The 56,199-nt window shown below is 71.6% G+C and carries 47 protein-coding genes, 9 pseudogenes and 4 CRISPR repeat arrays; of the genes and pseudogenes, 25 read left to right on the forward strand and 31 right to left on the reverse strand.

The features are described from left to right. Positions 1–724 (forward strand): LLM class flavin-dependent oxidoreductase (locus AB0F18_RS14445; protein WP_362059395.1); only part of this gene is annotated, 724 nt, incomplete at its 5' end. 166 nt (positions 725–890) lie between these two features. On the opposite strand, the gene AB0F18_RS14450 is transcribed toward AB0F18_RS14445, so the two are convergent. The 4 genes from AB0F18_RS14450 to AB0F18_RS14465 form a co-directional block, all read right to left on the reverse strand. Continuing rightward, on the reverse strand, positions 891–1,418 hold the full coding sequence (locus tag AB0F18_RS14450; RefSeq protein ID WP_362059398.1) for a hypothetical protein: 528 nt from the start codon (positions 1,416–1,418) through the stop codon (positions 891–893). A gap of 203 nt (positions 1,419–1,621) precedes the next feature. Further along, the gene (locus AB0F18_RS14455) at positions 1,622–1,747 is read right to left on the reverse strand and encodes a hypothetical protein (protein ID WP_362059401.1); all 126 of its coding nucleotides are present in this window, start codon (positions 1,745–1,747) and stop codon (positions 1,622–1,624) included. A 316-nt stretch (positions 1,748–2,063) separates the two neighbouring features. Next, the gene (locus tag AB0F18_RS14460; protein WP_362059404.1) at positions 2,064–2,318 is read right to left on the reverse strand and encodes a hypothetical protein; all 255 of its coding nucleotides are present in this window, start codon (positions 2,316–2,318) and stop codon (positions 2,064–2,066) included. After that, positions 2,315–2,902 carry an amino acid transporter gene (locus tag AB0F18_RS14465; protein WP_362059545.1) on the reverse strand — a complete coding sequence of 196 codons (588 nt, stop codon included), beginning with the start codon at positions 2,900–2,902 and terminating at the stop codon, positions 2,315–2,317. Before AB0F18_RS14465 ends, AB0F18_RS14460 begins: the two co-directional genes overlap by 4 nt. Before the next feature lie 249 nt (positions 2,903–3,151). Here AB0F18_RS14465 and AB0F18_RS14470 point away from each other — a divergent pair, with 249 nt between their 5' ends. Continuing rightward, positions 3,152–3,274 (forward strand): hypothetical protein, encoded by a 123-nt coding sequence (locus AB0F18_RS14470; RefSeq protein ID WP_362059407.1) that lies wholly within the window; start codon positions 3,152–3,154, stop codon positions 3,272–3,274. 502 nt (positions 3,275–3,776) lie between these two features. After that, positions 3,777–4,272, forward strand: a pseudogene (locus tag AB0F18_RS14475) (hypothetical protein); the annotation flags it as partial. Between the two features lie 117 nt (positions 4,273–4,389). On the opposite strand, the gene AB0F18_RS14480 reads toward AB0F18_RS14475, so the two are convergent. The 5 genes from AB0F18_RS14480 to AB0F18_RS14500 all read right to left on the reverse strand — a co-directional run bounded on the left by AB0F18_RS14480 (position 4,390) and on the right by AB0F18_RS14500 (position 8,792). Beyond that, complete coding sequence (locus tag AB0F18_RS14480) at positions 4,390–6,393, reverse strand: radical SAM protein (protein WP_362059410.1); 2,004 nt, start codon at positions 6,391–6,393, stop codon at positions 4,390–4,392. Between the two features lie 134 nt (positions 6,394–6,527). Continuing rightward, positions 6,528–6,701, reverse strand: coding sequence for a hypothetical protein (locus AB0F18_RS14485; RefSeq protein ID WP_362059413.1), 174 nt, complete (start codon positions 6,699–6,701; stop codon positions 6,528–6,530). 465 nt (positions 6,702–7,166) lie between these two features. After that, the gene (locus tag AB0F18_RS14490) at positions 7,167–7,589 is read right to left on the reverse strand and encodes a hypothetical protein (RefSeq protein ID WP_362059416.1); all 423 of its coding nucleotides are present in this window, start codon (positions 7,587–7,589) and stop codon (positions 7,167–7,169) included. Positions 7,590–7,814: 225 nt separating this feature from the next. Then, complete coding sequence (locus AB0F18_RS14495; protein WP_362059419.1) at positions 7,815–8,429, reverse strand: Imm21 family immunity protein; 615 nt, start codon at positions 8,427–8,429, stop codon at positions 7,815–7,817. A gap of 60 nt (positions 8,430–8,489) precedes the next feature. Next, positions 8,490–8,792, reverse strand: a complete 303-nt coding sequence (locus tag AB0F18_RS14500) for a hypothetical protein (protein WP_362059422.1) — start codon at positions 8,790–8,792, stop codon at positions 8,490–8,492. Positions 8,793–9,211: 419 nt separating this feature from the next. On the opposite strand from AB0F18_RS14500, the gene AB0F18_RS14505 reads away from it, so the two are divergent. Both AB0F18_RS14505 and AB0F18_RS14510 read left to right on the forward strand, forming a co-directional pair. After that, positions 9,212–9,364 (forward strand): hypothetical protein, encoded by a 153-nt coding sequence (locus tag AB0F18_RS14505; RefSeq protein WP_362059425.1) that lies wholly within the window; start codon positions 9,212–9,214, stop codon positions 9,362–9,364. 45 nt (positions 9,365–9,409) lie between these two features. Further along, a complete protein-coding gene (locus tag AB0F18_RS14510) occupies positions 9,410–10,612 on the forward strand; it encodes an enoyl-[acyl-carrier-protein] reductase FabV (RefSeq protein ID WP_362059428.1) in 1,203 nt (400 codons plus the stop codon). Positions 10,613–11,148: 536 nt separating this feature from the next. Next, a CRISPR array of direct repeats spans positions 11,149–11,599; the repeat unit is 28 nt; unit sequence GGGTCATCCCCGCGGGCGCGGGGAGCAG. A gap of 231 nt (positions 11,600–11,830) precedes the next feature. Here the strand turns inward: AB0F18_RS14510 and AB0F18_RS14515 are convergent. The 3 genes from AB0F18_RS14515 to AB0F18_RS14525 form a co-directional block, all read right to left on the reverse strand. Next, a complete protein-coding gene (locus AB0F18_RS14515) occupies positions 11,831–12,040 on the reverse strand; it encodes a hypothetical protein (RefSeq protein WP_362059430.1) in 210 nt (69 codons plus the stop codon). Then, positions 12,040–12,390 (reverse strand): Uma2 family endonuclease, encoded by a 351-nt coding sequence (locus AB0F18_RS14520; protein WP_362059433.1) that lies wholly within the window; start codon positions 12,388–12,390, stop codon positions 12,040–12,042. Before AB0F18_RS14520 ends, AB0F18_RS14515 begins: the two co-directional genes overlap by 1 nt. A gap of 238 nt (positions 12,391–12,628) precedes the next feature. Continuing rightward, entirely contained in the window at positions 12,629–13,183 is a 555-nt protein-coding gene (locus tag AB0F18_RS14525) for a GNAT family protein (RefSeq protein WP_362059436.1), read from the reverse strand. A gap of 48 nt (positions 13,184–13,231) precedes the next feature. On the opposite strand from AB0F18_RS14525, the gene AB0F18_RS14530 reads away from it, so the two are divergent. Next, positions 13,232–13,849, forward strand: a complete 618-nt coding sequence (locus tag AB0F18_RS14530; protein WP_362059439.1) for a TetR/AcrR family transcriptional regulator — start codon at positions 13,232–13,234, stop codon at positions 13,847–13,849. Positions 13,850–15,538: 1,689 nt separating this feature from the next. Here AB0F18_RS14530 and AB0F18_RS14535 read toward each other — a convergent pair. Beyond that, positions 15,539–15,841: a hypothetical protein gene (locus tag AB0F18_RS14535; RefSeq protein WP_362059441.1), complete on the reverse strand. Its 303-nt coding sequence runs from the start codon at positions 15,839–15,841 to the stop codon at positions 15,539–15,541. A gap of 127 nt (positions 15,842–15,968) precedes the next feature. Between AB0F18_RS14535 and AB0F18_RS14540 the strand changes: the two genes are divergently transcribed. Beyond that, entirely contained in the window at positions 15,969–19,442 is a 3,474-nt protein-coding gene (locus AB0F18_RS14540) for an NACHT domain-containing protein (RefSeq protein WP_362059444.1), read from the forward strand. Positions 19,443–19,498: 56 nt separating this feature from the next. Next, positions 19,499–19,951: a CRISPR direct-repeat array (repeat unit 29 nt; unit sequence GGGTCCATCCCCGCGGGTGCGGGGAGCAG). Between the two features lie 239 nt (positions 19,952–20,190). Here AB0F18_RS14540 and AB0F18_RS14545 read toward each other — a convergent pair. After that, entirely contained in the window at positions 20,191–20,424 is a 234-nt protein-coding gene (locus AB0F18_RS14545) for a hypothetical protein (protein ID WP_362059447.1), read from the reverse strand. An 800-nt stretch (positions 20,425–21,224) separates the two neighbouring features. Between AB0F18_RS14545 and AB0F18_RS14550 the strand changes: the two genes are divergently transcribed. Together AB0F18_RS14550 and AB0F18_RS14555 are read left to right on the forward strand one after the other, a co-directional pair. Continuing rightward, the gene (locus AB0F18_RS14550) at positions 21,225–21,398 is read left to right on the forward strand and encodes a DUF6225 family protein (RefSeq protein WP_362059547.1); all 174 of its coding nucleotides are present in this window, start codon (positions 21,225–21,227) and stop codon (positions 21,396–21,398) included. Positions 21,399–21,570: 172 nt separating this feature from the next. Further along, on the forward strand, positions 21,571–22,458 hold the full coding sequence (locus AB0F18_RS14555; RefSeq protein ID WP_362059450.1) for a DUF4232 domain-containing protein: 888 nt from the start codon (positions 21,571–21,573) through the stop codon (positions 22,456–22,458). A gap of 64 nt (positions 22,459–22,522) precedes the next feature. On the opposite strand, the gene AB0F18_RS14560 is transcribed toward AB0F18_RS14555, so the two are convergent. The 3 genes and pseudogenes from AB0F18_RS14560 to AB0F18_RS14570 form a co-directional block, all read right to left on the reverse strand. Further along, positions 22,523–23,020, reverse strand: a complete 498-nt coding sequence (locus AB0F18_RS14560; protein ID WP_362059453.1) for a hypothetical protein — start codon at positions 23,018–23,020, stop codon at positions 22,523–22,525. A 467-nt stretch (positions 23,021–23,487) separates the two neighbouring features. Further along, positions 23,488–24,038: pseudogene (locus tag AB0F18_RS14565) on the reverse strand (DUF4240 domain-containing protein). Between the two features lie 536 nt (positions 24,039–24,574). Then, the gene (locus tag AB0F18_RS14570) at positions 24,575–24,811 is read right to left on the reverse strand and encodes a hypothetical protein (protein ID WP_362059456.1); all 237 of its coding nucleotides are present in this window, start codon (positions 24,809–24,811) and stop codon (positions 24,575–24,577) included. Between the two features lie 299 nt (positions 24,812–25,110). Here AB0F18_RS14570 and AB0F18_RS14575 point away from each other — a divergent pair, with 299 nt between their 5' ends. The 4 genes from AB0F18_RS14575 (at position 25,111) to AB0F18_RS14590 (ending at position 28,392) form a co-directional block, all read left to right on the forward strand. After that, complete coding sequence (locus AB0F18_RS14575) at positions 25,111–25,500, forward strand: hypothetical protein (RefSeq protein WP_362059459.1); 390 nt, start codon at positions 25,111–25,113, stop codon at positions 25,498–25,500. An 18-nt stretch (positions 25,501–25,518) separates the two neighbouring features. After that, positions 25,519–25,806, forward strand: a complete 288-nt coding sequence (locus AB0F18_RS14580) for a hypothetical protein (RefSeq protein ID WP_362059462.1) — start codon at positions 25,519–25,521, stop codon at positions 25,804–25,806. Then, positions 25,803–26,075: a hypothetical protein gene (locus AB0F18_RS14585; RefSeq protein WP_362059465.1), complete on the forward strand. Its 273-nt coding sequence runs from the start codon at positions 25,803–25,805 to the stop codon at positions 26,073–26,075. Before AB0F18_RS14580 ends, AB0F18_RS14585 begins: the two co-directional genes overlap by 4 nt. Positions 26,076–27,507: 1,432 nt before the next feature. Further along, on the forward strand, positions 27,508–28,392 hold the full coding sequence (locus AB0F18_RS14590) for a hypothetical protein (RefSeq protein ID WP_362059468.1): 885 nt from the start codon (positions 27,508–27,510) through the stop codon (positions 28,390–28,392). A gap of 68 nt (positions 28,393–28,460) precedes the next feature. Here the strand turns inward: AB0F18_RS14590 and AB0F18_RS14595 are convergent, their stop codons facing one another. Then, a complete protein-coding gene (locus AB0F18_RS14595) occupies positions 28,461–30,710 on the reverse strand; it encodes a helix-turn-helix domain-containing protein (protein ID WP_362059471.1) in 2,250 nt (749 codons plus the stop codon). Between the two features lie 342 nt (positions 30,711–31,052). Here AB0F18_RS14595 and AB0F18_RS14600 point away from each other — a divergent pair, with 342 nt between their 5' ends. Then, positions 31,053–32,063 (forward strand): ribosome-inactivating family protein, encoded by a 1,011-nt coding sequence (locus tag AB0F18_RS14600; RefSeq protein WP_362059474.1) that lies wholly within the window; start codon positions 31,053–31,055, stop codon positions 32,061–32,063. A 95-nt stretch (positions 32,064–32,158) separates the two neighbouring features. On the opposite strand, the gene AB0F18_RS14605 is transcribed toward AB0F18_RS14600, so the two are convergent. Both AB0F18_RS14605 and AB0F18_RS14610 read right to left on the reverse strand, forming a co-directional pair. Beyond that, the gene (locus AB0F18_RS14605) at positions 32,159–32,782 is read right to left on the reverse strand and encodes a transposase (protein ID WP_362059477.1); all 624 of its coding nucleotides are present in this window, start codon (positions 32,780–32,782) and stop codon (positions 32,159–32,161) included. Then, positions 32,665–33,173, reverse strand: a pseudogene (locus AB0F18_RS14610) (winged helix-turn-helix domain-containing protein); the annotation flags it as partial. The pseudogene AB0F18_RS14610 and the gene AB0F18_RS14605, both read right to left, overlap by 118 nt. 1,113 nt (positions 33,174–34,286) lie before the next feature. On the opposite strand from AB0F18_RS14610, the pseudogene AB0F18_RS14615 reads away from it, so the two are divergent. Further along, positions 34,287–34,991: pseudogene (locus AB0F18_RS14615) on the forward strand (AAA domain-containing protein); the annotation flags it as partial. A 321-nt stretch (positions 34,992–35,312) separates the two neighbouring features. Here the strand turns inward: AB0F18_RS14615 and AB0F18_RS14620 are convergent. Then, positions 35,313–35,684 (reverse strand): hypothetical protein, encoded by a 372-nt coding sequence (locus AB0F18_RS14620; protein ID WP_362059480.1) that lies wholly within the window; start codon positions 35,682–35,684, stop codon positions 35,313–35,315. A 553-nt stretch (positions 35,685–36,237) separates the two neighbouring features. Here AB0F18_RS14620 and AB0F18_RS14625 point away from each other — a divergent pair. Continuing rightward, positions 36,238–36,711, forward strand: coding sequence for a Uma2 family endonuclease (locus AB0F18_RS14625; protein WP_362059550.1), 474 nt, complete (start codon positions 36,238–36,240; stop codon positions 36,709–36,711). Positions 36,712–37,175: 464 nt separating this feature from the next. Here AB0F18_RS14625 and AB0F18_RS14630 read toward each other — a convergent pair. Continuing rightward, positions 37,176–37,545, reverse strand: a pseudogene (locus tag AB0F18_RS14630) (SAM-dependent methyltransferase); the annotation flags it as partial. 572 nt (positions 37,546–38,117) lie between these two features. Between AB0F18_RS14630 and AB0F18_RS14635 the strand changes: the two are divergent. After that, the gene (locus tag AB0F18_RS14635; RefSeq protein ID WP_362059483.1) at positions 38,118–38,738 is read left to right on the forward strand and encodes a hypothetical protein; all 621 of its coding nucleotides are present in this window, start codon (positions 38,118–38,120) and stop codon (positions 38,736–38,738) included. A gap of 288 nt (positions 38,739–39,026) precedes the next feature. Here the strand turns inward: AB0F18_RS14635 and AB0F18_RS14640 are convergent. From AB0F18_RS14640 to AB0F18_RS14660, 5 genes and pseudogenes are all read right to left on the reverse strand, one after another. Continuing rightward, positions 39,027–39,143, reverse strand: a pseudogene (locus tag AB0F18_RS14640) (hypothetical protein); the annotation flags it as partial. Next, positions 39,133–39,189 (reverse strand): annotated as a pseudogene (locus tag AB0F18_RS14645) (hypothetical protein); the annotation flags it as partial. The pseudogenes AB0F18_RS14645 and AB0F18_RS14640, both read right to left, overlap by 11 nt. Continuing rightward, positions 39,166–39,347, reverse strand: a pseudogene (locus AB0F18_RS14650) (IS5/IS1182 family transposase); the annotation flags it as partial. The pseudogenes AB0F18_RS14650 and AB0F18_RS14645, both read right to left, overlap by 24 nt. A 63-nt stretch (positions 39,348–39,410) precedes the next feature. Next, positions 39,411–39,596, reverse strand: coding sequence for a hypothetical protein (locus AB0F18_RS14655; protein ID WP_362059486.1), 186 nt, complete (start codon positions 39,594–39,596; stop codon positions 39,411–39,413). A gap of 17 nt (positions 39,597–39,613) precedes the next feature. Beyond that, positions 39,614–40,159, reverse strand: a complete 546-nt coding sequence (locus tag AB0F18_RS14660; RefSeq protein ID WP_362059489.1) for a hypothetical protein — start codon at positions 40,157–40,159, stop codon at positions 39,614–39,616. Between the two features lie 183 nt (positions 40,160–40,342). Then, positions 40,343–41,660: a CRISPR direct-repeat array (repeat unit 29 nt; unit sequence GGGGTCATCCCCGCGGGTGCGGGGAGCAG). Between the two features lie 745 nt (positions 41,661–42,405). Here AB0F18_RS14660 and AB0F18_RS14665 point away from each other — a divergent pair. From AB0F18_RS14665 to AB0F18_RS14680, 4 genes are read left to right on the forward strand one after another with little or no spacing between them, the layout of a single operon-like run. Then, on the forward strand, positions 42,406–43,746 hold the full coding sequence (locus AB0F18_RS14665; protein ID WP_362059492.1) for an MFS transporter: 1,341 nt from the start codon (positions 42,406–42,408) through the stop codon (positions 43,744–43,746). Then, entirely contained in the window at positions 43,743–45,053 is a 1,311-nt protein-coding gene (locus tag AB0F18_RS14670; protein WP_362059495.1) for a protein-L-isoaspartate O-methyltransferase, read from the forward strand. Before AB0F18_RS14665 ends, AB0F18_RS14670 begins: the two co-directional genes overlap by 4 nt. Beyond that, positions 45,050–45,883 carry a class I SAM-dependent methyltransferase gene (locus AB0F18_RS14675; protein WP_362059498.1) on the forward strand — a complete coding sequence of 278 codons (834 nt, stop codon included), beginning with the start codon at positions 45,050–45,052 and terminating at the stop codon, positions 45,881–45,883. The genes AB0F18_RS14670 and AB0F18_RS14675 overlap by 4 nt, the downstream gene beginning before the upstream one ends. After that, on the forward strand, positions 45,880–46,521 hold the full coding sequence (locus AB0F18_RS14680; RefSeq protein WP_362059501.1) for an NUDIX domain-containing protein: 642 nt from the start codon (positions 45,880–45,882) through the stop codon (positions 46,519–46,521). The genes AB0F18_RS14675 and AB0F18_RS14680 overlap by 4 nt, the downstream gene beginning before the upstream one ends. A 13-nt stretch (positions 46,522–46,534) precedes the next feature. Here AB0F18_RS14680 and AB0F18_RS14685 read toward each other — a convergent pair whose 3' ends face one another. Continuing rightward, entirely contained in the window at positions 46,535–47,056 is a 522-nt protein-coding gene (locus AB0F18_RS14685; protein ID WP_362059504.1) for an NUDIX hydrolase, read from the reverse strand. 702 nt (positions 47,057–47,758) lie between these two features. On the opposite strand from AB0F18_RS14685, the gene fxlM reads away from it, so the two are divergent. After that, on the forward strand, positions 47,759–50,116 hold the full coding sequence (gene fxlM, locus AB0F18_RS14690) for a methyltransferase, FxLD system (RefSeq protein ID WP_362059507.1): 2,358 nt from the start codon (positions 47,759–47,761) through the stop codon (positions 50,114–50,116). A gap of 266 nt (positions 50,117–50,382) precedes the next feature. Continuing rightward, positions 50,383–50,475: pseudogene (locus AB0F18_RS14695) on the forward strand (hydroxymethylbilane synthase); the annotation flags it as partial. A gap of 342 nt (positions 50,476–50,817) precedes the next feature. Next, positions 50,818–51,396: direct repeats of the CRISPR family, unit length 29 nt; unit sequence GGGTTCATCCCCGCAGGCGCGGGGAGCAG. Between the two features lie 190 nt (positions 51,397–51,586). Here the strand turns inward: AB0F18_RS14695 and AB0F18_RS14700 are convergent. Next, positions 51,587–52,072: an NUDIX hydrolase gene (locus AB0F18_RS14700; protein WP_362059510.1), complete on the reverse strand. Its 486-nt coding sequence runs from the start codon at positions 52,070–52,072 to the stop codon at positions 51,587–51,589. Further along, positions 52,069–52,611 carry a DUF6624 domain-containing protein gene (locus AB0F18_RS14705; protein WP_362059513.1) on the reverse strand — a complete coding sequence of 181 codons (543 nt, stop codon included), beginning with the start codon at positions 52,609–52,611 and terminating at the stop codon, positions 52,069–52,071. Before AB0F18_RS14705 ends, AB0F18_RS14700 begins: the two co-directional genes overlap by 4 nt. A gap of 1,415 nt (positions 52,612–54,026) precedes the next feature. Here AB0F18_RS14705 and AB0F18_RS14710 point away from each other — a divergent pair. Further along, the gene (locus AB0F18_RS14710) at positions 54,027–54,392 is read left to right on the forward strand and encodes a hypothetical protein (RefSeq protein ID WP_362059515.1); all 366 of its coding nucleotides are present in this window, start codon (positions 54,027–54,029) and stop codon (positions 54,390–54,392) included. Between the two features lie 198 nt (positions 54,393–54,590). Continuing rightward, positions 54,591–55,145 carry an AAA family ATPase gene (locus AB0F18_RS14715; RefSeq protein ID WP_362059518.1) on the forward strand — a complete coding sequence of 185 codons (555 nt, stop codon included), beginning with the start codon at positions 54,591–54,593 and terminating at the stop codon, positions 55,143–55,145. Positions 55,146–55,393: 248 nt separating this feature from the next. On the opposite strand, the gene AB0F18_RS14720 is transcribed toward AB0F18_RS14715, so the two are convergent. Further along, positions 55,394–56,056, reverse strand: coding sequence for an HAD-IA family hydrolase (locus AB0F18_RS14720; protein ID WP_362059521.1), 663 nt, complete (start codon positions 56,054–56,056; stop codon positions 55,394–55,396). Positions 56,057–56,199: the final 143 nt, after the last annotated feature.

Consider the following 56,199-nt stretch of genomic DNA (forward strand, 5'->3'; position numbering starts at 1 on the left):
GCAGGCCGCGATCCTCCTGGCGGCCACCCGGCACATCACCGTGGCCTCCGGCATGACCGACATCTACGCCCGCGACCCGGTCACGGCCGCCGCCGCGCAGCGCACCCTGGAGGAGGCGTTCCCCGGCCGGTTCCTGCTCGGCCTGTGGGAGAGCCACCCCAGCCTGGCTCAGGACATCCGAGGCCACCGCTCCGGCCCGGCTCTGGCCACCATGCGCGCCTACCTCGACGCGCTGGACAACGCCCCGTTCGGGCCACCCCACACGGTTGCCTCACCCAACCGCGTACTCGCCGCGCTGGATCCCGGGATGCTCGCCCTCGCCGCTGGACGGGCCCTGGGCGCCAACGTGCTGGGCATGCCCGTCGAGTACACCCGAGCGGTCAGGACCGTCCTCGGAGAGGAAGGGCTGCTGGCCATCACACAGCTCTGCGTGCTCGGCCATGACGAGGCAGACACCGCCGACCTGGCCCGCACCACAGCCGCGGCCGCCCTGCCGAACCGGCGCGACCTGCTGCGTGGACTTGGACACGCACACCCGGACGCGCTCGACGGCCGCCTGGTCGACGCACTGGTGGCCCACGGCCGCGCCGAGGACATCGCCCACCGCGTCCAAGAGCACTTCGACGCCGGAGCCGACCACGTCAGCCTCCACCTGGTGACCACCACACCCGACTCTTCGTCCGTACGGCAGTGGGAGCAACTCGCCGCGTTCTTGCCGGTCTGACCGGGCGCACCCGCGTGGGCACGCGGCAGGAGTGCGGCCCTGAAAACCGTCGCGGCTGGTCCGGGATCGCTTGCGATCCAGCCGCCCGCCGGCGAAAGGGCCTTCAGGATGGTGATCTCGGGGCCATCCCCGCAGGCGCGGGGAGCAGGCTTCTTGAGCTGGGACTCTATGTGGGTAGGGCCATGTTTTCGAGCACTTCCAGAGAATCCGGCAATTTTCCTAGAAGGGATGACCAGGACGACATACCTCCATGCCGATGAGCAGCACCCCAGCGCTGGACCGGGACCTGCCTGGCAGCCGCCTCCAAGCGGCGTTGCCACTCGGCGGCTTCGCCCGCGTCCCAGTTTTTTGCCGAACGCCACCGGGCGCGATCGTAGTCCGCGTGCCCCGCCCACGGGGAGGCCAACGCCGTCAAGGCGCTCCACCCCGTTCGGATCATGCCGCGCACGTTCGCCGCCTCCTGCGGCGTGAGGGCGTCAGGGTCGTACTGGAGCCAGTGGGTGAGATTGCCCGCGAGTACGTCCAGAGCCGAGCCGACCGAGCGCGCAACCTGCCTTTTGTCACTTCCGCGCTCAGCGGCCGCAGATCGTGCGACTCTCGCTCTGAGGAACACCTCAAGCCCCTCGACATCGGCCGGCGTGACGTCCTCCACATAGATCAAGGCGGACGACCCGGGGAGAGGATCGGTGCTCATGGCGTGGTCACGGTCCTCTGGGGCTGGCGGTCGTCCATGCTCCTCCGTCACATAGGGGCGGTCGCCCCGGATGCGACACGACAACCGAGGCGATGCGGGTTCAGGGAGGCCTTCACGGACCATCCTCCTGCATGTCCCATCGCGGTGCGGTTCCGGGTTCAGCGACTCCGGGCCGGGCGCCGAAGCGGGCGGTGGCGGGGTGTTCACGGCAGCTCGACCTCGACGAGGCGTCCGCCGTCCACCCGGAACCTGCGGGGCGGGTTCATCCTGGCGAGGAGGGCGTCACGCTCGGCCTTGCGCCGTTCCGCGGTCCCGTGGGCCTCGCGCACCTGCCCTACATCAACCCGTACACCATGAGGCGGCCGAGATGATCCGCCGCCAGGCCGAGGAACCCGACCTGCGGGCAGCAGCAGTCAAGGAGGCCGGCGACTACCCCCACCTCCTCACCCCTTCGTCAGGGAAGCCGCACGCCTCTGGCCGGAACAGGCAGGGTCCGCATGTCAAGACGGCCGGGCCGCAGCCGCCAACCCCTCATCGGCGAGCTCCCCGACCACGTCGTCCGCGAAGAACCCGAGGTCACCCGGGTGCACCTGCGGCTCGCCCGGCTCAGCCGCACGGCGCGCGCTCTGGAGGCGTCCGTCAACATCACGCGCTACGGCCTGCCCGGTGGCCAGTCGCGCGCCCTCGTCGAGCATGGCGGCCGCGCGGGCCGACGGCGTAGACGTGGCCGACGCGCCGGGACAGCGGCACCGCGATCGTGCCCGGCCCGCTGCCGAGGTCGGGGCAGGTCTGCGAGCCGGCCAGGCAGAAGGAGCGGTCGGCGAGCACGGTGTGGAAGGCGTCGGCGTGCGGGGGCCGGTAGGGGGCGTAGTACGGCGCCGCCGTCGAGAGCCGGGTCACGAGCGGGCTCCCTGCGGGTGGAGGAGGTCGGCCCACGGGTGCGGGCCGTACGCGGTGAACAGGGCGTCGGCGAGCCACGTCCGCGCGGTGGGGTCGAGTACGGGGAGCACGGAGTCCAGGTCGAGCTCGTCCTTCGGCCGGATCACCTTGGCCTTGTAGAACAGCTGGACCTCCGGCGCCAGGTAGGGGACGCCGTCCGCGCTCACCGCCCCGAGCCCGGCCAGCGGCCGGCGCACCTGCGGGCAGCGGCGGGAGACCCAGTCGTCGCCGTCGGTCTCGTCGAGCATCACCTGGACCTGCCACGGCCGGTCCGGGGCCGGCCGGCACCAGACGTCGTGCACACCGGGCGGCAGGACCTCGCCGGGCGCCCACGGCCGCAGGTGTCCGGGCGGGTCGGCCGCCCACCACTCCCACCCCGCCAGGGCCTTCTGGACGGCGAGCTGGTCGCGGCGCATCAGCAGGACGTCGATGTCGCCGTGCTCGCGGAGCACACGGCCGGCAGCCAGCTCGATGGCGTGCCCGCCCGCGATCCACCACGGCGCCCCACACCCCTCGAACCGGGCCACGGCCTCCCGCAGCGGCAGCGGCTCCCACTCGGTCCTCACGCTCACGGCCGACCTCCTCGCCCCGGCCCGGCGGATTCCGGGCGATGCCGCAGCGTAGCGCCGACCACACGACGGTGCGGGCCGGACGGCGTGATCGTCAGCCGGTCGTGGCGGGCATCGTGGCGTTGTTCTCGTAGGGGGTTTGACGATCCCACGGTGGGCGGCAGTGAGACGGCGGCTACGCTCGCCTGCGCCGCCGCGGCGGTGCCCCCGGGGTAGGGTGCCCTGATGCGTACGGGAACCCCCGACACCCGGCTGGTCTTCCTCCGCGGGAACTCCGGCTCCGGCAAGTCCACGGTCGCGCCGGCCGTACCGGGCACGGATGAGCCCGGCAGCCGTGCCGCGCGCTGATAGCGGTTGATCACCCAGTGCTGCTCTGGGATGCCGACGGCTGGGAACCGGACTGGGGCCAGGATCCTCACGACGGCTTGCGGCACGCGGCACCCTCGCTGCGCCAGTGGCTGTGGACGTGGGCAGACGGGGGCAACTTATGGGATGAGGTGCTGGCACAGCCCGAGTAGGTGCTGAGCACTCTGAGCTCGCTCAACGGATTCCGTGCTCGAACGGTGAGTCGTAGGCCGTCACTCACCTGGGCATTGCCGGATAGGCGGACGGCCCCCGCATGATCACGCGTTCCCTCACAGAACCGCGATCACGCGAAGGCCGTAGGAGTGAGTGAGTCTGCTGCAACACGATGCTCGCCGGGAGACGTTTGCGGGAGCGTCACGCTTCCGGGAGTGCTTCTGCTCGTGCCTGACCGCACGAGCAGACGAACTGTTCCAGCTGACGGATGCATTGCTGTGTGGGGACGGTCCGGTGACGACGCCGGTGGACCTCACGCTGAGGGCGGAGCACCGGCGAACTCCCTGTCATCGAAGGCGCGTTGATCTACCTGGAGGTCGGCCGCCTGCGGTGGCCACGATCCGCTCCCCGTCTGGCTGTGGACATCGGCCACCCGCCTGACTGACGAAGACACCAACCTGCGCTGGCAGTCGTTACTCCGCAGGTTCGACCTGGAACACACCTTCCGGATGGTCAAGGAGACCCTCGGCTGGACCCGCCCGAAACTCCGCACGCCTCAAGCGGCAGACCGGTGGACCTGGCTGATCACCGCCGCCGCCCACACTCAACTCCGCCTCGCCCGCCCTGTCCGGCCCGTGCGCCGAAACCCAGCCCGGCCCGGCCCCGGTAGACCCCTCGGCTCGAAGAACCGGAACCCCACCACCCGCTACGACGTGGGCAAAACGAGCAGGCGACCCAAGAACGTCGCCGAACGCCATCACCGCAGCTGGAGGGTGGGATTCAGAGTGGGACGCAGAAGAGACACGTTCGGGGAGCGGACACTGTGACCGCTCCCCGAACGGAGGCTCTGAGGCGGTGAGTCTGTTGTGGCAGATGTTGCGGTTAGCGCCACCGCCAGGTTCCGGACTTCGCGTTGGCCGCGGCGAATCGCACCCGGAGTGCTCTCACACTCCGACGAGCCCCTGCTGCCGGAGGACTTCCAGCCCGAAGATCCCTGCCTTCCTGGCGTCGACCCCTCCCGTGTCGGGATCCGAACATGCGAACGCCTCGATGATCTCGTCCTTCGATCGGACGCCGTCGCAGAGTTCAAGCAACTCGACCGACAGCGGACTGAGCGAGAAGTAGGAGACCTCCTCACCCTCCTTTGCGACCCGGGCGAGCGTCGAACTCCGGGCGGGCAGGCTGGCGAGGCTGTCCCTCCGCCTCAAACAGGCGATGAGCTGCTCGTAGTCGACCGCGAGTCTGAGGAGCGAGATGCTCGACGGAACGTGCGGCACACCGGGTCTGGCGTCCGCGCGGCGCTGCTCCCCGTCGGCCTCCTTCCGCAGCCGGCACACTGCACGTTCGAGCCTGAGCATTTCCACGATGACCGGATGGCTCGGGTTCACCGACGGTGTGAGATAGGCGCTCTCCAGGAACTGAAACAGCTCGTTCTGGAAGTCCAGATGCGCGTAGTAGGCGGACACGTCGAAGGAAGACGTCCACTCTTGACCGCCGCGCGGAAGGCGCCATGCGCGCCACGCGTCGAAGACAGTCAACAGATCGCCGCTGTCCTGGTGTAGTGCGATCAGAAGCCATCGGAAGCGCTGCATCCCGACGAGGACGAACTCCCGCAGCTCCTTGAGGTAGGACTTCTCCAACCACGGGGTGGGCACGGTGTAAAAGTTGGGGAAGACCTCAGGGTGCGCCGCGATCATTTCCCGGTCCTCGGAGCTCTGTTGCCATCCCTGGTGGGACATGTCCGAGTAGATCCCGTCCAGCGTGAGCTGGTCGGCGTAGCGGCGCTGGATCGGGGTGTCGGCGAGCGGGGCGAGGAGATGCAGCTGCGGTTCGACGTGGTCGAGGCGCAGCGCGTCCATGAGGAACGCGATGGTCCCGCGCAGGTCCTCCAGCGTCTCTTCCGGGAAGCCGGTGATCAGCGAGGCAGCCGTCTTGATTCCGTACCGGTCGGCGCATTCGAGTCGTTCCATCGCCTCGTGGAGATCAATGCGCTTCTTGACGATCTTCTGCATCCGGGCGGAGCCGGTTTCGATTCCGAAGAAAATACCTCGGCAGCCCGCGCGGTACATCAGCGCGATGAGCTCCTCGTCGATGCAGTCAGTGCGGGCGCTGCAGGACCACTGGAAACTCTCGCCACTCTCCAGCAGCGTCTCGCAAAACTCGACGACCTTGCGCCGGTCCACCGTGAACATGTCGTGGACGAGGTCGAAGGCGGTGATTCCGTACTCCTGCTTGACCTTCCGCATCTCTTCGAGCACGCGCCCCGGCGACTTCAGGCGGAAGCGGCGCCGGAAGAAGTCATTGGTGGAACAGAACTCGCAAGCGAACGGGCATCCGCGGCCCAGTTCGAGGGGGAGGTCCCGGCACTCCTTGATGAACGGGTGGAGGTGGAACGCCGGCGTCGGCAGGTCGTCCAAGTCCTTGATCACCGGAGCGTTCGGATTCCGCACCACCTGGGCGCCAGCCCGGAAGGTGATTCCCTCGATGGGGGCGGGCGAGCAGCCCGAGTCGAGTGCGTCCAGAAGCAGCGGCAGGGATTCCTCGCCTTCGCCGCGCACCACGTAGTCGATAAAGGGGAACGCCTGCATCGAGGGCACGTCCACCACTGATGCCTGCGGGCCGCCCAGAATGATGACGGAATGCGGCTTGGCCTGCTTGACGGTCTCGGCGATGCGCAGAGTCAATGGGTAGCTGCTGCAGATCGTACTGAATCCGTAAACGTCGGCAGGCAGCAATTTGATCCGCTCGGCCGCGAAAGCAGAGAACTCCACCAACTCCCCGTCGACGCCCGCTTCGCCGCTGTGGTGCTTGCGAAGAAATTCGTGGTACCACCGGTTGAGGTCGACGATGAGCGGCTGCTGGCCTCCCTTCTCCAGCACCGCAGCCAGGCTCAACACGCCCAGCGGTACGGTCTCGGAGACCATCTGCTTGGCGCGGTTCTCGGCCACGGAGGCGTCCTCGTACTCCGTCACCGTCGGGGGACTGATCAGACACACTCTCATCTCTGGATCCCTCATTAGGACCGGGCCTCGCTATGGGTGTACATGGCGAGGCCCGGGAATCTGTGTGACGGCTGGAGCAGCTAGAAGCCGACCGACACGCTGATCCTCACTTCGATGAAGGCCTGGTCGTCCTTGCCCTTCATGGATTCGACCATATTATTGTGGAACTTCTCCTGGAGGGCGGCGAGCTCGGCCTTGCTCAGCCCCATGTCGGGAATAGAGACGACTACTTCCTTCGTGGTCTGGTCACTCATGGGCGCCTCTTTCGGTGTGGGTGGCATGTGCACCGTCCCGGAACTTCAGCGCTACCGGCAAGGTGCGGAGGTGAACATGATGATTCGACCGGACCTGTGGAACCGGATAATCCGCCACCCGTGGGCGCGGCGGGACGACATCGCGGGAACACGGACGCAGGGGCGATCAAGTCACCTGACCAGTCGGCGATTTCGATGGGCACTTCGCCCGTGGTCGAAGACCCCGAAGGCGCCCTCGTCGATGAAGACTGAGGCCTGGTGGTTCGTCATCACCGCTCCTCGTGTAGTACGGCCGGTCCCGCAGTGCCTCGGCCAGGCTGCCCCTGGTGTAGGCCAACAGGCCGGTCTTCGCTCCCATCGCCCCTCCTCGCACCTCCGCGGGCAACGCAGACGAGGCCTGTCTTTCGCGTCGGGCGGCGTGCGTGCGCGTCTTGGCGAGGCCTGCGGAACTTCCGGCCGATGTCGCTACTTGAGCTCGATCACCAGCTCGAAGTCGTCGCCCTCCCGCCAGCCCGAGGTGATCATCCCGCTGGGATGCTTGTCATCCCCCCAGGCGTAGAAGTGCTCCCAGGTGACCTTGTCGCCGTACCAGTGGTCGTAATCCGTCCTCGCGTACGCCTGGACGGACTTGCCGTCGTGCTTGGTGTCCCACAGTTGGAACGTGCCGCTGACCTGCGGCTTGCCCTTCTGCGTCCGTGTGCACTCCCGGTACTTGGCGCGGCCCCCGGTGATGTTGATCTCCTTCCAGACGGAGCATGTGGCGGCCGCGACCGCCGCACTGCCGGTCGACCGCGCCGACGGCGCGGCGTTCGCGGCCGGGGCGGCGGCGAGACCGCCAGCCAGGGCCAATCCGGCAACGGTGAGGGCGATGCGCTTGCGTAACAGCACAGCGGTTCCTTTCCGTCATACGGCGGACGGTTCCCCCATCAGGTCCCTGGTTGCCCGCCGAGACCAGACCACCGTGCCCACTCCTGTGTCTCTCTTCAGCCGTCTTGGGGCAATACCACCCTTTCGGGAACTCTCGCCCGGCCGGGCAAGGACCCGTTCGTCTTCGAGGAGTACGCCTGCACCTCCAGCCGCCTCCGCCCGCCGGAGTGGCCGAAACCCGGCGGACTACTCCCCTGCGCGCGGCCTAGCGGAACCGTGCTCGGCCGCCAGGAGTTGGACCACGCCGACCCAGGGGAACTCACCGGTCTTGTGGCACGCACGGACCTCCCACCGTCCTGCGGGCACGGCGACCGGGGCTTGCTCCGGTTGTCCTCCGCCGTCGGGGTAGGGGACGCCGAGGTCCTTGCCGGCCTCGGCCGAGTCCATGAGCACAGCCGGGCCATCGGTTTCCCAGACCCCGCACGCCTCCCACGGCGTCGCCGGGTCGTTCAGTACGGTCTGGGCGGCGGCGAGAAGCTCCGTGTCGGAGTCGGCGGCGAGCCACCGTAGGAAGATCCTCTGCTCGGGCAGGTAGCACGTGGTGGCGGGCTCATCGCCGAGCACCAGCGCGGACGCGGTGCGGGTGCCGCCCAGGTCGACCACTCCGGCGTACGCGCGGACCGCGCAGGCCCGGTCGTAGTCGTCCGGCACGTCCGTGCCGCCGACGATCGCACCGCCCTCGGTGCAGCCGCCCCACTGGTGCAGGGCGGACACGGGCACGACGATCAGCGGTCCGCCCATGGACTGCACCCAGGTCAGACCGAGCCCGTGGCGGCTGGTGTCGTCGTCGATGTGGCTCATGCACGTAGTCTGCCGTCCCCCGGTGACAGGCCGAACCAGCGTCCGGTCGCGGAGGGGGGTCTACAGGCCGCTCCCGGTGGCGCGCTGGATGCCCCACTCGCGGACGTTGGGGGCCAGCTCCGTGGCGTACGGCAGGCACTGGGCGGCCAGACCGTGCAGGCCCACGTTCTGCCACTGGTCCTCGTGGGCGCGGCGGGCCAGCAGGCCGAGGTCGTCGGCCTCGACGATGGCCTCGGCGGCCAGATAGTCCTGGAACGACTGGTGCAGGAAGCCGATCTCTCCGTCAGCCGACTGGCGCAACAACCCCGACCGGACCAGCAGATGAGACAGGATTCGGCCGGCCTCGGCACGGACGTGCGGCATCCCCTGAGCGCTTGCTCCAGAACCCTGACCGCAAACGATTCGCCGGCCTGGGAGCGGCCGTTGCACCGGAGCCCCCCTGGGGAGACCACGCCATGTTCGACCGTGAACCCCGCCGTCGCACGCTGGTCCGAGCCGCCGTCACCGGCTTCCGCGCGGACCTTGCCCGCGCCGTCACCGGGTGGGTGATCAGCATGTCCTCGACCGTTGGGCGGTGTCGTCGTCGTCCCATGCGGATCCGGCCCGTCGGCCGGTTGAGCCACGACCGCCGTGGACTGCTCCGGATCCCCCCAATACACAGCGGCTCCGCGCCCCAGCGCACTGAGGAACTGTCAATGTCACGGACCGACAAAGGAGCGAGCACATCCTGCGTGATGCACTGTCACATGGCGTCGACCGGCCCGTGGATACGATCTTGGACGATGGACGGACGGCTGGAGCAGGGCTTCGGCGTGGACGGTCTGGCCCTGGCCGAGCCCGGCACCAACCGCACCGACCCCGACTCAGGGCTGTCCGCCGTCATCCCATCCCGGACGAGGAGACCGGCCGCCTGCGCACGATCGCGGACCCGCTGACCCTCCTCGTCCGCCTCGCCCCGGACGGAACGGAACAGACCCCTCGTGAGCCTTCGCCAGATCGAGCCCAAGCAACGCGGACTCCTCATCGTCAACTCCCACCCCGAGGGCGCCGCACAGACCGTCCGCCGCACCTGGGAGGCGATCCCGGCCCGCACCGACGGCCGCCGCCCGGTCGCGCTGATCCTGGGGCACTCCGCGGGGTACGGGCTCGCCACCCTCCTGACCGGCCTGCGCCGGCACGGCATCCGCGGTATCGGCGTCGCCTTCGAGACCGCCGACACCGGCCGCCGCACCGCGACCGCCGGCTGGTACCGCACCGCGGCCGCCGCCCGGCTCGCCGCCGAGGCCGGCCACGACATCCGGTTCGTGAACGCCGACGCCTTCTCCGCCGACGCCAAATCGCACGTCGCGGACCTGCTGGAAGAGCACTACGGGCCGGTCGACCACCTCATCTACAGCCTCGCCGCCCCCCGCCGCACCGACCCGGGCTCCGGCACCGTCCACCACTCCGTGATCAAACCCCTCGGTGCCCCTTACGAGGCGCCCGCACTGGACTTCTCCGGCCCCGACCCGAAGGTGTCGTGGGCCCGGATCGAACCCGGCACCGACGAGGAGACCCGTGCGACCGTCGCGGTGATGGGCGGCGACGACTGGAACCTGTGGATCCGGGCCCTCGCCGGCCGCGGGCTCCTGGCCGAGAAGTTCACCACCGCCGCCCTGACCTACGTCGGCTCGGAGGTCACCGCCCCCGTCTACCGGCAGGGCACCATCGGCGCGGCCAAGGAACACCTGGAACAGACCGCCCGCGACCTCAACGACTCCGCCCTCCTGAAGGAGAAGGACGGCCGGGCCTTCACGGTCGTGGCGGGCGCCGCGGTCACCCAGGCCTCCAGCGCCATCCCCTCCATCGCCCTCTACACCGCCTTCCTCCACACCGTCCTCGGCCCCCGCGGCTTCCGCACCCCCGCCGAACAGGCCGCCGACCTGTGGGACCAGCTCGAAGGCCGCACCCCGCTCGTCCTCGACGAGACGGGCCGCATCCGCCTCGACGGATGGGAACTCGACGACGAGGTACAGGACCGCGTCCGCGAACTCTGGGCCGACCCGCAGCGCGGGCTGGAAGCCTCCCGGTCCGGCGCCGACTGGTTCATGAACGAGGTCAGGGGCCTGTACGGCTGGAACGTCGACACCGTCGCCTACGACCAGCCGGCCGAGACCGACATCCCCTGGCCCACACCGCGATAGGCCGACGAACGCCCCTGCGCGAGCCGGATCCGGCCCCTTGCCACCGCTCCGGTCCGGCCCGCCCTGGCGCCAGCCGCTCCTCCTCCGCCTTCGGAGTCCGGCACGCGGCCCGCTGCCGCCGCCGGCCCCCACCCCGAGCCACCATGCCGCGGACGGCCACGATCTGCCGGTCGAGCACGGCGGCCCGCGCACCGTCGCCCGCCCGGCGAGCCGCCACGGTGAGACGGGCCACGATCGGCATCGCGCCCCAGGCCGACACGGCCGGCGGCGCGCCGCGATCGAACAGCACCACGCGCGTACCGGGCCGGACGACCTGCCCCACGCGGTGACGCCGTTGTGGCTGGTCACTTCGCCGCCGGGGAGGTGACGGGATGCTCCCGGCCTCGCCGATGGCTTCCCAGGAGGCCGCACTCATGGGGTGGAACAGGGTGGTGCGGAACAGCTGAAGCCGATTTCCGGGCGAGGGGTCCGCTGGGCGAGCCCGCACACCGAAGGACTCGTCGGCGCCCGGCTACACCTCCACGCTCAGGGCGGAGCGCTCGTCCCCGCGAGCGCGGGGAGCAGTTCGCTCGCGACGCCTTGATGAGCTGCTGCATGGGGTCATCCCCGCGGGCGCGGGGAGCAGTCGTTGACGTGGCCGTCCTGGTCGACCACGAAGGGTCCCCGCGGGCGCGGGGAGCAGCTCTTGCGCGCCATGGCACGGAACAGGAACCGCGGGTCATCCCCGCGGCCGCGGGGAGCAGTCCAGCACGGGAACGAGGACTTCGAGCTGGGTGGGGTCATCCCCGCGGGCGCGGGGAGCAGCCGCAGGTCTTGGACCTGATCTGTCGGGGGTTGGGGTCATCCCCGCGGGCGCGGGGAGCAGTTCTGCCAGGGAGGGCCACCGCGCACGTCCGTCGGGTCATCCCCGCGGGCGCGGGGAGCAGCCAGTCGCAGAACTTTCAACAAGGTGTGGCCGGGGGTCATCCCCACGGGCGCGGGGAGCAGGCTTGCTGGCCTGCCACTTTACGGAGGCAGAGTGTCGTTCTGAAGCACTTTCACTAAAACTGCCATTTCGGGCTATAGCTCCCAGAACCTCCAACCTCCGGCGGGAGCCCTACGCTGCATCCCCGACAGCCGCATCGCGACGCCCCTGAGGCCGAGGTCGTAGCGATCTTCGTGTAGGGCGAGGGCCAACGGCTTCGGCTTCGTCGCTCGCCTCGCCCCCGGCACAGCCGCCTACTGGCGTGTCAGCGTGGCCGGGTCGACGTCGCGGGGGAACGTCGTGGTGAGGCGTGTGAGTGTGACGGGCTCAGCGGTCAGGACGTCGGCGTAGGCACCGTCCTTGAGTTCGCCGACGACCAGGCGGGGCGCGGGCTCGAACACGAAGCGCCAGTATGACTCGATCCCCGCCTCCGCGTAGAGGAGGGGCTTTACCTTGCGGTCCATCATGCGTTGCCCGGGGAGACGAGCTCGACGACGAGCAGCACGGCCTCCATCCCGATGCTGACACCGTCCTCGGCGGTGGCTCCCGCGTCCGCGACGACGATGTCCGACACAACCAGACCGGACGGCAGGATGACGTTGACGCCCTCAAGGACCTCGATCGGGGCTCCGGCGGCGCGGGCCGCCGCGTCGAGGGCGACGTGGAGGCGGAAGCTGGCCCGCTGGTGGCGTACGCCCCGGGCGGGCGACATCACGAGGGAGTCCCCCAGCAGGTCGTAGCGGGTACGTCGTTCTTCGGGCAGAGCCAGGACGGCGACGGTCCACGGGCCAGTGGGTTCGAGGGCAACGCCCATTCCCTTGACTTCCTCTCCCGCCAGTGTGAACCGGCGGGGGGGTACCTCTGTCTCCCGCGTACGGGCCAGCGGCTGCCCGGACGGCCTGGTGGGCGGACGCGCGCCAGGGCGCTGTCCCGGCTGCCTCACATTCCACCGCAGGGCCGTCGAGTGCGGGGAGATGGGGGGCTGCCCCGCCCTCAGGGCCTCGCTGGGACCGGCGCCGCCGCTCCCACCCTCGTTCCCGCCCGTACCTCGGCTACTGCGGACGCGCTCGCCATTCGGGGGCGAGCACCGCCCAGACCTGCTTGTCGTGACGGGCTCCGCCGAAGGGCCAGGCCTCGCGGCGTACGCCTTCGAGGGTCATGCCGAGCCGTTTGGCCACCGCCGAGCTGCGGTCGTTGTCGGCGCGGCAGTGCCACTCGGCGCGGTGCAGGCCCCGGGCGGTGAAGGCCCAGTCCAGCAGGAGGCCGCTCGCCTGCGTGACCAGGCCGTGTCCCTCTCCGGCCGGCTCCAGCCAGCAGCCCAGCTCGCAGGAGCCCGAGGCGGCGTCGAAGGCCGTGAACATCACGCCGCCGACCAGCGTGCCGTCGCCGAGCCGGATGCCGTACAGGCGGGCGCCGTCCGACGCCTGGCGCTCCGCGTACCGCTGCAGGGTGCCCCGCGCACCGTCCACTCCGTCGGTGACGAAGCCCGCCCCGACCCAGGGACGGATGTACTCGCGCGCCCGGTCCAGGTGGGCGGCGAACTCCTCGGCGTGCCATATCTCGAGCGGGCTCAGCCGGGCGCCGTCGCGCAGCGGGAGAGAGAACATGTGGACCCCATTCGCATAACAAGCGTTACGGATATGTACCGTAGCAGCATGCCACGTACCAAGGGAGACCACGAAGCCCGGCGCCGCGACGTCTCGGAGGCGGTCTGGCGGGTGCTGGCCGCGCACGGTTTCGGCGGCCTGACGCTGCGCGCCGTCGCCACCGAGCTCGGCGCCACGACGGGGATGCTCACCCACTACTTCCCGGCCAAGCGCGACCTCGTCGCCTACGCCCTGGACCTGCTCACGGAACGCACCGCCGCCCGCCCCCGCCCCTCCGGCGGCCAGGGCCTGGCCGCCCTGCGGGCCGCGCTGCTCGGCGTCCTGCCGCTGACCCCCGAGGCCACGGCCAGCAACCGGATCTGGGTCTCCTCCTGGGACACGGCCCTGGCCGACCCCACCGTGAGCGCGGACCACGCCCGCAAGTACGCCCAGAGCCGGGCCAAGCTCCGCGACCTCGTCACGGCGGCCCAGCAACTCGGCGAACTGCCGCCCGGCGACCCGGAGCGCATCGCGACCGCCGCCCAGTCCTTCAGCCTCGGCCTGACGGTCCAGGCCCTGTTCGCCCCCGAGGCGTTCCCACCGGCCCGCCAGACCGAACTCCTCGACGACTACCTGAGGTCACTGACCTCCCCACGGCCGTCCAGCGACGGGACGCCTTCGCCATGAGGGCCGGCACGACGGGAGCCTGGGCACGAACCCGGCGGGCACGGGGCAGCCGAGACGGCCTACGTCTCCTGAGCTCGCCAAGGGCCCTCCATCCCCGCCCGGCGCTGGAAGCAGATCCTGCATACGTCTCGTGGCAGTCGGATCCATGCCCTCGACTGCGGCAAGCAGGACTCAGGCGGACATCATCCCGACCGCCCTGGCGGATCCACCCCTGCGGGCGCGGGGAACAGTCGCCATGAGCACCTGAGGTCCATCCCTGCGGGCGAGAGCAGTAGAAAAGCTGGGCTTCCCCCACGCCTGGGAGCTCGGGTTCATCCCCGCGGGTGCGGGGAGCAGGTCAGCGAGTCCCTGGCCCTGGCGGGCGAAGAGGGGCCATCCCCGCGGGTGCGAGGAGCATCAGGCAACGATCGCGGCGCGGCGCTCGGGGGTGGGTCCATCTCCGCAGGTGCGGGGAGCAGCCGACGTCGAGCTGGGGGGATCTGGACCTCGGGATCATCCCCGCGGGGGTGGGGAGCAGCCGCCGGACGTGGTGAAGCCACCGGGGGCGGGGGGCCATCCCGCGGGTGCGAGGAGCAGATCCGGAGCTTGTACATCGACGCGGCGTTGGCGGGACCATCCCCGCAGGTGCGGGAAGCAGTGCATGAGCCCGTAATGCCCCTGCGAATAGGTGGGACCATCCCCGCGGGTGCGGGGAGCAGTCCTCCGAGCCCGACGAGCGCCTGGACGAGGCGGGACCATCCCCGCGGGTGCGGGGAGCAGAGGAGGGAGGCCTTGCGGCCGTCGGCGGTGGCGGTAATGCGGTCGGGACCATCCCCGCGGGTGCGGGGAGCAGGCTTACTGACCAGCCACTTTAGGCGGCCAAGGGACAGTTTCGAAGTACTTTCACCGAGACCGGCATTTCCGAGTAAGCGGAGATAAGCAGCAAAACGGCCAGAAATGGCTCGTGGGTCACAAGCCCGTCGCCCTCATGCCCCGTCAAGGCTCCTGACCGGAGCCCGAACGAACGGGCAGACCAAGGGTGGCATCGTCTGCCGATGGAGGCTGAGTAGCCCCCTCACCCGGACAGTGACCACACCAGATTCCGGAAGACCCGCTCACTGCCAAGCCTCCTGAGCTGCGGCCTGGTCGGCGGCGGCGAGCTGGTGGGGCGGGTTCCTCCAGTCAAGTGCGGTACTCGATGGGCTGCATCTCGCCGCGCCACTGATAACGAGGAAGTCTTCCCGCCCTCTCTGTCGCGGTTGAGGGGGCGAGCGAAGGGCCCACAATGGCCCGGGCGTTCCAGCGGCCCAGGCGGCTGGTCGAAGGTGAGGGCGGTAGTAGTCGCTGCCAGCGGTCCCTGTGATCGGCGGCTTCCCGCCCAGTGCGGCGAGAGCTGAGACCAGTCGGCTCGACGGGCCACCTCGAACCTCCGACACATCGACGCCGGGACGGGACGCAGACGGTCAGCTGCTCCTCAGCCCTGCCGGGCATGCGGTGCCCCGGCGGGGTGGCTGGTCGCGGATGGCGGCCGGCGGGCCACATCCGCGTACAAGGCGGCACAGTGGCCGATGCCGCATGTCCCTGAGGCGGCCACCTGCGCGGCTCGGCCGGCGCAGCCGCCGCCTGGGCCGGCGTTCAGTGGTGCGGGTTCCGGGACCCATGGGCAGGCGGGGCCGCAGCCTTCGAGTCCGGGCCTCCGTGTCCACCGGCTCAGCCGGCCGCTCCGCCCCGCCGCCCGGCCCGCGCCCCCGGGCCGGCGGCCAGGCGGGCGACCGGGCCGGCGGCCGGGGCCAGGGCCAGGCACGCCCCCACCACCTCCGCCCGATGAGCCGACTCCGTGCCCCCGACCGCCGCCAGGACCCTGCGTGTGTGTTCCGCCTCGCGGAGCGCGGACGTGCGGAAGGCGAACCACCGGCGCACCACCTCCATCAGCAGCATCCCCGCCACCGCGAGCACCACCAGCCACCGAGCCGCCCCTCCGCCCAGGGAAGCCACCACACCCAGTACCGTCATGTCCCCGTTCCTCCTCGCCCACCGGCCGTCGTCCAACGGATGCGGCCAACTCTCCGCCGGACGCCGGATTTCCCTCTAGCCTGCGGAAATGCCGAGGAAACCCGCCCCGGCCAGAGAGGAGCGGTACGTGAGCGTGGGGCGCCCCAGGACCAGCGGCCGGCAGAGCCTGCCGGAGCTGGCGGACCTGGCCGAGTGGTTCGAGAAGGCGCTCGGCGCTGCCGGGTACGCCTCGCCCAACGCCTTCCTCACCTCCCGCCGCAACCACCACGCCCGTCCCCTGCCGGACAAGAACGCGCTGTACGCGATCCGCAACGCGCTCGCGCTGCCCAGCCTCGAGACCATCCGCCACCTCGCCGAGGCCCTCGGCAGCCCGCCCGAGACCGCCGCCTCCCACTGGCTGCGCGCGAGCCGGGCCCTGGCCCGCAGAGAGCTCGCCCGACGCAACCGTCCCACGGCGCCCGCTCCGACCTGGGAGTCCCTGCCCCCGCCCAGCCCGCTCCTGGAGGATCTGCTGCGCAGCCAGGCGTCCGCCGCGGAGCAGTTCCCGTACGACCTGCTCGGCGTGCGCAAGCCCCCGTTGTCGGAGATCTACGTCGAGCAGGACTTCCAGCCCCTGGCACCCGCCGCGTCCCCGCTGTCGGCCCAGCGGCACCACCAGGACACCGCTCCCACCCTGGCTGCCGTCCTCTCCCGTCACGACCACCTCTTCATCACCGGGGGCCCCGGCGCCGGCAAAACCACCCTGGGCCGTCACCTGGTCCATCAGATCGCCCGCTACTGGCTCTGCGAGGAGGACGCCGAGACGCCGTGGTGCCCGGCTGCCGTGGTCGCCGTCCGCGTCACCGCCTCGGACCTGCTGACGCCCCACCCCTGGAGCCTGCAGCTCAGCCACGCGGTCGGGCGCGCGGGCACGCTCCTCAGCCCCGTCGACCGCTCCCACTTCGAGGTACGCCCGCACGGCGCCCCCTGGCTGGTCGTCGTCGACGGCCTTGACGAAGTGGCGTCCCCCGCTGTCCGCCAACGGCTTCTGGACAAGCTCGCCGAGCAGATCCGGCCGCACGGCCCGTGCCGGCTCCTCATCACCTCCCGGCCCCTGCCCCAGGAGGAACTGAAACCTTTCGCCGGGCTCTCGGGCCTCGGCTTCTACACCCTCAAGGGCTTCGACAGCGGCCGGCAGCGCACGTTCGCCGCACGCTGGTTCGCGGCGCAGGGCGATGCCGAGCCCGAGCGGCAGGCCGAGGAGTTCCTCGCCGACGTCGCGGACGCCTCCCTGGAGGACGTGCTCCAGGTGCCGCTCCTGGCGACCATCGCCGCGGCCTTCCGCAGCCGGAACCCGGGCCGTCCCCTTCCGCGTGGCCGGGTCGAGCTGTACGAGATGTTCCTGGCCGACCTGAAGAACGCCCGCGAGGGCAACGCCACCGTCCTCGACCGGTTCCTGGAACGGTGGACCCTCCGCGGCTACGGGAAAATGGCCGAATGGCTGACGGCGCACCAGGAACGGCTGCTGACCCACCTGGCATGGAAACGGACCGCCAAGAAGCCCCCTGCCTCACTGCTCGACGAAGCCCTGGAATGGCTGGACCGGCACCTGCCGACGGAACTGGAATGGCCGCCCGGGGCCAGGGGTGAGCTCGGCCAGTTCCTCGCGCAGTCCGGTGTCGTCTCCTTCGACGGCGACGAGGTGTCCTTCCTCCACCAGTCCTTCGCGGAGTTCCTCGCGGCCCGGGACGCCGCCGCCGCGATCCCCTCCGACTTCCCCCGCTTCGACCAGTGGTCGGAGGAGATCACCAACTCCTCCAGCGGCAACCGGATCCTGTTCACCCTCGCCCTGTGGGCCAGGCGGCCGGGAAACGACGTCGCCGTCATCGTCCGCCGCCTGCTCGCGGGCAAGCTCGGTCACCGGATCATGGCATTGCGCCTGGTGACCGCGGGAGTGCCGCTCGGCGAGGCCCTGGAGACGGCCGTCATCGATCGCCTGCTCGACTTCTCACACGACCCGGAAGACCTCTCCTTCCGGCCCGGCCACAACGTCCTCGCCGAACTCGCCCAGTTGCGCGGTCACCGCAGGCTGGCCGAGCGGCTGCATACGATCGCCCGGACCGAGGGGCTCGACCTGTCCCACCGGGGCGAGGCGGCGTGGGCGTACGCCCGGGTCGCGAACGTGCCCGAAGGCGTCCGGCTGCTGAAGTCCCTCACGGAATCCGACGACGACGAGGACGAGGAGAGCAGGCTCGCCTGCTACCGCCACCTGGAGTCACTGGATCCGCAGGAAGCACCGTCCATCGCGGGCAGGCTGCGCGCCCTCGTCACCGACCCGGACGCATCGCTGTGGGGGCGGCTGGCGGCGGCGTCCCGTCTGCTGGAACTCGGCAGCACCGACGGGCTCACCGAGCTGGCCCGCACCGTCCTGTCGGAATCGGAGGTGGACGGAAGGCACCTGTGGAGTGCCGGGGAGCTCTGGTACGACGTCGCCGGCCCCGGGGCCGCGCCGGAGGTGGCGGCCACGATCGCGGGCCGGCGCAGGATCAACTCCTGGGAGGTCGCCGGCCTGGCCATGGTGCTGTTCCGCTTCGACCTCCCCGAGCAGGCGATACCCCTGGCCCGCAGGGCCTTCTCGGAGTCGATCGTGGACGACGAGATCAGCGAACTGGTCGAGCTTTGGCTTGAGCTACGCGGAGCCCGGGGCGCCGACGAGATCGCCGCGATGATGCCGGGCCTGCGCAACTGGAACGTCGAGAACCGGGATTCCATCGCCTTCGACCTGCGGCTCCAGGGCTTCACCCGTCAGGCCGCCGACATCATCAGGACCGTTCTGCGGGAGAAGGCCCCGCGCATGCGCCGGTCGGCCCACGAACTCTCCTTGCTGCTCGCGCGCGGCGGATCCGAATCGACCGCCGAGGTGCTGTCCTGGCTGAACACGCTCGCCCCGGGCCCCGACGAGACGGCGCAGGTCCTGCGTCACCGTCTCGACGGGGCGGCACCCGCCGAGACGGTCCTCCCCCTCGCGCGGAAGGTCCTGCACCACCCCGGATGCCGCAACGATGCGTGCGCCATGGCCGCCTCCGTGCTCCTGCGCCATGGCGGACCCGACACCTGCGACGAAATCCTCGCCGCGCTGCAGGCCCGCCCCCACGACGGCGCGGCCCTGCGGGCACGGCTCCTGCCGATCCTCGCGGACCACGACGAGGCGGCGGCCGTGCTGGACCTGGGCGCCCGCATGCTGGCGGACCCGGGCATCACCAGCACCGAGATGACCACCGTCGTACGGGCCTGGCTGCGCATCGCGGGCCGCACCGGGGTGCACGAGGTGGTCAAGCGCATCGAAGCCGCCTGCCACCTCACCACCGACCAGGCCGGCGACCTCGCCGCCCTCCTCCTCGAACTCGGCCACCCGGCTGCCGCGGTACCCCTGTGGTGCCGGATCTGCACGACGCCGGGCACGGCGGTCGAAACCCGCTGGAACGCCCTCCGGCAACTCATCACCGCCGACGCGGAAACCCCTGCCGCCGGGGCCCTCCGCTCAGCCCTCGCCGTCGCACACGACCCCACGGAGTCCCTCACCCTGCGCCGCCTCTTGGCGTGGCTGACGGCTGCGGAATGACTCGGTCACGGGCCACTCCCAGGGCCAGGGGCGCCGAGCACTGTGTGGGCGCCGTCGGGCTCATCCCCGCGGGTGCGGGGAGCAGCCGGCGCTCGACCTGGGCGTCATCGACGAGGCAGGTCCATCCCCGCGTGTGCGGGGAGCAATGATCGTGGACGAGCGGATCACCAAGGCCGAGGGGTCCATCCCCGCGGGTGCGGGGAGCAGTCGATGACCAGAGCCCATCGGCGTTTGGCGACGGGTCCATCCCCGCTGCGGGGAGCAGGGCGCCTGATCGACGTGCGTGATGGTGCCCTGGGGTCCATCCCCGCGGGTGCGGGGAGCAGTGAGGTGTAGGTACTCAGGCGCAATCGGCATGGGGTCCATCCCCGCGGGTGCGGGGAGCAGAGGCGTCGGTAGCGCCTCCGGCGGGGCCGTCCGGGTCCATCCCCGCGGGTGCGGGGAGCAGAACGTCGCCAGCAAGGCCAGCCGGCCCGACAAGGGTCCATCCCCGCGGGTGCGGGGAGCAGGCTTGCTGACCTGCCACTTTAGGTGATCAAGAGCCGCTTTCTGAGCACTTTCACCGATACCGGCATTTACCAAGCAAGTGAAGATAAGCATCAAAGGGCCAGGGATGGCTCAGTGGCCGCAAGTCGTCGCCCTCATGAGCCGCCAAGGTGCCTGATCGGATCCTCAACGATCGGGCAGAACACAGTCAGCATGACGGGGATTCGACACGAGCTGCCGATGCTGGGGGGGAATCGCCCTCTCACCCGGAGGCGTTGGGCACGAGCGCCAGGGCATCAGCAAGCTGGCGGACCGAGACCGCGCCGGATTCCGGCAGTCCCGCCTGCTGCCAAGCCTGCTGGGCCACGCCCGTGTCACCCTCCGCCGCCGCCAGGACGTTCTGCTTCGCGCTGTTATCCGGGATCGGATCCGTGTCGACACCGTAGTCGGCAAGGTGGACGACGATACGGACCCCCAGCTTCGCGGGGGAAGTCATACGCTCGTTGAGCCGATAGACCCGCACCCGGTGCCGGTCAGAGCCCGCGCGCGTTCGACCTCCGAGTCCCCCCGGTCGGTGCGGATGAGCTGCTCCAACTCGCCCGAGCTGTTGCGCAAGACAAGAACACCCTGCGTACTGAAAGCCTCGACACGCACGTCCAGCAACGTCCCGTGAACTGCTCGCTGCATCCAGGCGGGCGATGTCCTGCCCAACCGTGTCACCCAGGACGTAGAGGGCCACCGCACGGTCACGGATCTGGTCCATCCACTGCGCCTCCTCCCCCTGCGGACACGGCGCCGACGGCATGAACGGCGGCAATTTTCACTGATCCATGATGACCAGTCACAGTCGCACACCCGTCAGCCGGTACGGGCCCCAGCCGTGATCCCGACGCCCACGCCCTTGCCGAGCTGACGGGGGTACCGTGGCTCCCCCTCGATGCCGTTGATGCTCACAGCAGAGCCGGGCATCCGAGCCCGCAGTGTCCGCCGCACCGGTGCCGCCCAGTGCTCCGGCGGCAGCAGGCACCGGCAGAGGCACCCTGCCCTGGGGGGCGAAGACACGACAGCGGTAGTCCGGAGGAGGTTGCACCTGCACCGCCCCCGATGCAGCCAGCCGTCAACCCGCTCCCATGAGCTCCGGGATGGGTATCGGGCACCTGCCGACGGCGCGCCGAACCCTACTCGGGCCGACGGCGGTTCAAGCTACGGGCATGGCTGACACGTTCGAGCGCGCCCCGCAGGTAAGGGCCCGCCCAGCCGCGTGAAGCTCTCGCAAACCTCCCGGACGAGACGCCGATCCGCACCAGGGCCGCGGACGGACCCGGCGACTTCGACGGGCACGGTGAGTACGTCCTGGTGGACGCCGCGCCCGTCGAGATGGACACCAACGGCGTCGAGAACACACCACAGGTCCAGTTCACACTGTTCGCGGTCGCACGAGCGGGCGTCTACGGCTTCGACGTCGACTGACACCACCGGGGCCGCCGCACTGGGCCGGTAGAGGCGACTGCGGTCTACGTATCCCGGTCGGTCCTGTTAGGAGCGGCGCTCAGCGGGCCGGACCGTCACCAGTGACACGCCTGTGACAGAAAGTGTGGCTTACGCCATGGCCTGGCATCCGCTTCCCTGATGGGGTGGCGTGATGCCCAGGATCCCTTCCGCTCTTCCGCTCCTCGCCGCGCTCCTGCTGCTCACCGGGTGCGGCGCCCCGGCGTCCGGGACCGCCGTCACGCCCCCGCGTGCGGACGGGGTCCGCATCACCTCCGTGACCATTCCCTCGGTCGCGCCCTCCCCCGGCTCGGACCGGTCAGACGTCAGAGCCGCCCCCCTCCCCGCCGGCGGCTCCGGAATCTCGGCCGCCTACGAAGTCACCAACAACGGCACCGAGGCGCTCGCTTACACGATCCTGTTCGACTTCACCACCGAGGCCGGCGAGGTCATGGCCAACACCCGCGAGACCGTACGCTCGGTCGGCCCCGGCGCGACCGTGCAGGGAACGGTCCGGCTGAACACTTTCACCCCCGGCTCGTCCCGGGTGACCCGTGTCAAGGTCTCCCAGGTGACCAAGGTGCCCGCCGCCGAGGCGCCGCCCGCATCCGGCGAGTGCCCGCCCTCCGGCATCCGCATCACCGCCGACGACGGCGACGCCGCGATGGGGCTGCGCGTGGTGGGCCTGCACCTGGAGAACTGCGGCAAGCGCGACTACACGGTCAACGGCTACCCGCTCCTGGAACTGCTGGACAAGAACCGGGCACCCGTCCAAGGGGTCCAGATCGTAGAGGGAAGCGGCGGCATCACCACCGGTACCGGATTCGACGAGCCGGCCCGCCCTCTGATCCTGAAGCCGGGCGAGAGCGCCCTCTCGGGGCTCATGTGGCGCAACACCACCGAATCCGGGGACGTCGTCAACGTCCCCTACGTCAGGGTGCGGGCCGTGCAAGGCGGCGATCCGGTGACCGTGACCCCCCACCTCGATCTCGGCACGACCGGCCGGCTGGCCGTCCGCGCCTGGACACGCCCGTCGAGGTAGGACCCCCGCCCGGAACCGGGTCCGGGCTCCCGGCCGGGGCGTGTCCAGGCACCGGCAGGACCGGCTATCCGGGGAAGGAGAAGTAAAGCGCGTTGCTGTAGAAGGACGCGAAGTGCTCCTGCCAGTCGGCACGGACCGAGGCGAGCCATTCGTCGTTCTCACCGGCGATCGCCGCCTCGGCCTGGGCGACGGCCGCGGGGATGTCGGCGGAGACGAGACGCTGGACCGCCGCCTCCGGGTCGTCGTCCGCGATGGAGACGATCTCTCCGGTCTCCAGGATGAAACATCCTGCCCGCTGCTTCTCCAGGTGGGCCGTGGTCTTCTCCACGCACTGGGCGAACTCGTCGTCGTCCTCAAGCCCCTGCCCGACCGCGTTCAGGAGGTCGCGGAGCAGGGCCGTACCCCTGTCGTAGTCCGCGGCGATGCCGATCCGCGGGTTCCAGATCATGGAGGGGACGATCGTCGTCCCGTACCCGGCCATGAGCTTGTGGGCGAGCGGGATGCCCCAGTTGTGCTCGGATATGCACCGGATCGCCTCGGGGATCGCGTCCTGCGTCGGCATCGAATCGGCAGAGTAAAGGTATGAACGGTTTGCCATGGCGGCGACCCTAACACCGGGGTCTGACAGGCCCAGTGCTGGTGGCCACGCCGTACCGCCGGCCCGGACGCGCCCTTTGAATCGCATCGCCAACAGCGCCCGTGAGAGCAGCAGGATGTGACTGGGAAGAGACGCACCGCCGGGTGGCGGAACCTCAGTGGGGTGAGGTGGATGGGTCGGCGGTACACGGACGCGGAGACATGAGTGCGGCGCGGCACCGAGGGACAGTTGCACATGGCCGCGCAGGACGGCACCGCGATGCTCCGCGACATGGCGCAGCGTTCGACCTGCAGGCAGAGCGCAGCGGTGGCGAGCACCTTACGCATGCAGGCCTGCTGAGCTGGACGTCCAGCTCAGCGCCATCGCCCAGCCAACAGCCCCTCCGATAGCGGCCCGTGGCTGTCCGCACCGGTCGCTACAGAGCATTGCCCTCAGGCGCTTGTCAGCTGCCACGGCGCCGCTCGGTCGGCGAGTACGGCCGCTCCCTTGTGCTTCCGCACTGTGGCAGGCCACCTCGGCGACAGGTGTGGCGGTGACCCCAGCGGGTTCATCCCCGCAAGTGCAGGGAGCAGGAAGTCGAAGTTCCAGGCGGGGTCCAGCTTCGGGTACCGGATGGTGAACGCATCGTCCGGGACGTGTCTGCCGGTCGCCATGATGTGTGCGTTCCAGACCATGCTCAGCACGTCCTTGCAGTGGAGGTGCGCTCGAAGACCTCGCGTCCCTGCGCGATCAACCAGCCACGGAAGTAGTCGAACGCGTCGTCGGAGCATCCGCCGTTGATCATGTAGGCAGCGGCCCACAGCGGGTTCGTGTAGGAGTCCGACATCAGGTCCTACAGCACCTGCTGAGCGGCGACGATCTCGTCTATCGGACGCGTGGCAAGCTGCGAGGTGGCCAGGCGTGCGACCTCTTCTCCGTCGTCCGGGTTGGCTGCCTGCGTGCGTGCTGCCTCGATGAGGTGCCAGAACTTCTGCTTGTTCATGGCGGCCGAGCATGCCACCCGGTACTGACCCGGTCGGCCCCGGACGTACGTACATGGGCAGGCCTCCTGCGAAGGACGTTGCTCGGATGGATGCCGGTCTCGCGCATCAGGAAGTGGTCACCGGCCTGACGAACGGGGCCATATGCGCGCGCAGCGCAATCCGTCCAGGAGGGCCCTGTTCGAGCCGCCAGTTCGCCGCTTCCAGCGCTGCCCGCGTCCGCTGCTCCCGCGCCTCCCGCTCGGCTTCCCCTGCAGCCGCCGTGGCGGCCCACTGCTGTTTCTGGTCCTGGCAGAGGCGAACCGCCGCTGCCCAACCTCTCCTTCTGCCCGGTCTCCAGCCGCTGCGCCACCCTGGCGATCGTCTGACGTCGCCTGTCCCCGGCCCGGGCGTCTGCTTCGGCGAACTCGACGTAAGCCGGTTCCACCCAGCGCAGGACGCCCTGCTCGCCGGGATCGGGCCCACCCACGTCGTACGAACTGACGCTTCCGGCGCAGAGGGCCGTGGGCCGTGGGCCGGGTGCCGTCGCGAAGTTCGTTCAGGACTGCCTCCCGCGGGACAGGCGGCGCTCCGCCGCGGTGATCAGGATGCCGAGCAGCATCGCCAGATCGGCCGCGCCTGCGGCGTCGTCGGCCCAGCGGGTGGTCTGGAGGGGGTGGACCTGGTCGAGGAGGACGCCTTCCCTGGCGAGGACGAAGGCCAACGCCAGCAGGGCCGCGCGCGCGTTGCCGTCCTCGAACGGGTGGAAGAACAGGACGGATCCACGTCTGCCCACGTCAGGGTATGTGCCCACAGTTCACTCACCGTCCCACTCTGCCGTGCGCGGCCGCCCTGACTCCACTCCATATCCGAGCCCGCCCCATCGGCGGAAGACGGTCCTCAGTCGCCGGGCAGCCGTCTTTTTCTCCATCGCTTCCATCCCGCCCGGCCGGCGGTACGCGCGCACAGCTGCGTCATCGACTCGCACACCATGTCGCTGCCTTGCGTCAGTGTGCGCGTCTGGAGTCAGTGACGCGCTGTTGCTACCCTCGGGCTCAGGCAGCGCCCAGGCCCACATGTGAGGAGCCCGCCCCCGTGACCCGCACCCGTCGCAACCTGTGGCTGCACAGGGCGAATTACCGGCGCCTCGCCGATGCCGACACGTTCCTGACTCCCTCGCAGCTCCTTGAGCTGCTTCTCACGGCGTATGCCGAGGGGCACATCGGTCTCAGCGTGCCGAAGCGCCCCTCGCGTGAGCCGGGCCGCGGACGCGTGGCCGTCGCTCTCGACGACGCCGTGTTCGCCCGCACCGAGGCCGAGGCCGGCGAGGGCCGTACGTCGCTCGTCATCGACACCCTGATCGAGGCGTACCTCGCCGGATCCGTGACCGTCACACTGCACGCCACGACCGAGGCCGCCGAACACCCCGCCACCCTCACCGTAGAACCGCCCGCCGAGGGCACGACCACAGCCGCCGCAGCCTGACCCGGAAGGAGCACCACCGTGAGCGCCCTCCCCCAGCACCACGAGCCCGAGCCCCTCCCCCGCACCCCCAACGCCATCGCCGCCGCCCTCAACGCCACCCGCAAGGGCACCTTCCTCGAAGAACTCCTCGCCGCCCAGGCCGGAGCCGACATGCTCGCCGTCATGGACCGCTGGTACCTGCGGGCCGTCGCCGACTCCACCCGCACCGACGCCCACCGCGCCCAGGTCGCCGCCCTCCGCTCCGGCGACCGGACCGGCGTCCGCTCCCTCGACGACGTCCTCACCGCCCTCGGGAACGGCCGGTGAGCCACGGCCTGAGCGACCAGGCCGCCGCCGTCCTCGGCGTGATGGCCGACAAGGCACCGGAGACCTTCGCCGCCACCGTCCGCTTCCTACCGGCCATCGCCGCCGCACACGAGGCCGGCACGGTCCCGCCCGGCGCCACCCCCACCGACCGGTGGGGCGACCTCTACGACGCCGCCGTGCCGGGCGCCTCCGTCATCGTGGAGTGGTTCACCGGGGACCCGCAGGCCCTCACCATCACCCGCATCACGTGGCTGGAGGCCGGCGGCTGACCGCCGACATGACCCCGGCCGACCGCCGCCTGGCGCGTTCCGGTCGGCAGCCAGCAGGGACGTTGGCGCTCGACGCCGCTACCGAGCGCCCGCCGGCAGAGACATCACCACGGTCCCCCCGCGACCACGGCCAGGGCATGGACGGGGCTTCGGGTGCGGGGCTGATCGTCGGACTCGGCAGCGCAGCACCCAGGTCGCCACCCGGCACGGAAGACGTCCGGGACGACTGGCGGCGGGCTGGTCACTCAACCTCTGCCGCCCTTGCGAGCGGGGCGCTGGCGCCGGCGGTGCCTTATCCATGGTGCAGCTATAGGTAAGGCCCCGGCCAGGCCGGCTGTGACCAGCTGGTGCGACAGGCCCCGGATTGGTGTCATGGCAGGACGCCCACGCGGTCGCCGTGTTGCCCGAACGGGGGCTCCTCCCCCGCGGCGGCGGGGAGCAGCTGAGCGGGCCACTGGTCGACATCCTCGCCCGTGATTCATCCCTGCGGGCGCGGGGTGTAGATCGGCCTCAACGCCGACAAGATGGCGGCGACGGGTTCATCCCCGCGGGTGCGGGGAGCAGCTGGTTCGGGCTGTCCCACAGGGTGCGGATCTGGGTTCATCCCCGCGGGTGCGGGGAGCAGGCTTCTTGAGCTGGATTCTAGGCGGGCAAGACCCTGTTTTCGAGCACTTTCAGTGAATCCGACAACTGGAATATACCCTTGCTAAGTGTCACCTATCGGGGCTGCTCCCAAGCTCCGGGGCGGACCCGGCGGACGTCTGACTTGCCGTCACACGCCCCCGTAAAGTGCGCAGTAGTGATCACCGATCGGCGGCGGGAGTGGCACGTGACGGGGCCCGGGGTGAGTGGGGGCGGCGGAGTGGGGCCGTTGGGTATTGGCGGGCGGTGGAGTTGTTCAGCCCGCAGAAGGTGCCCGGGCTGTCCGTCCGGGAGCGGGTGTATCCCGTTGAGGCGGGCGGGCCCCTGCCGTGGGAGGGCGGGCATGCGCTGCGGGCCGTTCCGCTGGAGGCGGGGTACGGGTGGCAGCACGTCGTCTACGGTGGGGCGTACGCCCTCGGTGCCGTACGGGACACCCTGCTCCGCGTGTTCGGGGAGAGCGGTGAGGACCACGACGGGCGGATGGACGGCGAGAGCGCGGTGTTCGCGCTCACCGTGACCGACGAGGGCCGGCTGCTGCTCGACTCCCCCGTGTTCTCCTCCTGCGCCTGGGCCACCGGCCGGGCGGTCTCCCCCGGTCCCGGCCGCCGGGGTTGGCTCGACGGGTTCGAGGAGGAGGCCGAGGCCTGGGGGGCGCGGGCCGCCGCCCTCGGGGGCCTGAGGGGGCGGCGCCGGCTGAGGGGGACGAGGAGGGGTCCCCCGTCGGGTCGGGGGTGGTCACCGCCGGGCAGTTGCTGGAGTTCACCGGTGAGCTGGCCCGGGCCTGGGGGGGGTGGCGGAGGCGCTGGAGCCCGTCGGGGTGCGGGTGCGCAGCGTGGCCGTGCGGGTCGATCACGCCGGCGATGCCGACCAGCAGGACTTCCTCAACAGTTTCATCGCCGCCGACCTGGAGCGCGTCGCCGGCGCGCTCGCGCGGCAGGATCCCGGGGCCGGGCTCGCCGCCTACCTCACCCCCGGCGCCGCCTTCGACAAGGCCCGCCGCATCGACCTGCGCCAACGCCCCGAAGCCGCCCTCGCGGGCGTCGCCCCCGCCCGTACCCCGGCGGGGCGCTGGCCTGCCGAGGCCGGGCACCCGCTCGCGCTGAGCCAGCAGTTCGCGGTGAACGCCGTGCACGCCGAGCTCGCCCCCGGCGCCGGGCTCTTCGCCGTCAACGGCCCGCCCGGCACCGGCAAGACCACGTTGCTGCGCGACTGCTGCGCCGCGGCCGTCGTGGAGCGGGCCCGCCGCCTGGCCGGGCTCCGGCTGCCGTCCGAAGCGTTCGCGCAGCAGGACCCGTACGTGTGGAAGAGCGGCGACTACACCCGTACGGTCACCCCGCTACGCCCCGAGTTCACAGGGTTCGAGATGGTCGTCGCCTCCGCCAACAACGGGGCGGTGGAGAACATCTCCACCGAGATCCCCGCCCGCGCCGCCCTCGGCCGGCAGTGGTGGGAGGAGGCCGACTACTTCGCCGAGCAGGCCACGCGGCTGCTCAAGGGTGAGCCGGCGTGGGGTGCGGTCGCGGCCCGGCTGGGCAGCAAGCGCAACCGGATGGAGTTCGTGAACCGGTTCTGGCACGGCAAGTACCGCCAGACCGACGCCGACGCCCCTCCCCCGCCGCCCGTTCCTCCGCAGCGGCGCCCCCGGCCCCGTACTGACTTCGGCGTGTCAGGGTGAACTGTGGGGAGGTCAGTAGCGCCCAGGGTCGGCGGGATTCACCAGCGCCCTGAGGGTGCAGCTGCTGTTCAGGCCCGGGTGGTGAGTCGCGCGAGTGCCACGTCGTAGCGTGTTTGGACCTCTGGACTCGGGGCTGCGCGCAGGAGGGCGGCGAGTGCTCGTACCGTGCCGTCGTCGTAGCCGGCGGCTTCCGCTTCCCGGGCCGCGAGGTCGAGCTGTGCGGTGCCCTCGGCGTGGTGTCCGAGTCCGAGCAGTGCCTCGCCCTTGATCGCGAGCAGGAGGAGGTGGGGGATGTCGGTGGCGCCGGGGCGGTAGTCGAAGTCCAGGGTGCGGGTGGCGGTGGTGAGGGCTTGCTGCCAGTGGCCGGCGTCGGCCTGGTGGCGGGCGAGGTGCTGGGTGGCGAGGCGTTCGACCCTGCGGTCACCGATGCGGCGGCCCAGGTCGGCGGCGCGCTCGCAGCTGGTGGCGGCCTGGTCCAGGTCGCAGAGGGCGGCTTGGGCCATGGCGAGGACGATCAGGGCGTTGGCCTCGGCGAAGGCGTCGCCAGCGCGGGCGGCGAGCGCGGAGGCGGCCTCCAGATGGACGAGTGCCTCGGGGGTGCGGTCTTCCTCGGTGAGGACCCAGCCCAGCACGTTGAGCACCCGTGCCTCCCCGTGCTCCTCGGCGTCGGCCCGCGCGGCGGCGAGGGCGGTTTCCAGGAGCGGGGCCCAGCCGTCGCGCACCCGCCAGACCATGAGTGGCCACATCGTCATGACGATGCGCCAGGTGCGCTCGTGCAGGAGGGCGGCGTCGGCGGCGTTGATCGCCTGGGTGAGGTTGCCGCGCTCGGCGGTGAACCAGGCGACGGCGGCGTTCCGGTCGCCGAAGTCCCGCACCGCGGTGGGTGGGTGGAAGTCGGCGGGGAGGGGGAAGCAGTCCTCGGAGCCGGGTTCGGCCGCCGCGACGGCGGCGGTGGCGGTGGTGATGTAGTGGTCGAGGACGCGCTTGAGGGTGTCGGGGTGGGCGTCCAGGCCCCGGGCGTACAGCCGCACAAGGTCGTGCATCGTCCAGCGACCGGGCGCGGTCTCGGTGAGCAGGTGTGCGGCCGTCAGGCGGTCCAGGGCAGTGTCGGCGGCGGTCGGGTCGGTGCCGGCCAGGGCGGCGGCGGTGTAGCGGTCCAGGTGGGTGCCGGGGTGGCGGCCGAGGGCGGCGAACACGTCCGTTACGGGCGCGGGGAGTTGGCGCAGCGTCAGGTGGAGTGCGGCGCGGACGCCGGTGTCCTCCAGGTCCAGCAGGCCAAGGCGGCGGGTCTCGTCGGCGAGCTCGTCGGCGAGTGCGGCCAGGGTCCAGCCGGGCCGCCCGGCGAGGCGGGCGGCGACCACCCGCAGCGCCAGCGGCAGTCCGCCGCACAGGTCCGCGAGGCGCAGTGCGGCGGCCTCCTCGGCGTGGACCCGGTCGGCGCCGAGGAGGCGGGCCAGGAGGGCGGTGGCGTCCTGGGGGGCGAGGACGTCCAGGGGGACGGGGCAGGCGGTGTCGGTGACGATCAGCCCGTCGAGGCGGTGGCGGCTGGTGACGACGGTGACACAGCGGTCGCCGCCGGGCAGGAGCGGGCGGACCTGGTCGGAGTCGCGGGCGTTGTCGAGGACGACCATCAGCTGCCGGTCGGCGGCCAGGGAGCGGAACAGCGCGGCCGCGGCGTGCTCCGACTCCGGTATCCGCTCGGGCGCAATGCCAAGGGCGAGCAGGAACGCGCGCAGCACCTCGGCGGCGGACGGCTCGCCCATGTCGCTGAAACCGCGCAGATCGGCGTAGAGGCGGCCGTCGGCCAGGCCCGCGGGGTCGTGGCGGGCCCAGTGCAGGACCAGAGCGGTCTTGCCGACCCCGGCGGGCCCCACCACCAGGCACACCGGGGCCTCGCCCGCGGTGGCCCGGGTCAGCGCGGCGAGCTCGCCCGCCCGGCCGTGGAAACCGCGCGGCGCGCGCGGCAGCAGATCGGGCGCGTTCACAGTGGCCTCCGATGCCAGGGCGGGCACCGGGACGTCCGGCGAAGGGCTGAGCGGTGGCGCTGTGGCGTCCGTGCTGCGGATGGGGCGGCGCCGGCCCGCGCTCGCGGCGTCCTCCAGCTCCCGGGCGCTGGCCGCATCCAGGCCCAGCGCCGTCGCCAACGCCTGCACGGTACGGCGCTGCGGCCCGCGGGAGCGGCCCTTCTCCAGGTAGGACAAGCCCCGCACACTCACCCCGGCCGCGTGCGCCAAGTCCTCCTGACTGAGCCCGGCCCGGCGGCGCAGGGCGTGCAGCAGCGTACCGAAGGAGTAGTCGGCCGGTGTGGTCGAGGCCATGCTGATGATCTTCCCGTGTTCGACGTGGCCCCGCCGAACCGCGAACCCAACCGGCAAAAGTATGCGCCACCTAGTTGTGCCGGTGAAAGTGCCTGGTTCACGCCCCTCCGCCCGAGTTGGATCGAAGCCTGAGGAAGACGGCCCCGGAGCCACCCGGAAGCCCTCCTCCGCCGACCCTTCGTCCCGCCGGGACCCGAGGGGCCCGGCGGGCGGGACGCCGGCCGCTTCCTCTCCATCCGTCCCGCGAGGACGCCCCTGCCCCGACGCAGCGGCAGGCGCTCGCGCGGGGGTCCTCGCCGTGCGGCTCACACCCGCGCGCAAGAATTCCAGGAGAACCACCCGATGCGCCTGCATCCGACATCCACCACGCGCCGAACCGGAAAGCAGCTCGCGGTCCTGCTGCTCGCCCTGGTGTCCGCGTGCAGCGTCCTCTTCGGGGCCGCCGCCCCCAAGGCCAACGCCGAGACCAGCCAGCGGTTCACCACCATCGACTGGCACCTGTACGCGATGGATGCGCCGAACCGGAGCCAGCGGGCGGCTGACACCCAAATTGACTACAACGCCATGGTGAACGCGCTACGCAACGCCGCCGGCCACCAGATGCCAGGCGTCAGCAACAGCCCGGGGTACATGGACACCCCGACCCGGACCAACAGCAACCGTGTCATCCGGGTCCTGGTCTGGACCCACGAGGCGGACGGCCAACGTGCGCACCTCGCGCTGTACTTCAACGTCGACAACCTCTACTTCCTGGGATTCTCCGCCCGCGGCCAGCACTACCGCATCGTCCCCCGCCCCAACCAGGCCGACCGCGCGTACACCAACCACCTGCCGGAGGAAATCCGCCACGCCTACGGCCTGGCGACGGCCCCCCTGTTCAACCAGATCACCGGCGACGGCAGCTACCAGCAGATGTCGGCTCCCCCGGAGTGGCGGGGGAACCAGCCCTACGACCGGACGACGCTGTACACGCAGGTGCAGAACCTCACCAACGCCACGCCGAACAACCGCAACTCCACCACGGTGAACCGGGCCATGGCCTACATCATCCAGGCCACCTCCGAGGCCGCCCGTTTCGGCTGGATCCAGAACCGCATCGCCGAGAGCATCTACTCTGGCAGCGACATCTACGCCCCGGGTAATCCGGCTCACATCGGCGCCTTCGGCACCGGCCTCGAAACCAGCTGGAGCGACCTGTCCCGCATGGCGCACAACACCGCGGCCCACCGCACCGACCGGGGCGTGACGATCGACGGGCGCTACTACGGCTACGTGACCGAGATCGGGAACCCCACCAATCTTCAGCCCCGCCTGACCCCCTTCCTCGGCCTGTACGCCAGCGGACAGGGCTAACCGCCACAGTGCCGGGCAACCGGCCGGGCCCGGTCCACCACGGACCGGGCCCGGCCTTCGCGTACATCCGCACCCCGCTTACTGACTTCGGCTTGTCAGGATGAGGTTGGGGTGTCGAGGGTCAGGCCGGTGCCGGCTATGAAGCCGTCGAGGGTGTCGGGCCGGTACTGGAGGCGTTTGAGCCGATTGCGGACGAGTGCTTCAAGCCGGTCGAGGGCCATGACGGCGAGGTTGGACAGACTGCGTTTGACGTGCGCCCAGACCCACTCGACAGGGTTGAGGTCGGGCGCGTACGCGGGCAGGAGGAAGACCGTCAGCCACGCGCGCCGGGCGACCAACTCGCGCATGGCGCGGGAGACATGGGTGTTCAGCCGGTCCCAGACCAGCACAATCGGCGCTTTGACGAGCTGGTGGACACCGTCGACCAGGGCGATGAAGTCCCGCTCGCTCATGCTGCGGCGCTTGCCCTTACCCGCGGGGTGGGTGACCAGCCGGTGGCACAGCCGGGTACGGGAGCCGGGACGCATCGCGATCAGCCCGGCCACGGACAGGCGTCCAGCCCGGTGGCCGCTGACCGTGACGACCGGGGTTCGGCCACGCCGGCCCCATGTGCGCCCCCTGGGCGGTCGGCGGGTGAAGCCTGCCTCGTCCTCGAAGCAGATGTAACCCCCGCAGGCCGCCCGGGTCCTTTTACCTCCGCCCAGGTCACCTCGTTCCACACGGTGACAGCCTGCTCGTTGCGCTCGGCGACCCGCCGGGCGGGGACCTGTGGGCTGAAGCCGAGCCTGTGCATCAGCCTCGTAGCCCCGACACGCTGTACGTGACGTGGAACTTCCGCCTGATCAGCGTGACCACCCGCGCCGCGGTCCACACCTGGTCCTCCACCCAGCCGTGCACCGCGGGTCCCCCCTCCAGATAGGCGGCCAGCTTCACCAGGCAGCGCGGGGACAAGCGGCACCGCGACCCGCCCGGCCCCCGGGAGTTCAACGCCTCGGCTCCGCCCTCGCGCCACAACTGGTGCCACTGGTAAGCGGACTTCACGCTCACCCGCAGACGCCTAGCCACCTCCGTCGGCTTGACCCTCTGCTCGAACAGCTCGGCCGCCCGCATCCGAACCGACTCCCGGCGCACCCGTCCCGCAGCGGTCAACCCGCCACCATCCGCATATCTCACACGCCACCGGATACAGTCACCACACCACGCCCATCAGGCATTTCCGCACAGTTCACCCTGACGCGCCGAAGTCAGTAACGCGTGGCTCGACAGCGGCAGCGGGCTCTCGCACCTGATGCGCCAGTGGCGTGACGTCCCGCAGGTCGGCGTGTGGCGCGAGGCCAGGCAGCGCTTCCAGGCGGCGCTCGCCGAGGCCGAGCGGCTGCGGGACGAGCGGTCCGCGGCCGCCGAAGCGTACGCCGGGCAGGCCGCGGCGTACGAGGCCGTGCAGCGGGCGCGGCTCGCCGCGGAACGGGACGCGGTGCGGCTCGCCCGCGTACGGGAGGACCTCCCCGGGGCCGAGGCCGCGCTGGCCCGCGCCCAGGAGGCGTTCGCGGAGGCCGAGCAGGCGCACCGGGCGCACCTGGCCCGCCGGCCCGGGTTCACGGTGAGTCTGTTCACCCTGGGCCGGGCGGCACGCGACTGGCACGCCGACGAGGCCGGGGCCGCGGGCCTGGTGTCCGACGCCCGGAAGGGGCGCGAGGCGGCGCAGGCGCACGTGGACGGCGTGCGGGCAGCGGTGGGCGCGGCGGCGGCTGCCCTGCGCGCCCGCCAGGAGGCGCAGCGCGCGGCGCTCGGCGACGCCGAGTGCACCGAGCGGGCCCTCGCCGCGGCCCGGACCCGCTGGGAGGGGTTCGTTCCGGAGGACTCCTGGCTGACCGACGACGCGGCGCGCGAGCTCGCCGCGCCCTGGTCCGACCCCGAGATCACGCAGGCCCGTACCGAGGTGTTCCTCGCCACGCTCGACCTCCACCGGGCCTTCCTGCGCTGCACGGCCCGCACGATACGCGAACCTGATGGCGGCGATGACGCCGTCGCGGGCGCGGTGCCGAAGAGCGTGCCCGAGACGCACGTGCGGGCGGCCTGGCAGAGCCTGTTCCTCGTCGTACCGGTCGTGTCGACGACCTTCGCTCGCTGGACCGGGTCTTCGGGCGGCTGGGGGCGGAGGCGCTGGGCTGGCTGTTCGTGGACGAGGCCGGGCAGGCGACGCCGCAGATGGCGGTGGGCGGCATGTGGCGGGCGCGGCGCACGGTCGTCGTCGGCGACCCGCTGCAGCTGGAGCCCGTCGTGGTCCTGCCGTGGACGGCCCAGAGGGCGCTGCGCGACGACTTCGGGGTGGCCGAGGAGTGGGCGCCGGGCCGTACGTCGGTGCAGCAGCTGGCCGACCGCACCAACCGCTACGGCACGCTGCTGCCCGCCGAACTGCCCGACGGCGGGCACGAGGTGTGGGTCAGGGCGCCGCTGCGGGTGCACCGGCGGTGCGACGATCCGATGTTCTCGATCAGCAACGCGGTCGCCTACGACGGCCTGATGGTGCAGGGGACGCCGCCGCGCGAGGCGGACGTCTACCGGCCGGGCAGCAGCTGGGTGAACGTCGTCGGGGCGGAGGCGGATGGGCACTGGATCCCGGAGGAGGGGCGGGCGCTGCGGCGGGTGCTGGAGCGGCTGCGGGACGAGGGGGGCGTGGACCTGGCGGGGGACATGTTCGTGATCAGCCCGTTCCGGCAGGTGGTGGCGGGCGCACGGCGGGCGTGCCGGAACCTGATGCCGGCCGACCGGGTCGGTACGGTGCACACGACGCAGGGCAAGGAGGCGGACGTGGTCATCCTGGTCCTGGGCACGGACCCGCGCCGCCCGGGCGCCCGGACCTGGGCGGCGTCCCGCCCGAACCTCCTCAATGTCGCGGTGAGCAGGGCGAAGCGGCGGCTGTTCGTGATCGGGAACGTGGAGGCGTGGCGAGACCAGCGGTTCTTCAGCACGCTGGCGGAGTCCTGCCGTGCCACACGTGGCGGGCGCAGGCGCGGACGGAGGACGGGCGCGGCCAGGGTACGTAGCGGCTTCCGGGCACAGGAGAGAGGTCCGCGCCGCCGGCACCGGCTGGGGCGGTGGTTCAGCGCCGCGCGGGGCTGTACCCGAGTGTGCTCGCCGGCGTCGGCGCTGACCCCTACCCCCGCTGATATGCGAGTGACACGAGGACGGAGCCAGGGGTGCCGTGCACCTCCTGCTCCTCGTCCCCCGCCGGATCGCGCCGGGGCCTTACCAGTCGCGCCAGGAGTCCGTAATCTCCGCCCGGTCGATGCCGCGCCGCGCCGCCAAGGCAGGCACGTCCACACCGTTCTCGCTCAAGGTGAGATCGATGTACTCGCACAGCTGCTCCCGCTCCTCCGTGCAGAAGCCGACGCCACCGTGCCCGGCGTCCCCGTCGATCGCGTTGAGCGCGAGGACAACCCGCTCGACGGCCCCGAATACCGCCTCGTCGGACGGCTCCCACAGCGCTCGCACCTCGTCCTCGAACACCGTCAGGGCATCGTCCGTCGCCAGCAACAGCGACTCGGGGTAGAGGTCCACCACATCAGCGCACTCCGCACCCAGGGTGCCGGCGGCCAGCTCGCGGGCTGTCTCAGCCATCCAGGCACGCCAGACGTCAGGGGGTTTGTCTGCCATGGGTCGGAGGGTATTCCCCGACACTGACAACGCAGCAGCCCACACGGCGTGCAGGCGACATGGCGACGCCTGACGGGAAGCCGACCGCTACCGCTGAGCGAGTGGCGGGGCTTGTTGGCCGCTACGGAGCCGACAGCCTCGGGAGGGCGCTTCATCCGTCGGACGTCGGGAGTCCGGGGCCGTGCGGTGGCCCAGACGACTTCGAAGGTCTGAGCGTGGCTGTCGACCGTCCTGCGCCGCCAGTTCTGTTGGGTGCTGGAGGAGGCGGCGCCAGCCGGTCGCGACCAGGAGGGGTCCGTCATGGTCACTGTGACAGCCCCTCATCCCACGCAGACGGTGGCATCGGGGCCGACGGCCGATCCACGCACCACCGCGCCGGCTCGATACCCTGGCCGAGCTCCTACCGGGAGGACACCGTGATCACACGAGACTGGCCGCAGATGAGCCGCGAGGCCTTCTAAGCCATCGCGAAGCCGCCGCGCAGCACGACGTCAAGCTCGAATTCATCAACGGAGAACTGGGAGTCAAGCCCGTCCCCGACGGCGACCACGGCGAGATCATCATGTGGCTCCTCGAGCACTGCATGCGGCAGCGGCCCGACCTGCGCCTGTACCCCGAGCAGGGCCTGCGCGTCGACACCGACGGGAACGGCAATGCCCGCCCGGCCGGTGCTCTCGCCCCCAAGGGGTACTTCGCCGGCCAGGGGGAATGGGCCGGCACGGAGGGTGTCGTCATGGTCGTCGAGGTCACCTCGTACGACACCAAGACCGACCAGCGGGACCGTCAGGAGAAGCCGCGGGCCTACGCGGAGAAGGAGATCCCGGTCTACCTGCTCATCGACCGGGACAACGGCTCGCTGGTGCTGCACACCGACCCCGTCAGCGGGCGGTACCACACGCAGACGTTCTTCTTCGGCGACACCGTGAGGATCCCCGAGCCGGTGAACATCACCCTGGATGACACCGACATCCTCAAGAACCACGTCCGCTGAGCACGGCAGGCCACGCAGCTCGCCCGCCCGCTCCGGGTACCTGTGGCGCCCTTCGCACATGGGCCGTACCACTACGATGGCGCGCGGTCGGCGCCCTCGATGAGGCGTTGCCGATGGCAGCACAGGCAGCGGTCGGCCTCCCCCGAGGACTGGTACGAGCACCCGTGCGTGGTCCATCCGGAACGGGCAACCGATTACCCGGGGAAGAGGCCATCCCCGCTTGGGCGGGCCGTCCCGTACCACGTAGTCGGGCCACGATCCCGGACTCATCCCTGCGAGTGCGGGGAGCAGCGGCTTTCCTTGCCGAAGGGCACGCCGTAGTTGGGTTCATCCCCGCGGGTGCGGGGAGCAGCCGGCCTGCCGGGCGCGGCTCGGATCGGCTGCTGGCGGCGCCGCGTGAGCGGCCAGGGATCGGAACTGGGACAGCGCGTCTGTACGCATGACCTCGTTGCTTGCCAAGGGCCTTACAGGCGGGGGCTCCGGCAGACGAGTATGCCGCCCAGGCAAGTAATGCGAAACACGCCCTCTGCGTCAAATGACCTCGTCAACCCGCTCTCGCGCGCGCTCGCCCAGGCCTTTGTAGGGGGCCCAGTGCGCGACGACCGGTTCGGCGTCGGTCACCTCGATCACCCCGGGGAGGGGGATGGTTCGGATCTCGCCCAAGACCGTACCGGGGATCGCCGGCGCGTCCTCCGCGTTGAAGCGAGCGGACAGCTGCACTCGAGCCAGCCCTTCCGGGATGCCTGGCACGTGGCCCGCGGCCTGGCGCCAAAGGCGCTCCGGTTCCCGCTTGTCGGTCCGGCTGTTGGTGGAGACTATCGCGATGCCGCCGGGTGTCGGAGGAGCGGTCTCCCTCCGGACCGGACTGGTACAGCTCTACGGCGCGGTTGGAAGCGGTGATGGCTCCATGCTTCTGCTCGTCGCCCCCGACGGCCAACAGGGTGGCCGGCCGGATCGGCGAACAGATGGCTTTCGCCGAGATGCTCCAGGCCGTCGGCCGCGGCTGGTAGGTCGAGCTGGCCCCGCTCCTGCGCCGCCGCGCGAAGGCCCCCGGCCCTGGGAAGCACACCGTGTGGAGATCTATCCGGGTCCCGTCGTGTTCACATCCCCCGGGCTGCTGTAGATGGCCAACCCCCTGAGGGCAGCTGAACAAACGCCCCAGGAGCGGCTGGTCCGCCGATGCTGCGCGGCGGCAGGCTTTCCGTGCGGGACAGAACGGGCTCCGCGATCGGCGCCGGCCGGCTGATCTGGGTCCGTCTCCCCTGGAGTGGGGGCGGCCCACCCCGTCGAGGTGGCCTTCATGGCGGTCGCGATTCCCTTCGCTTCCGCTCTCGCACTCTTTACGATCATTGACACCAACACGCGCGGCGAAGCAGCGCCAGCCGTAGACCGACCAATGGAGCAGAATGTCCTATGACGGCGCGTTCCTGTGGGGTCCGGCGAACTTCTCCGGACGGCCCCCCGCCCGGCTGGTAGTAGAGGGTGTCGCCGTGGGCGTCGTGACCGCCGGATTGGTGGCGGGTGCCGCGGTGACGGGCACGCTGACCGGTTTCGACACAGTGGGCTCGGTGGTCGGTGTCGTCGTGAGTCTGGCTGCCGCCTGGTACCTCTTCTCGACGAACGCGGGACGCGTATTGGTCGGCGCAGTCGCCCTGCTTGGCGGGGCCCTCGCCTGGTGGATACCGGGCCCGACCGCACAGGCTGTCCTCGCGGCGCGCGGCGAGAGCCGTACGGTGGTAGTGACCGAGGTTCACGTCCACCGCTACGAGGGTCGGGACTACGTCAAGAACTCCTGCTCGGTACGCCTCCTTGACGGAACGCCGGTCCAGACCGAAGCCTGGCGCACGTGCGGTGCCACCGCGCGCCCGGGCCGGCATCTCACGATGGTCTTCGACCCCAAAGACGCCGTCCCGCCAACCGACCGGCCCCTTCCTGCCATCGCCATTGAGCCCCTCGCGGGGCCAGCGGCGGCGGCTCTCGCTCTCGCAGCGTTGTGCTGCGTCTCGGTGATCCGATCCCAGCCGTGACCAGGTCACGCCCGAGCTGCGACCAAGGGCTCGGTCACCGCGGGCGGGCCCGCCAAAGTGCCGATGTGGCGAATCAGTTACCGGAACAGGTGACCACCACCAAGGCCACGGTTTCCAACTCGCCGTCACCAGCTCGATCGGGAGGCGGCCGCCGACCGGTTCACTGCTCACCGCCCCCGGATTCGGCGCTTCCGCAGGAGCCGGTGCTCACACCCCGCCGATCCGACCCCCTGAGCGACGTCTCCCCTCGGGGGCCCCGCGCCACCTCCCGGCCAAGGCCTCCTTGCATCAGCTCCGGCCCCGGCTTTGGTGTTTGTCCGACGGCCAGCCGCCGAGCCAGCCAAACCGCTCGCCGTTGGCGGCCTGGTCGGCTGGTCGGCTGGTCGGCTGGTCGGCTGGTCGGCTGGTCGGCTGGTCGGCTGGTCGGCTGGTCGGCTGGTCGCGGGATCACCGCGCAGATGCCGCGCCGCCGCAAGTGCCGACGGATCCCCTGGTCGGGCATGCCTTGCCGGTCAGGACCACGTCCTGTGTGACCCCTGGGCCGGTCGATCCGCCCATGACCTGTGTGAACGCCGGTGCGTCATTGGCCTGGCCGGGCGTGAGGACGTGTGGGAAGGACCGGGAAGACCGTGAAACAGACGGCTTCCCGATCTTCCTGGTCTCAACGTGTGGCTACCGTCGCCCGCGGCGCATCAGCCAGAGGACGAGGAGGCAGCCGGGTACCGCGACCGCCAGGTAGACCGCCAGCGTCGTCGCCAGAGCGTCCCCGCTCGACCTCCACGTGGTGCACAGGAGCACCCCGAAGAGGACGAACAGGCCGACGACCAGGCCGGTCGAGAGTGCGGTGGGGTGGCGCACGGCGGACTCCTCCCTGATCAGTAGCACTTCACTCCGGCTGCCTTGCCGGTGTAGGTGAACTTCATCTCCACGCCGTTCTTGCACCGATCGATGCCCTCGTTGCCGAGGGAGACCATGTACGCGTAGACGCCGGCGGCGACGGCGGCGCCGATGCCGCCGGTGATGACCCCGATGAGGCCGGCCGCGGTCGCCGCCGAACCGGCGTTGATCGCCTTGGCCTGGGACTTGCTCAGCTTGACGTAGACGTACCAGCCGAGCGAGACGCCGCGTGCCACGCGGGAGGGGGCCTCGCCGTCCTCGCGGAGCAGGTCGCCGCGGACAACGGTGACGACGTCGGAGTCCTTGAAGGCCTCGACGGCCTCCTCGTAGGTGTAGCCGGCGGAGGCGAGGTCCAGGTAGGCGCCGCCCCCGTCGGCGGTCACCACCTTGGCGGCGTTTTCGGGCTTGCCTGCGGACGGGCCGCCGGTTGCCGAGGCGGTCGGTGCCACTGCGGCCAACAGGGCGGTGGCGAGGACGGTGGCGCAGGCGGTCCGGAACGTGCGGGACGTAGTGCCGGAGTTCATATGGATTTCCCCCATTAAAGCGTACGGATGCACGCATCTGGTGATCAGTCACCTGAAGTTGATCACGAACGTGAAATCCACCTAAGGGACAAAAGTCCCGAGCACGCAGCCGAAAGTCCCCTGGCCACCGTGAACCGGCCCAACGGCCGGGGAGCAGCGCTCCCCAGACACCAGCCCAAGGTCTGGGTCGTCCCCGCGAGTGCGGGGAGCAGTAGGCGAGCACCGGATCCATGCCGGCGTAGCGGGGGTCATCCCCGCAGGTGCGGGGAGCAGAACGTGAGCCCCGCCGCCAACGAGGTCATGAAGGGGTCATCCCCGCGGGTGCGGGGAGCAGGTCATGGGCGCCGCGCAGGTGTCCGGCGGCGGGGGGTCATCCCCGCGGGCGCGGGGAGCAGGCCACCCACACGCGCTGGGCGCGGCCCCGGTTGGGGTCATCCCCGCGGGTGCGGGGAGCAGCGAGCATCCGCAGGATGGGCTGTGGGCCGCTCTGGGAGGCGGGGTCATCCCCGCGGGTGCGGGGAGCAGCCCTGTTTCTGCTGCCAGCGCCGGTTGGTGTTGGGGTCATCCCCGCGGGTGCGGGGAGCAGCAGCGGGGGGAAGGGAGGCGGGCGGCGCCACAGGGGTCATCCCCGCGGGTGCGGGGAGCAGAGGCGGGCCGGGCGCGCGAGAGCATGCAGGCCGGGGTCATCCCCGCGGGTGCGGGGAGCAGGAGCCGACGCCCGCGGTCTGCGGCCGCCGCCAGGGGTCATCCCCGCGGGTGCGGGGAGCAGGCCATGGTGTGAGGCACACCCCAGATGTCAATGGGGTCATCCCCGCGGGTGCGGGGAGCAGGGATCCAGCACAGCAGAACGGCCCCGGTCGGAGGGGTCATCCCCGCGGGTGCGGGGAGCAGGGTACGTCGCCGACCTCCAGCGCGGCCGAGGAGGGGTCATCCCCGCGGGTGCGGGGAGCAGGCGGTGTCGGTCAGCTGGTAGCCCGACGAGATGGGGTCATCCCCGCGGGTGCGGGGAGCAGGCTCCGATTCCCCCGGTCACAGCCCCGGCAGTGGGGTCATCCCCGCGGGTGCGGGGAGCAGGTCCGCGGTGTCCGCGGCGGCGATGCGGGCCCGGGGTCATCCCCGCGGGTGCGGGGAGCAGGTCAAACGCCTCAGGCAGTTAACTCGCGGGTAGGGGTCATCCCCGCGGGTGCGGGGAGCAGAGCGTCCTGGGCCGCGTGCGGGTCACCGCCCGGGGGTCATCCCCGCGGGTGCGGGGAGCAGCAGCAGCAGACGGTCGGCGCCCAGTCCGTGACGGGGTCATCCCCGCGGGTGCGGGGAGCAGGGCGCGATGGAAACGAACACGAGGATCCCGACGGGGTCATCCCCGCGGGTGCGGGGAGCAGCGAATGCCGAGGGGCGTCACGCCGCACCTCGGGGGGTCATCCCCGCGGGTGCGGGGAGCAGATCAGCTCCTCACCGCGCACCATCGCGGTGTTGGGGTCATCCCCGCGGGTGCGAGGAGCAGGCTTCTTGGCCTGCCACTTTAGGCGGGGAGATCGGTGTTCTGAAGCACTTTCATCGATTCCGGCAATTCGGATATACCGCTCATTCGCCTGCGTCACCGAATGGGGGGGCCGAGCCCCCTCCCCCGAGGGACTGCCGCCGGTGCATTTGGGTGCCCCTCGCGAATGCCTACCCGCCGGAGGTGAAACGGCCCACCGCTACTCGCTTCTCGCAGTCCGCGGCTGGCCACAGCTCGGGGTGGGCTCGGCTGGGGCGAGGGCTGGCGTCGGGCGCAGGGCTGACGTGGGATCCCAGTTCGCCGGAGTGCGGGTGACGTACCGGAGCTGCCACAGCCGCTCAACGGGCTCCGCCTGGCATGCCTCTTGGATCCGCCACGACACGGGCGCGCGCCGAGCCGGCCGCCAGGTCGCGAGATCGGCGTCGGCGTTTCGGCCATTGTCCATCCCCGGCACGGGCCAAGGCCCGTGCGGGTCGGTGTAGGCGGCACGAACGTGTATTCGCCTGATAGCCGGGATTCCGGTGCGTCTCAAAGACGTGTGTTCGACACGCCGAGTGCCTTCGTTAAGCCCGCCGACCGACCCTCAACACCCCTTTCCGGAGGCGAGCATGTACCCCCTGCCCCATCGTCGGACCGCCCTTCCCTTCGCCCCCCGGACCACGCCCGTTCGACTCGCCGTCGCCGCCGCGCGGGTCCGGCGCGTCACGGGCACCCGTGCTGCGGCACGTCCGGATACGAGGTGGGGGGCATGACCGAACGCGACCGGAGCGCGGGCGCGGCCGCCACCTCGCTGTGGCGGCACCGCGGCTTCCGCCGGTACCTCGCCGGCCAGAGCGCCAGTGTGGCCGGCAGTTCCATCACCTCGGCGGCGCTCCCCGTGCTGGCCGTGCTCCGGCTGGATGCCACCACCGGGCAGGTGGCCTGGCTGGCGTTCCTGGGGCAGCTTCCGCCCGCGCTGCTCGCGTTGCACGCCGGTGCGCTCGCCGACCGGTACCCCAAGCGCCGCCAGATGGTGACGGGGGACCTGGTGAGCGCCGCCGCGTTGGCGAGCGTGCCGCTGGCGGGAGCCTTGGGGTCGCTGACGCTGGCGCACCTCATGGTCGTCGCCGTCGTACGGGGTGCCGCGGGCGTGCTGCACGACGCGGCGGCGATCAGCCTGCTGCCGCAGCTGGTCGACCGGTCCCTGATCCAGCGGGGCAACAGCCGCACGGGCGCGCTGTTCGCGGTCGCCGCCACCGCCGGCAGCACCATCGGCGCCGCCCTGACCGCGCTGCTCGGGCCGGCCCGCGCCCTGCTCGGCGACGTCGCCTCCTACCTGGTGAGCGCCTGCTGCACCGCCCGTATCCACACCCGCGAGACCGCCCCGGCCCCGGCCCGGAAGGAACGGATGCGGACGGAGATCGCCGAGGGGCTGCGGTACGTACGGGCAGACCACCGGCTGAGCGTCCTCACCCGGGTCAACGCCGCCACCTCGCTCGCCCTGGCGCTGCTGAACACCTTGTGGGCGGTGTACCTGCTGCGGGACCTGGAGGTGGGCTCGACGGTGTTCGGCGTGGTCCTGGGGGTCGGTGCGCTCGGCGCGGCAGCCGGTGCGTGGGCCGCCCCCGCCCTCGCGCGGCGGTACGGGCCCGGGCCGATGATGCTCGGCGCCCTCGCTCTCGCCCCGCTCACCCAACTCCCCCTGCTGCTGGCCTCCCCCGGGCCCGCCTGGCAGGTCACCATCGGCGCGGCCCTGTTCCTTCAACTGGCCTGCGCCGGGGCGGCCAGCACCACGCAGCGGTCCATCCGGCAGCTCGTCACCGAGTCCGGAATGCAGGCCCGGATGCAGGCCGTGAGCACCTGCCTGACCTCCGGTGCCCGGCCGGCGGGGACGCTGCTGGCCGGGGGCCTCGGCACCTGGGTCGGCGTACGGCCCGCGCTCGCCGTCGGCGCCGTTCTGCTCGTCGTCCCGTTCCTGGTCCTGGCCCGCTCCCCGCTGCGCCACCTGCGGCACATGCCCGAGCCCGACGCCCCGGCCGACTCCGCCCGGCACCCGCAGCCGGCCCCCAGCGGGCGCCGGCAGGGCTCGATGAACGGAGGAGCGGTATGACGCACCAGCTGAACAGCAGCGAGAGGGCCGCCGCCCCGGCGGTGCCCGGACCACGCCCCGCCGCCCTCCCCGCCGATCCGAACACCGGCGCCGCTCGGGCGGCGATGGTCGCCCGCCTGGTGGAAGCCGGGGAACTGGACGCCGACGGCCCGGTGCGCGCGGCGCTGCTCGCGCTTCCGCGCGAGGTGCTGATGCCGCAGGCGTACGTACGGCGCAGCGCCCCCGACGAACCTCCGTCCTGGGAACTGCTGGACTGGGCCCGGCCGGAGCACCGGGACGAGCTGCTGCGCCTGCTGCACAGCGGGGACAGCGTGCTGGTCCAGCACGACCGCGAGCCGATCCTCGGGCGCCGCGCCGGCTACCGGTCCGGCGGCTCCATCACGGCGATGTCGAGCACCCTCGGCATGACCGCCGGCCTGCTGCGGCGCCTGGACCTGCGCCCCGGGCAGCGGGTACTGGACGTCGGCACCGGCGCCGGGGTGACCGCCGCCGTGGCCTGCTTCGTGTGCGGCGAGGAGGAGACGGGCAAGAGCGGTGTCGTCACCCTCGACGTCGACGCCCACGTCGGCGAGGCCGCACGGGTACACCTGGCGGCCGCCGGGTTCCGGCCGGCGGCCGTGGTGACGGGGGACGGCCTGGCCGGCTGGCCGCGGCTGGGCCCGTACGACCGGATCCTCGTGTCCTTCGCCGTCCCCCGGGTCCCGCCGGCGCTGGTCGACCAACTCGCGCCGGGCGGCCGGGCGTTGATGACGCTGGGGACGGCCTCACCGTCCTGGCCGGGGCTGGCCGTGATCACCAGGACAGCCGCCGGGGAGGTGGAGGCGGAGCTGGTCGCGGTGGAATACGGGCACCGCGGCGGCGTCGGTTTCGACCGGCTGTTCCTTTCCTCCGACTTCCGCAAGGAGATCGCTGCGGGCGAGGGCGCCGACCGGACGCGGCACAGCCGACTCGAACCGCCCGCCGACACCGACCGCGGCATGTGGCTGGCCCTCGACCACCTCCGCCCCGGGCTCGTCCGCGACTTCGGCGCAGCGGACGACGAGCTCACCATCGGCGCGCCCGGCTGCGGGTCCTGGATGCGGGCGCGACGCAGCACCGGGCCCGGCGGCCGGGAGGTCACCTCCCGCGGGCCGCGCGACATCTGGGCGGAGATCCACGACGTCGCCGCCCGCTGGCGTGCGGCCGGCTCGCCCGCCGCGTACCGGCTGGAGTTCGACCCCGGCGGCGGCCAACGCGTGACCAGCCTCTGCGGCTCCCTGTCCTGGCCCCTGCCCGACGCCCCTCACACCCCTGGAGGCCCCCGGTGACCACCCGTTCCGCCGACGAGGAACTGTTCGGCCCGGGCGCGGCCGCCGCGTACGCCCGCTACCGGCCGGGCGTGCCGGACGCCGCCGTCCGCCTGCTCGCCGCGTCCCTGCACGGGGTTCCCGCACCGGTCCTGCTGGACCTGGGCACCGGCACGGCCCAGGTCCCCCGCGCCCTGCTGCCCGTCGTGCCACGCCTCGCGCACGTGGACCTCGTCGACGTCAGCCCGGAGATGCTCGCACGGGCGACGGCCGAACTCGCACCCCTCCTCGGCACGCGCACGGCCGACACCCACCTCGGCCCGGCCCACACCTTCGCCCCGCACCCCGCGCACCCCCGCCCCGACCTGATCACCTGCTGCCGGGCCTTCCACTGGATGGACCGGCCGGCGGTCCTGCGGATGGCGGACCGGGTGGCCGCCCCGCACGCCGCCGTGGCGATCATGGGCGACGGAAGCCTGTGGACGCACGACGCCGACTGGACGGCAGCGCTGCGCGAGCTGATCCGGAGCCACCTGGGCCGCGACCGCCGCGCGGGCACCCGCGGCACCTACACCGAGCCGGACCGCTCCTACGAGGAGGACCTCGCCGACTCGGCGTTCAGCGAGGTGAGCCGGCACCGCTTCCCCGTCACCCGAGCCTGGACCCCCGAGTCGGCCGTCGGCTACCTGCGCAGCACCAGCTTCGCCCGCCCCGGCCTCTTCGCGGACCGGCACGAGGAGTTCGAGGCGCAGGCCCTCCGGCTGCTCGCGGAGTACGCCCTCGGCGGGGTGCTGCGCGAGGACGCGGTGTTCACCGTACTGCTGGCCCGCCGCCCGGGAGCCGCGTCGTGAGCGGCGGCGGGCAGCGGCACCGCGAGGCCGTAGACGTCCACCTGATCCTGCGCCGCGAGGGTGTCACCGGCCCGGAGGTCCTCCTGTCGCGCAGGGCGGGCGAGGTCTACGCCGCCGGCATGTGGCACCTGCCGTCCGGGCACCTGGACGGCCCGCACGAGGACCTCGTGGAGGCACTGGTCCGCGAGGCCCGCGAGGAGACCGGGGTGGTCGTCGACCCGGCGGAGGTGCGGTTCGCGGTCACCGTGCACCACCGTGGCCCCGGAGGCCGGTCGCGGACCGGGGTCTTCTTCGAGGTCCGCACCTGGCGGGGCACCCCGGCCGTCCGGGAGCCGGACGTCTGCGACGCGATGGGCTGGTACGCGCTCGACGCGCTGCCGGAGCCGATGGTCGCGTACTGCCGGGCCGGGCTGGACACCTACCGGGCCGGCCAGCCGATGGCCGTGCACTTCCAGCAGCCCGGCGACCCGATCGCCTACGACCCCGCCCGCGACCGGCGCCGTCCCGTGCCCGCAGCGGGATCGGTCGGGGCGGAGCCCCGGGTCCGGGCCTTCGCCGAGAAGGCCGTCGGACCCGTCACCGACCTGGAGGCCCCACGTGTCGAGCTTCAGCACCACGCCCAGCCCGTCCCCAGGTAATGGGTGCTTCGGATCAGCGGCCGGAGACCTCACGCAGCCAGCGCGCATGCCGGCGGACGCGCGATGCGTCCTCGGGGAAGTAGCTGGACCAGTCCTCGTTCAGGGAGGTCCAGGCCGCGGGCTGTCCGTCCTCGGTGACCAGGGGTGTTGCCGTACTCGTGATCGCGACGAACGACAGCCCAAGAGTCGCCGGCAAGTCCCGGCGGTAGGAGCGCACCGTGGCCACGGCAGGTTCCGGCAGCAACTCGGCTTTGACGCCGGTCTCCTCGAAGAGCTCACGACGTGCTCCCTCGCGGGGCGTTTCCCCCGGCTCAACGCGTCCTCCCGGTGGGACCAGGCCCCGCCACCGGTGATGAACGAGCAGCACCCGAGCGAGCTCCTCATCGAAGACCCACACTTCTGCGGCAAGCGGCTCGGAGGGCCCCTGGCGGGCGGCGGCCAGCCACTCGCCGGCGCCGTCGAACTCCACCTTCGCCAGCCGGACGTCGACGGCCGCGGCCTCGGCCACCCGTTGATCAAGCGCATCGTGAATCACCGGAACAACATAAGGCGAGGGTCTGACAACGGGGTGGCACCGGCGACCGCTTCCACCAGCGGGAGACGGCGGCCTTCCGCAGCTGGGTCCCGGCCTGGGCGCGGCCGCGCCCGGCCTGGTGACCGCCGACGGCACCCTGCGGGCCGTCGCCTTCACGGCGGTCCCGGGCCGCTCCCTGCGCCCCGGCGGAGCAGCGCCGGATCTTCCGCCACATCGGCCGGCTCGCCGCCCCCGCCCCGGCCCGCTGGGGAAGCGGGAACGGCATCTGGACGCGGCCCGCCCCCACCTCACCCCGGGCGACGAGGAGTTCATCCGGGCGACGGCCGCGAGGGTCGCCCGCCCCACACGGCGACCTCCAGCTCCGCAACCTGCGCTGGGACGAGGCCTCCGCCCGGTCGAGGGCGCCGAGCACGGCCCGGCCGTACGGGACTTCGTACGCCTCGCCGACGCCTGGCACGGCCGCCCGGACCTGTACGTGGCCATGACGGCTGCCGGCTACGGCCGCCGCCTCACCACAGCCGAGCAGGAGCACCTCTCCGCACTCGACGCCACCTCCGGCATCCAGTACGACGCCACCCACGGCGACCCGGAACTGATCGAACGCGGCCGCCGCACCCCGAGCCGCCCACGACCAACCGACCACCCACCGAAGCACCCACGCCCGCACCCCCACCCCCACCCGCCCAGTCGAGGAGCAGCACCATGGGATACACCGCCCGCGAGGAATGGCACCAGCACTACGCCGACGGCCACGGCTTCCGCCCCCTGGGCGACGCCGAACGGGCCCTGCTCGCCGAGCACACCCCCGCCCCCGACAGCGGCGGCCGGGCCCTCGACGTGGGCTGCGGCACCGGCGAACTGGCCGCCCACCTCGCCCGCATCGGCTACGCGGTCGACGCCGTCGACTACGCCGACAGCGCGATCGACCGCGCCCAGGTGGAGCACCAGAACACCGACGGCGTGCGCTGGCTCCGACTGGACATCGACCACGACGACCCCGCCGACCTGCACCCCGACGGCTACGACCTGATCACCCTCCGCCTGGCGTACCCGTTCCTGCGCGACCGCACCCGCGTCCTGCACTCCCTCGGCGAACGGCTGCGCGAGGGCGGCGCGCTCGTGGTCATCACCCCCACCGCCGACCGCACCCCCGCCGAGCGGCGCGACATCGCCCTCGACGAGGAGGAGATCGCCCTGCTCACCGCCGGCTGGAAGCAGACCACCCGGCACGAAGCCGAGGGACTCGCCGTCCTCGTCCTGCGCGGCCCCTGCGCCGCGGACACCACCGCCGCCGAGAGGCCGCCGACCACCGGCCACGCCCTGACCGGCGCCCTCGCCGTCGTCACCGACGGGGCGGGCCGGGTCCTGCTCGGCCGTTCCACCCGTGGCATGTGGGAACTCCCGGGCGGCAAGACCACCGGGCCGGAGGACTTCGCCTCCGCGGCCGTACGCGAACTGGCCGAGGAAACCGGCCTGACCGCCTCCCCCTCCGACGCGTACGTGGTGACGATGCTCGCCGACGACAGCCACGGCACCCCCCGCCTCACCGCGGTCGTCCGCATCACCGCCTGGTCGGGCACCCCCACCGTCCACGAGCCGAAGCTGTTCGAGCGCTGGGAGTTCCACGACCTGCACGGGCTGGCCTGCGTCGGCGACCTCTTCACCCCGGCCGCGCAGGCCCTGTCCGCGATCTGGCCCGGCGTCATCCCCGGCCTGCCGCCGGTCCACGCCTACCCCCTCGCCACGGTCCACCCGCCCGTCCCCGGTGAGCCGGCCGAGGCGGTACGCCGACGCCAGGCGATGGCCGAGGCGGTGATCGAGGCCGGCTGGGCACCGTCCACCGCGGTCCGACAGGCGCTGCGCACGGTGCCCCGGCACCGGTTCGCGCCGGAGAAGAACCTCCCGACCGCGTACGACGACGACCTGGCCGTGGTCACGCGCCGCGACGAGACCGGCCGCGCGACCAGCTCCGTATCCGCGGCCTGGCTCCAGGCCGACATGCTCGAAAGCCTCGCCCTGCAACCCGGCGCCGTCGTCCACGAGGCGGGATCCGGCGGCTACAACGCCGAACTGGTCGCGTCGGTCGTGGGCCCGGCCGGCCAGGTGATCACCGGCGACATCGACCCGTACGTGGTCCACCGCACCCGCAGGCTGACGGCGGAGGCCGGCAGCGGGCGCGTGCACGCGTACCAGGGCGACGCGGCCCTCGGAGCGCCCGCGCACCTCGTCCCCCGGGGAGGTTTCGACGCCGCCGTGATCACCTACAACGTGTGGGACATCGCCCCGCCCTGGCGCGAGCAGCTCGCCGAGGGCGGCCGCCTCGTCCTGCCGCTGGAGATCGGCGGCTACACCCGTGCCATCGCGTTCGAGCGACGCGGTGACCTCCTGCACGCACGGAAGTTCACCCACTGCGGCTTCGTCCCGGCCCAGGGCAGCGGCGCCCGAACGGCCCCGGCCGTCGACCTCCTCGACGGCGCCCTCCGCCTCCGCTTCGAGGACGGCGACCCGCGCGGCGTCGAAGGCCTGGAGGAGGCCCTCGGCGGGCCCCGTCACGAGACGGCCACCGGGGTGACGATGAAGTCCGGCTCCTACTTCGGCTCCCTCCACCTGTACGCGGCCACGACCCTGCCCGGGTTCTGCCGCCTGGCCGCGCACCCCGAACGGGACTCCGCCCTCACCCGGATCGCGCCGGGCAGCGACGCACCGGCGATCGTCGGCAACGCCTCCCTGGCGTACCTCATCCACGTCCAGACCCGGCACGCCACCGACCCGGCCGACCGCACTTGGGAGTGGTACGTCCACGCCTTCGGCAGCGAGGCCCCCCAGCTGACCGAGCACCTACTGACCACGGTCCACGCCTGGGACCACCACGTACGCGACGCCGCCGACCCGTCCCTCACCGTCTACCCGGCCGACACCCCCGACCACCTGCTCCCGCCGGGCACCCTCCTGGACAAGCCCGCCTCACGCCTCCTCTTCCAGTGGTCGGGCCATGACGCCCACATCCCGTCCCCCGCTGAACCGAGCGAGCCCGCCACTGCAGCCGACCGGCGCGCGTAACCACCCACCTCGACGACCTGCTCGGCGGCGACGGGAACCCCGCCACCGCCGAGCACCCCGAAACACCAAACACAGCAAGGCCCCACGTACCTCCCCCTCCCCCAAACCCCCCTCAACGGGTTCCGCCTGGGCACGCGCCCCAGCCCCATGGCCCTGGCAGACCGGCCGCTTCGCAACGGCCTTCCGCACCCTCCACCCGGACACCGACCTCGACATCCCCAAGATCACCTACGAGGGGCGACCAGCACCGGGGCCCCCTGACCGACATCGGCGGAAAGGGCGCCTTCACCCGCCGCGCCGACGAACACCTCCTCGCCGGCCGCCTGGACGCCACCATCGCCTGCGCCAAGGACCTCCCCGGCATCACGGTCGCAGCGGTCCTGCCCCGCGAGGACGTCCGCGCCGCCCTCGTCCTCCGCGGGCCACCCGCCCACCACCCCGGCCGACCTGCCGCCGGGCACCAGCGCACCCCGCCGGGCGGCCGCCCTCCTCAAGGCCCTGCACCCCGCGGGAACACCGACACCCGACTGCACGCACTCAACGCCGGCACCCTGAGCGCGGACACCATGACCAACCACCCCAACCGACACCGGCCACCGCGCAGCCAAGCAACTCCTGAACAACGGCGCGGCCCACCTCCTGAGCCAACCATGAACGAGACACCCCGCCCCACCCACCCAAAGGAAATCCCAGTCACGCATGAGGTCATCCCCGCTGGCGCGGGGAGCAGCCGCGCCTCCTCCGTGCTCATCCGCCCCGGCTGGGTTCATCCCCGCAGGCGCGGGGAGCAGCCGCCGCTGGCGCGACGGATGTGGGAGGCCGCGGGTTCATCCCCGCAGGCGCGGGGAGCAGCCCACCGGGTGGCTGTACACGGTGACGGAGCGGGGTTCATCCCCGCAGGCGCGGGGAGCAGGATCTTGCCCTCGGGGCATACCTCGTCGGGGAGGGTTCATCCCCGCAGGCGCGGGGAGCAGTTGGTACCTGCTCCGATGACCACCGAGTTGGTGGGTTCATCCCCGCAGGCGCGGGGAGCAGGGGGTATCCGTCTTCATCAGCGTCACCCCGTAGGGTTCATCCCCGCAGGCGCGGGGAGCAGGGTGTATTCAGTACAGCACATTCCTAGGAATGGGGTTCATCCCCGCAGGCGCGGGGAGCAGCGTAGTCCTCGCTGTCGTAGTCCGCGTGCTCGTGGGTTCATCCCCGCAGGCGCGGGGAGCAGATCTGACGGAGTGCACGACGCGAGCGAGGGTGGGGTTCATCCCCGCAGGCGCGGGGAGCAGGCTTCCTGACCTGCGACTCTATGCGACCGGCGCACTGTTTTCGCGCACTTCTTGCGAGTTGGACATCACGAATAAGTTGCGCAAATGGGGTTATTCAACTCCAGCTGCTCCGCAGTCTCCTGTTGCAGCCGAAAAAGGCGCCATGCCAACAGGCGCGACGCCTGCCCCCAGGCCCGCGGCAGTCGACGGGCTACCACTCCAGGTAGGCAACGGTGCCCGTGCGGCGGGCGGCATCAGTGGCCTGGAGGCGGGCGAAGCCGTCAGGGCGCATAACCCGCTCCCATTCCCCGAGCGTGTGGACGCGGAGTTCGGTGTGTTCGCTCGGGTCGAGGGTGATGCTGCTGATCTGGTCGTCGGTGAGGTGTCCGCCGTCGAAGATCACGCCGAACTTGTTCAGCGGCCAGTCGGCGCCCTGGCTGATGAAGTGCACGGCCACAAGCTTCTGCGGCCCCGCGAAGGAGATCCCCGTCTCCTCGAAGCACTCCCGCACGGCACACTCCCACGGCGTCTCGCCGTGGTCCATGTTGCCGCCGGGCCACTGCCAGACTGCCGTGTCGCCGACAGCCCGGAGCTGGATCGGACGGCCCGCGGTGTCGGTGAAGTAGAACGCCGCATAGCTGGTGGCGTTGGCGATGGTCTTGACGTACTGCTCGGGCGGCAGCCAGGTGCCGGTCACGCGGGGTCCTCCTTCTCTGCGGGAACGTACCTCGCGCGCAGGCGCCGGCCGTACGCGGCAGCCGGCTCCAACCCGACGCCCGCGCGCCGCTCGTCGAGGTGTTCCGGGTCCTGGACGGGGTGGGGCCGGAGACTGTCGGCGTCATGGCCGGTGTACTGGGTTCCGTAGAGCTGGGGTCGCCCGGAGTTCACCAGGACCCGGTCGGTGAGGTAGGCGAGATGCCGCGACGGCGCCTCGCCCGCGTCGACGGCGGCCTGAAGGAGGTCGCGGGCTTCGCACTGGAAGCCGGGGTCGCGGTCGGCGTGCTGTACGAGCAGCCACGCGGCATCGGCCCCCTCCTCCCCCACCAGCGTGAAGCCGGGCCAGCCGTGCTCGGCGACGACCGCCTTGAGCCATGTGGCGTTCTCGGCGTCGATCCGAAGGAGGTCGCCCGGCTCACCGTTCTCCAGAAGGCTCCGGCGGGCCGCCTGGTCGGATGCGGCGCGCCGAAGGAGCTCGGCGGTGATCGCAGGGTGGGTCGGCCTCGCGTTCAGGTTCAATGCGGTGGCCTCCGTGATCAGTACTGATCGGTGCGGGATCCGCCACGCTACCGGGGCACCTCTGGCCGTGAATACAGAAGACGGATACTCACACGAATACGCCGAAGGGAGCCTGAAAGAGCAACGCGAGACGTTCACGGCCTGGCTGAAGACACATCCCGGAGCGGAGAAGACCGTCTGCCGGGACAGGGCGATCGCGCCTGCACCAAGGCGTCACAGAAGCCCCCCGATACCCTCCCTCGAAGTCGCTGATCGATGGCACCCGCTCCAGAACCTGTCCACCGCGCTGAAGAGGAACGCAAACGCGCCGAGGAGGAGACGGTGACCGAAGCGCCCGAGGCTCCCGAGGTGGCCCCGATGCTCTTCCGGCCCACGGAACTGCCCCGCACACAGATCATCGAGCGCACCCGCCACCGCTACGAGGACATCCACCGCCGACCGGAGAGACGCTGGACGATCAGCGATCGCCCGACGCCTGACCCTCGATCGCACGGCGTACCAGGAATGCGTCGCGGAAGCGGGCGCTGGCCCGGTCAACGAGTGGGCTGCGTGCGAACCCGGGGTTCGAGGTCGTCTGGCACGGCGGCCAGCCGCTGGCCACCGGCCGCGCACACCTGGCCGCCCTCATGGCCCCCTTCAAGGGCGTGAAGCACTCCGCTCCGTGCAGACGAACGCCGCGCTCGTGGACGACACGTGGTGCACGTTCCTCCTGGAGCACGAGATGCACGTGGGCGTCAGCATCGACGGCCACGAAGACATGAACACCACCGCATCACACTCGCCGGCCACCCCGGATTCGCGCCACCCCGCGCCGCATCGAGCGCCTGCGCCGCCACGGCACCCCCTACTCCGCCATCGCCCTCGTCTCCGACCTGACCCCGACCCGGCCGACGCCGCCCGCTTCTACGCCTTCTTCGCGAAGCTGGGAGTAACCACCCTCGGGCGTCAACACCGGCAGCAAGACGTCCGATCCCGTACGGAGGGCTGCGGACTTCTGAGCCGCGCTGGCCGACGCCTGGCGCGCACACCCGGTTGTCCACCTGCGCGAAGTGCAGCGGGTCCTCAACTTCGCCGCGGCACCAACAGAGAGCGGGGCGCAGCCAAGGAACGGCTCAGCCGACCGCCGGGCGGGCGGGCGGGCGAAGACAGGGAATGCGTCCTGTGTCCTTGTTCCGGGAGAGCGGGGCGGTCATGTGCAGTTCGCAGGCGACCTACGCAGCCCCTTCCGAGGACGTCACCCTCCACACTGCCGTCTGGGAAAGCCCCGAGTCCGGCAACCTGATCGCGGTTGGTGCGCCACCGAAACCCGCTGCGGGCCCGCAGCCGCCCGTGGCCCGGACGGTCGCCGAGCAAGTTGCCGAACGGTGTGGCTCGTCTGCGGTACAGGGACGGACGGGACACGGGACAATCGGTCCATGTCCACGCCGCACTCCCCCGCCCCTGGCCCGTCCACGGCCGAGGTGCTGCACGCCCGGTACGCGGGCAGGCTGCCCGCCACCCTTGAGGAGCTCGCGGCGCCCCGTGCACGGCACGGCCGACCCGCCCCTGCACGTGGCCTGGCCGGCCTGCGCTCCTACGACCTGGACCGCCCGCGCCTGCGCATGGGCCCGTACCGCGCCGTCCTGGCCGAGGGACAGCACGAGGACCTGGTCAAGCTCCTCGACCGGGACCTGCTCATCGCCCACCGGCCGGTCCTGCGCACCCTGGTCAGCCGGCACATCCGGCAGGTCTGGGAGGAACCCTTCCCCGACCTGGCGCCCGCCGGGTCCGCCACGGCATGAACCTCAGCGGCCGGCACCGCCGCCTCCTGCCCGCTGTGATCGACCGCGCATCCCCGTGCCCCTTCCTCCTCGCCGGCGGGTAGGCCGTCCACAAGCCGGCAGCCCGGATTCATCACCTTCCACTCATCAAGTCCCAGCGCGGTCGCTGGCCTGATCAGCCCAGGGACCGCGTCGGCTCACCCCTCGGGAGCTCACCCCATGCCAGCAAGGCCGACCCTCGTAGTCGTCAGCGGTCCACCCGCCACCGGAAAGACCACCCTCGCGCACAGCCTCGCCCACGAACTTGGCTGCCCCGCGATCATCCGCGACGAGATCAAACAGGGCATGGTCATGAGCACGGAGGCCTACCAGCCGGGCGACGGCGACCCCCTCAACCTCCCGGCCATGCACGCCTTCTTCGACACCCTCGGCGTGCTCCTTCAGGCCGGTGTCACCGTCGTCGCCGAGGCCGCCTACCAGGACCGGCTCTGGCGCCCCGGCCTCGAACCCCTCACGAAGTTCGCCGACCTCCGGATCATCCGCTGCACCACCCCGACCCCGACCATCGTCAAGCGCATGACCGAACGCGCCGACTCGGACGAGCACCGCGCCGCCCACGGTGACCGGGAGTTCCTCACCCGCATCGCCACCGGCGCCTACAGCCCGGAGGGGTTCGTCGACATCTCGCTCGACGCGCCCACCCTCCTCGTGGACACGTCCGACGGCTACAGGCCTGGGTCGGCCGAGATCGCAGCCTTCGTCCGAGCCCGCTGAACCCACCGAACCTCACCCAGCGTCTTCCGTGTGGTCGCGGCCGTGGCAAACGCGTCTCGGACCTCTAAAATCTCCACGGCGCACCGCCGGGACGGCGCTCCGCGCCACCCCGGAGTGTCTTCATCCGCTCGGCAGTGCTGTATTCCGACCACTGCACGCGGCCGCACCTCCGGTGATAGGTCAGGCACGGACCGTACCCCCGCTCATGGTGGGGGCGACGGTCCTCGACCGGCCGGAAGTCGGCGAGGTCAAGCTGTCGGCACCGCGGACACCCCAAGGAGCTCTTCGAGTTCGGCGACGGCCGTGTTCTCGTCGGCGGCGAGGACGGTGGTGATGCCGAGGGTGGCAGCCGGGGGCAGGTTCACCGGGTGGTCGTCCGCGAACACACACTCCTCCCCCGCGAGGCCGAGCCGGTCGAGGGTGAGGCGGTAGATCGCCGGGTCGGGCTTCGCCATGCCGACCACCTCCGAGATGACGTGCACGTCGAACAGGTCCCAGATCCCCGCATGGACGTACGGGTTGTGCGGGTCCGTGCCGAAACTGTTGGAGAGCAGCGCGAGGCGTATGCCGGCCGTTCTCGCGGCTTCGGCGAGGGCGACCATGCGGCGGGCGGTCGGCACCCCCGACCACGCGCGGCCCATGAGGTTCGTCGGGTCCACGGCTGCGCCGAGGAGGGCTGCGGTCGCCGTGTTCCATTCGGACTGGCCGATCTCGCCCACTTCGAGGGCGGCGTACAGGCGACGGCCCTCGGGGTGGTCGTTGAGGGTGGCCCGCCACGCCTCCGGGGCGAGACCCTCCGCCGTGCACCATGCGCGGTGGGCGGGGCGGGGGTCGGCGGTCAGCACGCCGGCGAAATCGAGGATCAGCCCTTTCGGGCGGCGGTCGTCGGCGCTGTCGGTGGGGTACGTCATCCTGTGCGTGTCCCTTCGTCAATCGCCTCCTCCGGGACGGTACCGCGCGGCATGAACGCGGCACGCATGAAGCGGCCCCACCGCCAAGTCAGCGGAGGGTAGAGCCGCTTCCATGCTTTCGGTCCGGGGTCGTTGCGCCGTTT

The organism is Streptomyces sp. NPDC029216 (assembly GCF_040648015.1).
In the GTDB taxonomy this organism is placed as follows: Bacteria; Actinomycetota; Actinomycetes; order Streptomycetales; family Streptomycetaceae; genus Streptomyces.

Bases quoted from the DNA above. Each gene is read 5' to 3' on its own strand.
- AB0F18_RS14560 (WP_362059453.1), bottom strand. From the start codon at position 23,020: ATGCCGACGCAGGACGCGATCCCCGAGGCGATCCGGTGCATATCCGAG.
- AB0F18_RS14525 (WP_362059436.1), bottom strand. From the start codon at position 13,183: ATGTTCTCTCTCCCGCTGCGCGACGGCGCCCGGCTGAGCCCGCTCGAG.
- AB0F18_RS14545 (WP_362059447.1), bottom strand. From the start codon at position 20,424: ATGACTTCCCCCGCGAAGCTGGGGGTCCGTATCGTCGTCCACCTTGCC.
- AB0F18_RS14520 (WP_362059433.1), bottom strand. From the start codon at position 12,390: ATGGGCGTTGCCCTCGAACCCACTGGCCCGTGGACCGTCGCCGTCCTG.
- AB0F18_RS14665 (WP_362059492.1), top strand. From the start codon at position 42,406: ATGACCGAACGCGACCGGAGCGCGGGCGCGGCCGCCACCTCGCTGTGG.
- AB0F18_RS14505 (WP_362059425.1), top strand. From the start codon at position 9,212: ATGGACGGACGGCTGGAGCAGGGCTTCGGCGTGGACGGTCTGGCCCTG.
- fxlM (WP_362059507.1), top strand. From the start codon at position 47,759: ATGGGATACACCGCCCGCGAGGAATGGCACCAGCACTACGCCGACGGC.
- AB0F18_RS14530 (WP_362059439.1), top strand. From the start codon at position 13,232: ATGCCACGTACCAAGGGAGACCACGAAGCCCGGCGCCGCGACGTCTCG.
- AB0F18_RS14500 (WP_362059422.1), bottom strand. From the start codon at position 8,792: ATGCCGCACGTCCGTGCCGAGGCCGGCCGAATCCTGTCTCATCTGCTG.
- AB0F18_RS14710 (WP_362059515.1), top strand. From the start codon at position 54,027: ATGTCCACGCCGCACTCCCCCGCCCCTGGCCCGTCCACGGCCGAGGTG.
- AB0F18_RS14600 (WP_362059474.1), top strand. From the start codon at position 31,053: ATGCGCCTGCATCCGACATCCACCACGCGCCGAACCGGAAAGCAGCTC.
- AB0F18_RS14450 (WP_362059398.1), bottom strand. From the start codon at position 1,418: ATGAGCACCGATCCTCTCCCCGGGTCGTCCGCCTTGATCTATGTGGAG.
- AB0F18_RS14720 (WP_362059521.1), bottom strand. From the start codon at position 56,056: ATGACGTACCCCACCGACAGCGCCGACGACCGCCGCCCGAAAGGGCTG.
- AB0F18_RS14595 (WP_362059471.1), bottom strand. From the start codon at position 30,710: ATGGCCTCGACCACACCGGCCGACTACTCCTTCGGTACGCTGCTGCAC.
- AB0F18_RS14515 (WP_362059430.1), bottom strand. From the start codon at position 12,040: ATGGACCGCAAGGTAAAGCCCCTCCTCTACGCGGAGGCGGGGATCGAG.
- AB0F18_RS14470 (WP_362059407.1), top strand. From the start codon at position 3,152: ATGCGTACGGGAACCCCCGACACCCGGCTGGTCTTCCTCCGCGGGAAC.
- AB0F18_RS14620 (WP_362059480.1), bottom strand. From the start codon at position 35,684: ATGGCTGAGACAGCCCGCGAGCTGGCCGCCGGCACCCTGGGTGCGGAG.
- AB0F18_RS14635 (WP_362059483.1), top strand. From the start codon at position 38,118: ATGTCCTATGACGGCGCGTTCCTGTGGGGTCCGGCGAACTTCTCCGGA.
- AB0F18_RS14660 (WP_362059489.1), bottom strand. From the start codon at position 40,159: ATGAACTCCGGCACTACGTCCCGCACGTTCCGGACCGCCTGCGCCACC.
- AB0F18_RS14495 (WP_362059419.1), bottom strand. From the start codon at position 8,429: ATGAGCCACATCGACGACGACACCAGCCGCCACGGGCTCGGTCTGACC.
- AB0F18_RS14555 (WP_362059450.1), top strand. From the start codon at position 21,571: ATGCCCAGGATCCCTTCCGCTCTTCCGCTCCTCGCCGCGCTCCTGCTG.
- AB0F18_RS14715 (WP_362059518.1), top strand. From the start codon at position 54,591: ATGCCAGCAAGGCCGACCCTCGTAGTCGTCAGCGGTCCACCCGCCACC.
- AB0F18_RS14670 (WP_362059495.1), top strand. From the start codon at position 43,743: ATGACGCACCAGCTGAACAGCAGCGAGAGGGCCGCCGCCCCGGCGGTG.
- AB0F18_RS14535 (WP_362059441.1), bottom strand. From the start codon at position 15,841: ATGACGGTACTGGGTGTGGTGGCTTCCCTGGGCGGAGGGGCGGCTCGG.
- AB0F18_RS14485 (WP_362059413.1), bottom strand. From the start codon at position 6,701: ATGAGTGACCAGACCACGAAGGAAGTAGTCGTCTCTATTCCCGACATG.